The organism is Halomonas sp. ML-15, from assembly GCF_014779595.1.
Taxonomy (GTDB): domain Bacteria; phylum Pseudomonadota; class Gammaproteobacteria; order Pseudomonadales; family Halomonadaceae; genus Franzmannia.
Genome location: NZ_JACXZT010000019.1, coordinates 1,188,939 through 1,244,801, shown reverse-complemented (window position 1 = coordinate 1,244,801; position 55,863 = coordinate 1,188,939). Strand labels below are relative to the sequence as shown.

At 62.8% G+C, this 55,863-nt stretch carries 56 protein-coding genes (2 of these 56 running past the window's edge); 42 read left to right on the top strand and 14 right to left on the bottom strand.

Annotated features, from left to right (window positions below):
- Positions 1-242: the 5' portion of a CBS domain-containing protein gene (locus tag IEI94_RS17555; RefSeq protein WP_191168550.1), read on the bottom strand. 169 nt of this gene lie to the left of the window's left edge; the window shows 242 of its 411 coding nt (coding positions 1-242); its start codon is at positions 240-242; its stop codon lies off the left edge, out of view.
- A 216-nt stretch (positions 243-458) separates the two neighbouring features.
- Between IEI94_RS17555 and IEI94_RS17550 the strand changes: the two genes are divergently transcribed.
- A complete protein-coding gene (locus IEI94_RS17550) occupies positions 459-761 on the top strand; it encodes a hypothetical protein (RefSeq protein WP_191168549.1) in 303 nt (100 codons plus the stop codon).
- Between the two features lie 9 nt (positions 762-770).
- Here the strand turns inward: IEI94_RS17550 and glpD are convergent, their stop codons facing one another.
- Positions 771-2,276, bottom strand: a complete 1,506-nt coding sequence (glpD, locus tag IEI94_RS17545; RefSeq protein WP_191168548.1) for a glycerol-3-phosphate dehydrogenase — start codon at positions 2,274-2,276, stop codon at positions 771-773.
- A 477-nt stretch (positions 2,277-2,753) separates the two neighbouring features.
- Between glpD and IEI94_RS17540 the strand changes: the two genes are divergently transcribed.
- From IEI94_RS17540 to IEI94_RS17515, 6 genes are all read left to right on the top strand, one after another.
- Entirely contained in the window at positions 2,754-3,842 is a 1,089-nt protein-coding gene (locus IEI94_RS17540) for an ABC transporter ATP-binding protein (RefSeq protein ID WP_191168547.1), read from the top strand.
- A 1-nt stretch (position 3,843) separates the two neighbouring features.
- A complete protein-coding gene (locus IEI94_RS17535) occupies positions 3,844-4,947 on the top strand; it encodes an ABC transporter ATP-binding protein (protein ID WP_191168546.1) in 1,104 nt (367 codons plus the stop codon).
- On the top strand, positions 4,937-5,824 hold the full coding sequence (locus tag IEI94_RS17530) for a carbohydrate ABC transporter permease (RefSeq protein WP_191168545.1): 888 nt from the start codon (positions 4,937-4,939) through the stop codon (positions 5,822-5,824). Before IEI94_RS17535 ends, IEI94_RS17530 begins: the two co-directional genes overlap by 11 nt.
- A 1-nt stretch (position 5,825) precedes the next feature.
- A complete protein-coding gene (locus IEI94_RS17525; RefSeq protein WP_224750181.1) occupies positions 5,826-6,725 on the top strand; it encodes a carbohydrate ABC transporter permease in 900 nt (299 codons plus the stop codon).
- A gap of 13 nt (positions 6,726-6,738) precedes the next feature.
- Positions 6,739-7,011, top strand: a complete 273-nt coding sequence (locus tag IEI94_RS17520) for a DUF2160 domain-containing protein (protein WP_191168544.1) — start codon at positions 6,739-6,741, stop codon at positions 7,009-7,011.
- A gap of 62 nt (positions 7,012-7,073) precedes the next feature.
- Entirely contained in the window at positions 7,074-8,813 is a 1,740-nt protein-coding gene (locus IEI94_RS17515; protein WP_191168543.1) for an ABC transporter substrate-binding protein, read from the top strand.
- A gap of 53 nt (positions 8,814-8,866) precedes the next feature.
- On the opposite strand, the gene IEI94_RS17510 is transcribed toward IEI94_RS17515, so the two are convergent.
- Positions 8,867-9,328: a DUF6314 family protein gene (locus tag IEI94_RS17510; protein WP_191168542.1), complete on the bottom strand. Its 462-nt coding sequence runs from the start codon at positions 9,326-9,328 to the stop codon at positions 8,867-8,869.
- 25 nt (positions 9,329-9,353) lie between these two features.
- On the opposite strand from IEI94_RS17510, the gene IEI94_RS17505 reads away from it, so the two are divergent.
- The 6 genes from IEI94_RS17505 (at position 9,354) to IEI94_RS17480 (ending at position 14,396) form a co-directional block, all read left to right on the top strand.
- Positions 9,354-10,235 (top strand): carboxylate/amino acid/amine transporter, encoded by an 882-nt coding sequence (locus IEI94_RS17505; RefSeq protein ID WP_191168541.1) that lies wholly within the window; start codon positions 9,354-9,356, stop codon positions 10,233-10,235.
- Between the two features lie 110 nt (positions 10,236-10,345).
- Positions 10,346-11,227 (top strand): NAD(+) kinase, encoded by an 882-nt coding sequence (locus tag IEI94_RS17500; RefSeq protein WP_191168540.1) that lies wholly within the window; start codon positions 10,346-10,348, stop codon positions 11,225-11,227.
- A 19-nt stretch (positions 11,228-11,246) separates the two neighbouring features.
- On the top strand, positions 11,247-12,224 hold the full coding sequence (locus IEI94_RS17495; protein WP_191169648.1) for a metallophosphoesterase: 978 nt from the start codon (positions 11,247-11,249) through the stop codon (positions 12,222-12,224).
- Between the two features lie 205 nt (positions 12,225-12,429).
- The gene (locus IEI94_RS17490) at positions 12,430-13,284 is read left to right on the top strand and encodes a rhomboid family intramembrane serine protease (protein WP_191168539.1); all 855 of its coding nucleotides are present in this window, start codon (positions 12,430-12,432) and stop codon (positions 13,282-13,284) included.
- Between the two features lie 30 nt (positions 13,285-13,314).
- Entirely contained in the window at positions 13,315-13,566 is a 252-nt protein-coding gene (locus tag IEI94_RS17485; RefSeq protein WP_191168538.1) for a YeaC family protein, read from the top strand.
- A gap of 32 nt (positions 13,567-13,598) precedes the next feature.
- Positions 13,599-14,396: a DUF2797 domain-containing protein gene (locus IEI94_RS17480; RefSeq protein WP_191169647.1), complete on the top strand. Its 798-nt coding sequence runs from the start codon at positions 13,599-13,601 to the stop codon at positions 14,394-14,396.
- 13 nt (positions 14,397-14,409) lie between these two features.
- Here IEI94_RS17480 and IEI94_RS17475 read toward each other — a convergent pair whose 3' ends face one another.
- On the bottom strand, positions 14,410-15,897 hold the full coding sequence (locus tag IEI94_RS17475) for a RimK family protein (protein ID WP_191168537.1): 1,488 nt from the start codon (positions 15,895-15,897) through the stop codon (positions 14,410-14,412).
- A 154-nt stretch (positions 15,898-16,051) separates the two neighbouring features.
- Here IEI94_RS17475 and IEI94_RS17470 point away from each other — a divergent pair, with 154 nt between their 5' ends.
- The gene (locus tag IEI94_RS17470) at positions 16,052-16,525 is read left to right on the top strand and encodes a GNAT family N-acetyltransferase (RefSeq protein WP_191168536.1); all 474 of its coding nucleotides are present in this window, start codon (positions 16,052-16,054) and stop codon (positions 16,523-16,525) included.
- Between the two features lie 74 nt (positions 16,526-16,599).
- Complete coding sequence (locus tag IEI94_RS17465) at positions 16,600-17,085, top strand: YajQ family cyclic di-GMP-binding protein (RefSeq protein WP_191168535.1); 486 nt, start codon at positions 16,600-16,602, stop codon at positions 17,083-17,085.
- A 158-nt stretch (positions 17,086-17,243) separates the two neighbouring features.
- Here the strand turns inward: IEI94_RS17465 and cobO are convergent, their stop codons facing one another.
- Positions 17,244-17,843: a cob(I)yrinic acid a,c-diamide adenosyltransferase gene (gene cobO / locus IEI94_RS17460; protein WP_191168534.1), complete on the bottom strand. Its 600-nt coding sequence runs from the start codon at positions 17,841-17,843 to the stop codon at positions 17,244-17,246.
- 258 nt (positions 17,844-18,101) lie between these two features.
- Between cobO and IEI94_RS17455 the strand changes: the two genes are divergently transcribed.
- The 6 genes from IEI94_RS17455 to IEI94_RS17430 all read left to right on the top strand — a co-directional run bounded on the left by IEI94_RS17455 (position 18,102) and on the right by IEI94_RS17430 (position 23,950).
- The gene (locus IEI94_RS17455) at positions 18,102-18,947 is read left to right on the top strand and encodes an ABC transporter ATP-binding protein (RefSeq protein ID WP_191168533.1); all 846 of its coding nucleotides are present in this window, start codon (positions 18,102-18,104) and stop codon (positions 18,945-18,947) included.
- The gene (locus IEI94_RS17450; RefSeq protein ID WP_191168532.1) at positions 18,944-19,780 is read left to right on the top strand and encodes an ABC transporter permease; all 837 of its coding nucleotides are present in this window, start codon (positions 18,944-18,946) and stop codon (positions 19,778-19,780) included. Before IEI94_RS17455 ends, IEI94_RS17450 begins: the two co-directional genes overlap by 4 nt.
- Before the next feature lie 71 nt (positions 19,781-19,851).
- Positions 19,852-20,832: an ABC transporter substrate-binding protein gene (locus tag IEI94_RS17445; protein ID WP_191168531.1), complete on the top strand. Its 981-nt coding sequence runs from the start codon at positions 19,852-19,854 to the stop codon at positions 20,830-20,832.
- Positions 20,833-20,903: 71 nt separating this feature from the next.
- Positions 20,904-21,692: a sulfite exporter TauE/SafE family protein gene (locus IEI94_RS17440; RefSeq protein ID WP_191168530.1), complete on the top strand. Its 789-nt coding sequence runs from the start codon at positions 20,904-20,906 to the stop codon at positions 21,690-21,692.
- Between the two features lie 39 nt (positions 21,693-21,731).
- Positions 21,732-23,006 (top strand): amidase, encoded by a 1,275-nt coding sequence (locus tag IEI94_RS17435; RefSeq protein ID WP_191168529.1) that lies wholly within the window; start codon positions 21,732-21,734, stop codon positions 23,004-23,006.
- The gene (locus tag IEI94_RS17430) at positions 23,003-23,950 is read left to right on the top strand and encodes an acetamidase/formamidase family protein (RefSeq protein ID WP_191168528.1); all 948 of its coding nucleotides are present in this window, start codon (positions 23,003-23,005) and stop codon (positions 23,948-23,950) included. Before IEI94_RS17435 ends, IEI94_RS17430 begins: the two co-directional genes overlap by 4 nt.
- A 7-nt stretch (positions 23,951-23,957) precedes the next feature.
- Here IEI94_RS17430 and IEI94_RS17425 read toward each other — a convergent pair whose 3' ends face one another.
- A complete protein-coding gene (locus IEI94_RS17425) occupies positions 23,958-25,265 on the bottom strand; it encodes a Glu/Leu/Phe/Val family dehydrogenase (RefSeq protein WP_191168527.1) in 1,308 nt (435 codons plus the stop codon).
- Positions 25,266-25,392: 127 nt separating this feature from the next.
- Between IEI94_RS17425 and IEI94_RS17420 the strand changes: the two genes are divergently transcribed.
- Positions 25,393-26,712: a ferric reductase-like transmembrane domain-containing protein gene (locus IEI94_RS17420; protein WP_191168526.1), complete on the top strand. Its 1,320-nt coding sequence runs from the start codon at positions 25,393-25,395 to the stop codon at positions 26,710-26,712.
- Positions 26,713-26,825: 113 nt separating this feature from the next.
- On the opposite strand, the gene IEI94_RS17415 is transcribed toward IEI94_RS17420, so the two are convergent.
- Positions 26,826-27,497 carry a nitroreductase gene (locus IEI94_RS17415; RefSeq protein WP_191168525.1) on the bottom strand — a complete coding sequence of 224 codons (672 nt, stop codon included), beginning with the start codon at positions 27,495-27,497 and terminating at the stop codon, positions 26,826-26,828.
- 79 nt (positions 27,498-27,576) lie between these two features.
- Between IEI94_RS17415 and IEI94_RS17410 the strand changes: the two genes are divergently transcribed.
- Together IEI94_RS17410 and IEI94_RS17405 are read left to right on the top strand one after the other, a co-directional pair.
- Positions 27,577-27,909: a hypothetical protein gene (locus IEI94_RS17410; protein WP_191168524.1), complete on the top strand. Its 333-nt coding sequence runs from the start codon at positions 27,577-27,579 to the stop codon at positions 27,907-27,909.
- Between the two features lie 167 nt (positions 27,910-28,076).
- Complete coding sequence (locus IEI94_RS17405; protein ID WP_191168523.1) at positions 28,077-29,528, top strand: catalase; 1,452 nt, start codon at positions 28,077-28,079, stop codon at positions 29,526-29,528.
- Positions 29,529-29,836: 308 nt separating this feature from the next.
- On the opposite strand, the gene IEI94_RS17400 is transcribed toward IEI94_RS17405, so the two are convergent.
- Positions 29,837-30,487: an IclR family transcriptional regulator gene (locus IEI94_RS17400; protein WP_191168522.1), complete on the bottom strand. Its 651-nt coding sequence runs from the start codon at positions 30,485-30,487 to the stop codon at positions 29,837-29,839.
- Between the two features lie 214 nt (positions 30,488-30,701).
- Here IEI94_RS17400 and IEI94_RS17395 point away from each other — a divergent pair, with 214 nt between their 5' ends.
- Complete coding sequence (locus IEI94_RS17395; RefSeq protein WP_191168521.1) at positions 30,702-31,673, top strand: hydroxyacid dehydrogenase; 972 nt, start codon at positions 30,702-30,704, stop codon at positions 31,671-31,673.
- Complete coding sequence (locus IEI94_RS17390) at positions 31,670-32,371, top strand: RraA family protein (RefSeq protein WP_191168520.1); 702 nt, start codon at positions 31,670-31,672, stop codon at positions 32,369-32,371. Before IEI94_RS17395 ends, IEI94_RS17390 begins: the two co-directional genes overlap by 4 nt.
- Positions 32,372-32,426: 55 nt before the next feature.
- Here the strand turns inward: IEI94_RS17390 and luxS are convergent, their stop codons facing one another.
- Positions 32,427-32,945, bottom strand: a complete 519-nt coding sequence (luxS, locus tag IEI94_RS17385) for an S-ribosylhomocysteine lyase (protein WP_191168519.1) — start codon at positions 32,943-32,945, stop codon at positions 32,427-32,429.
- A gap of 55 nt (positions 32,946-33,000) precedes the next feature.
- The gene (locus IEI94_RS17380) at positions 33,001-34,383 is read right to left on the bottom strand and encodes a dihydroorotase (RefSeq protein WP_191168518.1); all 1,383 of its coding nucleotides are present in this window, start codon (positions 34,381-34,383) and stop codon (positions 33,001-33,003) included.
- 253 nt (positions 34,384-34,636) lie between these two features.
- On the opposite strand from IEI94_RS17380, the gene IEI94_RS17375 reads away from it, so the two are divergent.
- The 9 genes from IEI94_RS17375 to IEI94_RS17335 all read left to right on the top strand — a co-directional run bounded on the left by IEI94_RS17375 (position 34,637) and on the right by IEI94_RS17335 (position 44,716).
- Positions 34,637-35,812 (top strand): CaiB/BaiF CoA transferase family protein, encoded by a 1,176-nt coding sequence (locus tag IEI94_RS17375; protein ID WP_191168517.1) that lies wholly within the window; start codon positions 34,637-34,639, stop codon positions 35,810-35,812.
- An 11-nt stretch (positions 35,813-35,823) separates the two neighbouring features.
- On the top strand, positions 35,824-36,654 hold the full coding sequence (locus IEI94_RS17370; RefSeq protein WP_191168516.1) for a citryl-CoA lyase: 831 nt from the start codon (positions 35,824-35,826) through the stop codon (positions 36,652-36,654).
- Positions 36,655-36,726: 72 nt separating this feature from the next.
- Entirely contained in the window at positions 36,727-37,695 is a 969-nt protein-coding gene (locus IEI94_RS17365) for a tripartite tricarboxylate transporter substrate binding protein (RefSeq protein ID WP_191168515.1), read from the top strand.
- Positions 37,696-37,761: 66 nt separating this feature from the next.
- The gene (locus tag IEI94_RS17360) at positions 37,762-38,253 is read left to right on the top strand and encodes a tripartite tricarboxylate transporter TctB family protein (RefSeq protein ID WP_191168514.1); all 492 of its coding nucleotides are present in this window, start codon (positions 37,762-37,764) and stop codon (positions 38,251-38,253) included.
- A gap of 17 nt (positions 38,254-38,270) precedes the next feature.
- On the top strand, positions 38,271-39,776 hold the full coding sequence (locus IEI94_RS17355; protein WP_191168513.1) for a tripartite tricarboxylate transporter permease: 1,506 nt from the start codon (positions 38,271-38,273) through the stop codon (positions 39,774-39,776).
- 69 nt (positions 39,777-39,845) lie between these two features.
- Positions 39,846-40,511 (top strand): SDR family oxidoreductase, encoded by a 666-nt coding sequence (locus IEI94_RS17350; RefSeq protein WP_191168512.1) that lies wholly within the window; start codon positions 39,846-39,848, stop codon positions 40,509-40,511.
- Positions 40,505-41,719 carry an MFS transporter gene (locus IEI94_RS17345; protein WP_191168511.1) on the top strand — a complete coding sequence of 405 codons (1,215 nt, stop codon included), beginning with the start codon at positions 40,505-40,507 and terminating at the stop codon, positions 41,717-41,719. The genes IEI94_RS17350 and IEI94_RS17345 overlap by 7 nt, the downstream gene beginning before the upstream one ends.
- 146 nt (positions 41,720-41,865) lie before the next feature.
- A complete protein-coding gene (locus IEI94_RS17340) occupies positions 41,866-42,834 on the top strand; it encodes a TAXI family TRAP transporter solute-binding subunit (RefSeq protein ID WP_191168510.1) in 969 nt (322 codons plus the stop codon).
- Between the two features lie 91 nt (positions 42,835-42,925).
- A complete protein-coding gene (locus IEI94_RS17335) occupies positions 42,926-44,716 on the top strand; it encodes a TRAP transporter permease (RefSeq protein WP_191168509.1) in 1,791 nt (596 codons plus the stop codon).
- Here the strand turns inward: IEI94_RS17335 and IEI94_RS17330 are convergent.
- The gene (locus tag IEI94_RS17330) at positions 44,709-45,269 is read right to left on the bottom strand and encodes a hypothetical protein (RefSeq protein WP_191168508.1); all 561 of its coding nucleotides are present in this window, start codon (positions 45,267-45,269) and stop codon (positions 44,709-44,711) included. The genes IEI94_RS17335 and IEI94_RS17330 overlap by 8 nt on opposite strands.
- Before the next feature lie 160 nt (positions 45,270-45,429).
- Between IEI94_RS17330 and IEI94_RS17325 the strand changes: the two genes are divergently transcribed.
- From IEI94_RS17325 to IEI94_RS17300, 6 genes are all read left to right on the top strand, one after another.
- Entirely contained in the window at positions 45,430-46,413 is a 984-nt protein-coding gene (locus tag IEI94_RS17325; protein WP_191168507.1) for an extracellular solute-binding protein, read from the top strand.
- 60 nt (positions 46,414-46,473) lie between these two features.
- Positions 46,474-48,216, top strand: coding sequence for an ABC transporter permease (locus IEI94_RS17320; RefSeq protein ID WP_191168506.1), 1,743 nt, complete (start codon positions 46,474-46,476; stop codon positions 48,214-48,216).
- Positions 48,213-49,337, top strand: coding sequence for an ABC transporter ATP-binding protein (locus tag IEI94_RS17315; RefSeq protein WP_191168505.1), 1,125 nt, complete (start codon positions 48,213-48,215; stop codon positions 49,335-49,337). The genes IEI94_RS17320 and IEI94_RS17315 overlap by 4 nt, the downstream gene beginning before the upstream one ends.
- A gap of 108 nt (positions 49,338-49,445) precedes the next feature.
- Complete coding sequence (locus IEI94_RS17310; protein ID WP_224750179.1) at positions 49,446-51,104, top strand: bifunctional metallophosphatase/5'-nucleotidase; 1,659 nt, start codon at positions 49,446-49,448, stop codon at positions 51,102-51,104.
- Positions 51,097-51,426: a hypothetical protein gene (locus IEI94_RS17305; RefSeq protein WP_191168504.1), complete on the top strand. Its 330-nt coding sequence runs from the start codon at positions 51,097-51,099 to the stop codon at positions 51,424-51,426. Before IEI94_RS17310 ends, IEI94_RS17305 begins: the two co-directional genes overlap by 8 nt.
- Before the next feature lie 30 nt (positions 51,427-51,456).
- A complete protein-coding gene (locus tag IEI94_RS17300; protein ID WP_191168503.1) occupies positions 51,457-52,146 on the top strand; it encodes a glutathione S-transferase family protein in 690 nt (229 codons plus the stop codon).
- A 6-nt stretch (positions 52,147-52,152) separates the two neighbouring features.
- Here IEI94_RS17300 and IEI94_RS17295 read toward each other — a convergent pair whose 3' ends face one another.
- From IEI94_RS17295 to IEI94_RS17285, 3 genes are all read right to left on the bottom strand, one after another.
- Positions 52,153-53,286: a cation diffusion facilitator family transporter gene (locus IEI94_RS17295; RefSeq protein WP_191168502.1), complete on the bottom strand. Its 1,134-nt coding sequence runs from the start codon at positions 53,284-53,286 to the stop codon at positions 52,153-52,155.
- Positions 53,287-53,378: 92 nt separating this feature from the next.
- Positions 53,379-54,407: an alpha/beta hydrolase gene (locus tag IEI94_RS17290; RefSeq protein ID WP_191168501.1), complete on the bottom strand. Its 1,029-nt coding sequence runs from the start codon at positions 54,405-54,407 to the stop codon at positions 53,379-53,381.
- Positions 54,407-55,501 carry a PA0069 family radical SAM protein gene (locus IEI94_RS17285; protein ID WP_191168500.1) on the bottom strand — a complete coding sequence of 365 codons (1,095 nt, stop codon included), beginning with the start codon at positions 55,499-55,501 and terminating at the stop codon, positions 54,407-54,409. The genes IEI94_RS17290 and IEI94_RS17285 overlap by 1 nt, the downstream gene beginning before the upstream one ends.
- 129 nt (positions 55,502-55,630) lie before the next feature.
- Here IEI94_RS17285 and cobT point away from each other — a divergent pair, with 129 nt between their 5' ends.
- A protein-coding gene (gene cobT / locus IEI94_RS17280; RefSeq protein WP_191168499.1) for a nicotinate-nucleotide--dimethylbenzimidazole phosphoribosyltransferase crosses the window boundary here: on the top strand, positions 55,631-55,863 show its 5' end (the start). 814 nt of this gene lie beyond the right edge of the window; the window shows 233 of its 1,047 coding nt (coding positions 1-233); the start codon lies at positions 55,631-55,633; its stop codon lies beyond the right edge, outside the window.

Here is a 55,863-nt window from a genome sequence, read left to right as displayed (position 1 = left end):
CGCATCAGCTCCTTGACCAGCGGTGGCTCGTCGTCGAGGTAGGCGCTCTCCAGCACCTTGCCGAGCACGTCCTGCTCGGAGATGAAACCGATCAGATGATCGCGCTGATCGACCACCGGTACCCCGGGCAGGCGATGAAGGGCCAAGCCTTCGACCAGGGTATTTACCGAGGTGGTGGCAGTGACCCGATAGCAATCGCGTGACATGATCTCGCGAACGGTAGTGGGGGCCTTGTTGGGCATGAACAATCTCCTTGTGCCGGTACGAGTGCCGCGAAGGCAAACGTGTCTCGCGTTTTCAGCATAGCTGAGTCCTGCAGGGCGTAGCGCAATAGCGGTAACACGCCTTACCAACGTTGTACACGGACACAGGTGGAACCCTGTCCGGGTGCACGACTCGAAAGTAGAGCAGTGCTTCCCGTAGGGGGAAGGCCATCAACATGCTGCAGGGGGAACTCCATGGATGCACGCCAGTACCTGGCCAAGAAAGGCCTAGATCTCGATAAGGACGACGACAAACCCAATACTCTGGAGGAGCTTGCCTGGTCGCGTGCCCGCGAAGCCGGGCAGCATCGTCCGCGTAGCGGCACGCCCCACGATTGGGAGGATTGGGAGCGCTATCACGATACGCTGGCTGAAGGCGCCGAAGCGTTGGGGCAGAAGATCAATCATCAGGCGCACTTGCATTACCTGGACAAGGATGCAGTAGACGCAACTCATCGAGAGCTGCTGTCGCCGCTTACGCCGCGCTCTGATGACTGAGTGGGGCGTTCAGGCAGGGCTCACGACCAGGCGGGATGCGAGATAGGCCTCGAGTCGCTGATGCTGCTCGGTATTGAATAACAGGCCTAGTTTGGTTCGACGCCAGAGAATGTCGTCGGCGCAGTGTGCCCACTCGTGGCCAATCAGATAGTCCACTTCGCGCTGACTCAGGCCGGCACCAAAGTGCTCACCCAGATCCTCCTCTCGCATACAGTCGGCGAGAAAGCCCAGACACAGGCTACCGTAGCTCGAGGCGAAGCGCCGCGCTCTCGCCTCGCCCAGGAACGGATGATCGCGAATCAGGCGATCGCTGAACTCGCTTTGTGAGCGAATATCGCCGCCTGGCAACAGCGCGTCGGCGGTCCAGCTGGGCCCCATCTGCGGCAACAGTTCACTTACTTCACGCAGTGCGGCCTCGGCGAGTTTGCGGTAGGTCGTGATCTTGCCGCCGAAAATCGACAGCATCGGCGCATCGTGGGTATCCATATCGAGGGTGTAGTCACGCGTCATCGCCGATGGGTCGGTGGATTCGTCATCGCATAGCGGACGCACCCCCGAGAAGCTGCTCAGTACGTCATCGCGGCTGAGCTGCTGCTTGAAGTGGTAGTTGACCACATCGAGGATATAGTCGGTCTCCTCGTCGCTGACCGTTACCTTCGAGGGGTCGCCCTCGTAGCGCCGGTCAGTGGTGCCAATCAGGCTGAAGTCCTGATGATAGGGCAGTACGAACACGATCCTGCCGTCCTTGTTCTGCAAGATATAGGCGCGATCATCGTGGTTGAGGCGCGGCACTACCAGGTGGCTGCCCTGAATCATGCGAATGCCGTAGCGCGATTTACGATGGGTGCTTTGGCTGATGAAGCTTTCCACCCAGGGGCCTGAGGCGTTGACCAGTACCTTGGCGTGTCGAATCGACCGTTCACCGGTCAAGGTGTTTTCCAGCGTGATAACCCAGCGACCCTGCTCTTCACGGGCATCGGTGCAGCGCGTGCGGACAAGCACTTCGGCGCCATTGTGCTGGGCCTGCAGCGCATTGAGGATCACCAGCCGCGCATCGTCGACCCAGCAGTCCGAGTATTCGAAGCCCTGCACGATATCGGGATGGAGTGGACTCTCGGCACCGAAGCGGACCCGCCGTGAGCCAGGCAGGCTGTCGCGTTTGCCGAGGTGGTCATAGAGAAACAGTCCGGCGCGAATCATCCATGCCGGGCGCAGGTGCGGCTGGTGGGGAAGGATGAAGCGCAGCGGCCAGACAATGTGCGGTGCCTTTCGCAGCAGTACTTCGCGCTCCTTGAGCGCCTCACGCACCAGGCGGAACTCGCGGTGCTCCAGATAGCGCAGCCCACCATGAATCAGCTTGCTGCTCGCCGACGAGGTGGCGCTAGCCAGGTCGGCCTGCTCGCATAGGCCAACTGTCAGGCCGCGGCCTGCAGCATCGTTGGCGATGCCAGTGCCATTGATCCCTCCGCCAATCACGAAGAGGTCCATACACGGTGTCGCTGAAGGTGAGGGCATGGCGCTATTCCGTTTGTGTCGTCGCTGGGTTGCCAGATTGTGGCATAGCCGAGAGGTTCGTGTTTGAAAACGAACATAGAAGAAATCTTAACGAACATCAAGCGTTGCAGAGAATTGTCAGAGGAAAGCAGCTAACACGTTGAAAAATATAAAGTAATTAGGTTTTCTTGGTGATGTGGGATCAGCGCCGTCGCGATGTTTTTGTATAAAAACCTAATAAAAATCAATGCATTATTATTTTGTTGTCAATGTCCGAATGTTGTCGGGGTGACTGAGCTCATCGGCTGCGGCTTAGTCAAAAGTATAATAACTGTAAAATATGTTGAATTACATGCGCTTACGCATGGGAGTGAGCGCTTGGCCATGCCTCGCCTGGCGTGTTCGTAATTTCATGATTGTCTGTTCGAATGAAAATGCACTAGGGTTCGATTACGCAAGTGACGCGGTCACCCATACAACAATCATGATGAGTTCGGCATGTCTCTGATATTAGAAAATATCGATCATGTAGTCGGCGCCAGCACCCATATTGAGGGCGTCAGCCTGGAGCTGGCGCCCGGGTCCTTCAACGTGCTGCTGGGACGCACCCTGGCAGGCAAGACCACGCTGATGCGCTTGATGGCAGGCCTCGAGGCGCCCACTCGCGGCAAGGTGATGATGCACGGTCGCGATGTCACCGGGGTGCCGGTACGCAAGCGCAACGTATCGATGGTCTATCAGCAGTTCATCAATTACCCGACCTTGACGGTCTACGACAATATCGCTTCGCCGTTGCAGCTGGCGCGGGTCGACAAGCAGGAGGTCCGCCGCCGCGTGCATGAGACTGCGGAGATGCTGCATATAGAACACTTGCTGGACCGCTTCCCCCTCGAGCTGTCTGGCGGCCAACAGCAGCGCACCGCCATGGGACGGGCGCTGGTCAAGGATGCGGATCTGATTCTGTTCGACGAGCCGCTGGTCAATCTCGACTACAAGCTGCGCGAGGAGTTTCGCGACGAGCTACGCGAGCTGTTCAAGGCCAAGAACTGCATTGCGGTTTATGCCACCACCGAACCCAATGAGGCGCTGGCGCTGGGCGGTCACACTGCTGTGCTTCACGAGGGGCGGCTGCTGCAGTATGGCCGCACCGAGGACGTTTACCACCGGCCACGCAACATTCTCACCGCCGAGATGTTCTCCGAACCACCTATCAACGTGGTGCCAGGGCTGGTATCCGGCGGTGAAGTCTCCTTCGATGACTCCCTATATTTCCCTGTCGATGAAGTCTTTTCGCGCCTGGACCCAGGCGCCTATCACTTCGGCATGCGCGCCTCGCATATCAGCCTATCGCGTCTGAATCCTACCGATCTTGAGGTCGAGGTGGTCGTAGAGCTGGCAGAAATCAGCGGATCGGAAACCTTCCTTCACGTGCGCAATGACATCTTCTCCCTGGTGCTGCACCTGGGTGGTGTCCACCGTTTTGAAACCGATCAGCGCATCAAGGTATATCTGCCGACTCACAAGATGTACGCCTTCGATCAGCATGGCGCCATCGTTCATGTGCCGAGCCACCGAGGAGGGCACTGATATGGCCGAGATTATTCTCAAGTCGCTGGCGCACAGCTATTCGGCGAACCCCGCTTCCGCACAGGACTATGCCATTCGTGAGATGAGCCATACCTGGCATCAGGGCGGTGCCTATGCGCTGCTGGGGCCGTCCGGATGCGGCAAGTCGACGCTGCTAAACATCATCTCCGGGCTGCTCCACCCGTCCGAGGGTGAGGTGATATTCGACCAGCGTATCGTCAACGACCTGCCCCCCGAAGAGCGCAATATTGCCCAGGTGTTCCAGTTCCCGGTGGTTTACGACACCATGACGGTGTTCGATAACCTGGCTTTCCCACTGCGCAATATTGGCACGCCGGAAAGCAAGGTAGAGCCACGGGTCAGGGAGATCGCCGATATCCTCGACCTGACGGCTCAACTCACCCGCAAGGCCAAGAATCTCACCGCTGACGAGAAGCAGAAGGTCTCCATGGGGCGTGGCCTGGTGCGTGACGATGTCTCGGCGATCCTCTTCGATGAGCCGCTGACGGTGATCGATCCGCAGCTCAAGTGGAGGCTGCGCCGCAAGCTCAAGGAGATCCACGAGCAGTTCAATATCACCATGATCTACGTCACCCACGATCAATTGGAGGCCTCGACTTTCGCCGACAAGATCGCGGTGATGTACGAAGGACAGGTCGTCCAGTTCGGCACGCCCACCGAGCTGTTCGAAGCGCCCGCGCATACCTTTGTCGGCTACTTCATTGGCAGCCCCGGCATGAACTTCATCCCCGTCAGCGTGACTTCAGAGGCGCTGATGCATGGCGACCGACCAATCCCGGTGGGTCAGCCGCTCGCCGCCGCCGCTCGCCGCTGCCAAACCGACAACCTCAAACTGGGGATTCGTCCCGAATTCATCGAGGTCACTGCTGAGCCCAGCGAAGGGGGTCTTGAGGTTCGCGTCAAGGACGTTCAAGACCTCGGCACCTACCGCATCATGTCCTGCTATCTCGGCGACGAACTCTTCAAGGTGCGCCTAAGCGAAGACCAGCCGCTGCCCGACGCAGTGGCCTACCTGCGTTTTCCCGAGCGCTGGCTGGGGCTTTACGCCGACGAATACCGAGTGGAGATCGAGCATGGTAAATAAGGTTCATAACAATAAAGCTTGGCTATTGGTATTGCCGATGCTGGTGTTGGTGGCGTTTTCGGCGATCATTCCGCTGATGACGGTGGTCAACTACTCGGTGCAGGACGTCTTCGATGCCAATACCCGTTTCTTCACCGGCGTAGAGTGGTTCGAACGTACCCTGAATAACGCCGGCCTGCAGGCGGCGCTGCTGCGTCAGTTCGCCTTCTCGTTCACGGTGCTGGCGATTCAAGTTCCGCTGGGGATCGGCATTGCGCTGCTGATGCCCAAGCGTGGTTGGCAGGCCTCGGCGGTGCTGATCCTGATCACACTGCCGCTGCTGATCCCTTGGAACGTGGTGGGCAGCATCTGGCAGATCTTCAGCCGCGGCGATATTGGTCTGCTGGGCGTCGGGCTCCGCGAGCTGGGCTATGGCTATAACATCACCCGCGATCCGGTGGACGCTTGGGCGACCATTATCCTCATGGACGTCTGGCACTGGACGCCGCTGATCGCACTGCTCTGCTACAGCGGCCTGCGCTCGATTCCTGAGGCCTACTATCAGGCGGCGCGCATCGACCGTGCCTCGAAGTGGGCGGTGTTCCGCTATATCCAGCTGCCCAAGCTCACCAACGTGCTGGTGATCGGGGTGCTGCTGCGCTTCATGCACTCCTTCATGATCTACGCCGAGCCCTTCGTACTCACTGGGGGTGGGCCGGGCAGTGCTACCACCTTCCTCAGCCAGTCGCTGACCACCATGGCGATCGGCCAGCAGGACCTGGGGCCGTCAGCTGCCTTCTCGCTGATCTACTTCCTGATCATTCTGCTGGTCTGCTGGGTGTTCTACACCGCGATCATGAATATGCAGAAGGATAAAGCCGAGCGAGGAGGCGTTTGATATGAACCAACGAATCGACAACCACGTCGAGCAGGTGGCCGCGCCTCAGGCTCACGCTCAACCCGAGTACCAGCGCGCCGTTGCGAGCAAGCGCGGGCGCTCCCGGCTGCGTCCCCGTGCGCTGCTGGGGCTCTATCTACTGTTCATCTTGCTGCCGATCTACTGGCTGCTGAACATGTCCTTCCAGACCAACAGCGAGATTCTCGGCTCCTTCTCGCTGTGGCCGCAGAACTTCACAGCGGCCAACTATACGAGGATCTTTACCGACTCCTCCTGGTACATGGGCTACGTCAACTCCATCGGCTATGTGCTGATGAACATGTTGATCAGCATCTCGGTGGCCTTGCCGGCAGCCTACGCCTTCAGCCGCTTTCGTTTTATCGGCGACAAGCACCTGTTTTTCTGGTTGCTGACCAACCTGATGGCGCCGCCGGCGGTATTTCTGCTGCCTTACTTCCAGCTCTACTACTCGGTGGGACTGTTCGATACCCATATCGCCGTGGCGCTGGCGCACTGCCTGTTCAATATCCCGCTGGCGATCTGGATTCTCGAGGGCTTTATGAGCAGCGTGCCCAAGGAAGTGGATGAGACCGCCTATATCGACGGCTACAGCTTCCCACGCTTTTTCGTCAAGATTTTCATTCCGATGATCCGCTCGGGGATCGGCGTGACGCTGTTCTTCCTGTTCATGTTCTCCTGGGTAGAGCTGCTGCTGGCCAGAACGCTCACCGCCACCAACGCTCAACCGATCGGCATGATCATGACTCGCACCTCGACTGCTTCAGGTATCGACTGGGGCACGCTGGCGGCGGCGGGTGTGCTGACCATCCTGCCGGGGATCGTAGTGGTCTATTTCGTTCGCAACCATATCGCCAAGGGCTTCGCCCTGGGCCGTACCTGAGGGGGATATGCAGATGGCATGGATGGTCTGGACCCTACCCACGGCGGTGTTCTTCTCGACGATTGCCGCGATTCTGGCCGGCATGACGGCCTGGGAAATACTCTCACCCACGGTGGAGCGCAAGGGCTTTCTGCCGATTGCCACCACCCGCGGTGATCGCCTGTTCATCGGGCTGCTCAGCGCAGCCTACATTCACCTGATCGTGGTGGGCTTCACCGACATCACGATCTGGTTCGCCCTGGCCTTGTCGGTAGTGTGGCTACTGATACTGATGCGCTGGGGGTGAGACGAAGTACACGGATGGTATTCGCGTCACGGAAGACAACAATAAGCAATAACGAGGTCATCATGAAACATACCAGGATGAAATTGACGGTGCTCGCCAGCAGCCTGATGCTCGCCTCGGCGGCACTGCACGCCGACAACCACGATGCCAGGGCCATCGCCGAAAGGCTGGTGGATGAACATTTCCAGAACTCCACGCTCTCCCGCGAGGAGCAGATCGAAGAGCTACTCTGGTTCGCCGAGGCGGCGGAGCCGTTCCGCGGGATGTCGATCAGCACCGTCGCCGAGGGGCTCGCGACCCATGAGTATGAGCGCGACGTGCTGGCCGAGGCGTTTGCTGAACTGACCGGTATCGAGGTGACCCACAACATCATCAACGAGGGTGATCTGGTCGATACCATGCAGAACCAGATGCAGTCGGGGAACAGCATCTACGACGGCTTCATCAACGACTCCGACGCCATCGGCACCCATATCCGCTACGGCACCACCATCAATCTCTCCGAAGCGATGGAGAACGAGTGGGCAGATTTCACTTCGCCGACCCTGGATCTGGACGACTTCATCGGCATCCAGTACACCACTGGCCCGGACGGCAGCATCTATCAGCTGCCGGCCCAGCAGTTCGCCAACCTCTACTGGTTCCGCTATGACTGGTTCCAGCGCGAGGACCTGCAGGAGCAGTTCCGCGACATCTACGGCTACGACCTGGGGGTGCCCACCAACTGGACCGCCTACGAGGAGATCGCCGAGTTCTTCACCGAGCATGTCGGGGAGATCGACGGCGAGCGCGTCTACGGCCACATGGACTACGGTCGCCGCGATCCGTCACTGGGCTGGCGCTTCCACGACTCCTGGCTCTCCATGGCCGGCATGGGCAGCCCCGGGGTGCCATTCGGTAACCCGGTCGACGACTGGGGCATTCGCGTTGACGAAGAGAGCCGTCCGGTGGGCGCCAGCGTGACCCGCGGCGGTGGCACCAACGCCCCGGCCTCGGTGTTCGCCATGCAGAAGGCGGTGGACTGGCTCAACGCCTACGCCCCGGAAGAGGCCCAGGGCATGACCTTCGGCGAAGCCGGCCCGGTACCGGCGCAGGGCCAGATCGCCCAGCAGATCTTCTGGTACACCGCCTTTACCGCCGACATGACCGACCCCAGCGTGCCGGTCACCGACGACGAAGGGAATCCCAAGTGGCGCATGGCACCGTCTCCGGTGGGGCCGTACTGGGAAGAGGGCATGAAGGTCGGTTACCAGGACGTGGGTTCCTGGACCTTCTTCGACTCCACGCCTGAGGATCGTCGCACCGCGGCCTGGCTGTTCGGTCAGTTCACCGTCTCCAAGTCGGTATCGCTGGAGAAGCTGATGCACGGCCTGACGCCGATTCGCGAGTCGGATATCTTCTCCGATCAGATGACCGAGCTGGCGCCCAAGCTGGGCGGCCTGGTGGAGTTCTATCGCAGTCCCAACGAGTCCAACTGGACGCCCACCGGCACCAACGTGCCTGACTACCCGCGCATGGCGCCGCTGTGGTGGCAGAACCTGGCGCCGGTGATGAGCGGTGAAGTCACGCCCCAGGAAGGCCTCGATAACCTGGCAGGTGCGCTTGACGACATCATGGCGCGTCTGGCGCGGGCTAACGTCTTCGAGACCTATGCACCGGTGCTTAATGACGAGCAGGATCCGGAGTACTGGTTCGAGCAGCCTGGTGCACCCAAGCCACAGCTCGACGATGAAATGCCCCAGGGCACCACGATTCCTTACGAGCAGATGATGGAAGAGTGGATGGCCGCCGGCACTCGTTAATCGATAGCGTCTCTATCTCTCTTGCCCCGCTTGGCTCAGCCAGCGGGGCTTTTTCATGCCTGCCGATAGCGGTAGTAGAGCCACTCGTCCTTACGTGGCCCGCTGATCCGCCAGTCTAGATCGACGCCATCGTCGCGCAGCGTCAGTCGGGCGCTGTACTGATCATCGCCACATAGATGGACGTCCCGCGCGACCAAGACGTCGTACTCGACACTGGCCACCAGGTCGAACAGCCATACGGCATGTGCTGCGCCGCGCCGCTCGTGATAGAGGCCGATGTGATCCTCATGCAGCGCCCAGCGATAAACGTTGCGAAACGCCACCTCGGCGCCGCCGCGCGCTAGCTGAAAGCGGCCCTGTTCATGAAAGCGCAGGCCATCGTGGTCTTGGCTGACTTCCACGCTACCCCGGCCGCTGCCACTCCAGGCGCTGTGCGAGCGCTCGCCGGGGCGAGAGTCGAAGCTGACTCGCGCGATGCTGGTCAGTCGTTGCGTGGCGCGTATAATGCTTGTCAACTTTGATTCTTCCGAGGGTTTACCAATGGGTTATCTGATCGGCGTCACGGCGCTGTGGGCCTTCTCGTTCTCGTTGATCGGCGTCTATCTGTCCGGGCAGGTAGACAGCTACTTCGCCGTGCTGATGCGGATCATGCTGGCGGCGCTGCTGTTCCTGCCGTTTCTCAAGCCGCGACTGCTGGCGCACCGTCACAAGCTGGCACTGATGGGGATCGGGGCCATTCAGCTAGGCCTGATGTACGTGTTCTTCTACCAGTCCTTTCTGCTGCTGACGGTGCCCGAGGTGCTGCTGTTCACCATCTTCACGCCGCTCTATATCACGCTGCTAGACGATGCCATGGCCGGACGCTTCACGCCATTCTATCTGCTCACCGCGCTGCTTGCCGTTATCGGCGCCGCGGTGATTCGCTATGACGGTATCGATAGTGGCTTCTGGCTCGGGTTCCTGGTGGTGCAGGGCGCTAACCTCTGTTTCGCCTTCGGTCAGGTCGCCTACCGACACTTGGCCACACGGTTGCCTGCGGAGCTGCCGCAGCTCAGTGTGTTCGGCTGGTTCTATCTGGGCGCGGTGTGCCTGGCGGTGGTGGCTTATCTCGCATTTGGCAACCGCAGCATGATGCCCACCACCGGGCTGCAGTGGGGCGTGCTGGTGTGGCTCGGCCTGGCAGCCTCGGGGGGCGGTTACTTTCTGTGGAACAAGGGTGCGACCCTGGTTAACGCCGGGGCGCTGGCGATCATGAACAACGCGCTGATCCCCGCCGGGCTGCTGGTCAATCTGGTGATCTGGAACCGGGATGCCGACCTGACCCGGCTGGCGCTAGGCGGGTGCATCATGCTGGCGGCGCTGGTGGTCAACGAGTGGTGGGTCAAGCGGCGGCAGAGCATCCAGCCCTGCCGGCAGGGCTGAATCAGCTCTCGAGCACCTCGTCGCCTAGGCAGGTGGGTGAAATAGCCTGCGCGTTTGCCCGGGCTGAGGGCAAACCGCATAATGATCGGCCTCGGCACAGGGGCGATAACATGAAAACTTTCAAGACCATTGGCCTGATCGGTCGGCTGGGTAGCGCCAAAGTAGTAGACACGCTCAAGCGGCTGATTCGCTTTCTCGATGGCCACGGCTACACGATAGTGATCGAGGACCGCACCGCCACGGTGCTGCTCGATCACGGTCATCGCGAGGCCAGTCGCGAGGCCCTCGGTCAGATCTGCGACCTGGCGATCGTGGTAGGCGGCGATGGCAGCCTGCTGGGGGCGGGGCGGGCAATGTGTCGCACCGGCACGCCTGTGCTCGGCGTCAATCGCGGGCGGCTGGGGTTTCTGACCGACATCTCGCCCCACGAGATCGAGGAGCGGGTCGGCGAAGTGCTGGCCGGGCACTACGAGGTCGAAGAGCGCTTTCTGCTCGAGGCCGAGGTGTATCGTGGCGATGTACTGGTGGGTGCCGCCGATGCCCTCAACGACGTGGTCATGCATCCCGGCAAGGCGGTTCGGATGATCGAGTTCGAGCTGTTCATCGACGGCCACTTCGTCTATAGCCAACGCAGCGACGGTCTGATCATCGCCACACCGACCGGCTCCACCGCCTATGCGCTGTCCGGCGGCGGCCCGATCATGCACCCCAAGCTCGATGCCATTACCCTGGTGCCGATGTTTCCGCACACGCTGTCGAGCCGGCCGATCGTGGTCGATGCGGCCTCCGAGATCCGCATCCACATCGGCGAGACCAACGAGGCCTATCCCCATGTCAGCTGTGACGGCCAGACCAAGGTGGTCTCCAAGCCGGATGATATCCTCCACGTGCGTCGCAAACCCCAGCGCCTGACGCTGCTGCATCCCCACGGTTACAACTACTACGAAGTGTGTCGCAGCAAGCTCGGCTGGAGCAGCCGGTTGGGAGATTGACGTGAGCCTGGCGCCTAGTATTGAAGGCTACGATCTGATCGGCGATGTGCATGGTTGCGGGGCGACCCTGGCCGCGCTGCTCGAGAAGCTTGGCTATCATCAGCGCGGCGGCGTCTACCGCCATCCGCGTCGCAAGGTGATCTTCCTCGGCGACCTGATCGACCGGGGGCCGCGGATTCGGCTTGCGGTCAATATTGCACGGCGCATGGTCGAGGAGGGCGAGGCGCAGATCGTCATGGGCAACCATGAGTACAACGCCCTGGCCTACTGCCATCGCCTCGGCGACCACGGCTGGCTGCGTCCGCATACGCCACGCCACAACCGCATCATCATGAATACCCTCGAGCAGTACCGCGATTATCCCGGCGAGTGGGACGACGTTCTGGCGTGGTTCATGCAGATCCCGCTGTTTCTCGATCTCGGTGACCTTCGCGTGGTGCACGCTTGCTGGGATCAGCCGCTGATCGATGCGCTGCGCCACGAACGCCCCGATGGTCGTCTCGACAACGCCATGCTCGAGGCCTCGGTAGATCCGGACACTCTGGCCTTCCGCGTTCTCGACCGCCTGACCCGCGGCAGCCACCTGCCGCTGCCGGAGGGCACCAAGATCCACTCCGGTGACGGCTTCACGCGCAAGACCTTTCGCACCCACTTCTGGGCCCGTAACCCGCAGCGCTACGGCGACGTGATCTTCCAGCCCGACAACTTGCCCGGCGACCTGGAATTACGCCCGCTGAGCGACGCCGAGCGACAGCGCCTCAGCTACTATGGGCCCGAGCAGCCGCCGCTGTTTATCGGCCACTACTGGTGCGAGGGCATCCCGGCACTGCCGGCCCCGAATATTGCCTGTCTCGACTACAGCGCGGTGAAGTTCGGCCGGCTGGTGGCGTATCGCTGGAGCGGTGAGCGGCGCCTGGATGCCAATCACTTCGTATGGGTCAGCGTGCCCCGCGAGGAGCAAGCGCGGCCACGGCCATGGGAAATCGACTTCGATTAAGGGTGAAACAAATTGTTACACAATTTTTTGTGCTAATGGCTGAACTCATTGCGGCTTGACCCATCTGAGTAGGTGTTCCCTTGAATGATCCCTTGCTTTAGATCCGGCGGCCCCCTCCGCCGGATTTTTTCTGTGCGTCGGGTATCATGGGCGCCACACGTCAGCCGTGTCTGGCTGACAGGCGCCGTCGAGAAAGGAAGACGCCATGTACAAGGTGCTTGAACTGCCCCGCGATACCGATACCCGTCCGCTGCGCGAGGCGCTGTGGGCCCACCGTATTGGCCACCGCTTCACGGAGAGCGAAAACGGCTACACCCTGTGGTTGGCCGACCTCGAGCAGCGCGAGGCGCTGATGGACCTGCTCGAGCGCTGGCGGCGCGGCGACGCCATCATGCCCGAGGGCAAGCGCCGTATGCCCAACGCGGCTGGCGCCGCGTCGCTGGCTACTCCGTTCTATCTGGCGCCGGTCACCGCCGCCTGCGTGGCCTTGAGCCTGGTGGTCTTTGGCCTGATGGCGGTGTTTGGTGACCTGGTCATCGCCATGCTGGCGATCGTACCGCTGGGTGTATCCAACGGTAGCCTGGTAACCATGCCGCTTGGCGAGGCGCTTGCCTCGGGGCAGGTCTGGCGGCTGCTGTCGCCGGCGTTTCTGCATTTTGGCTGGATGCATCTGATCTTCAATATGCTGTGGCTGTGGTATTTCGGTCGTCAGATCGAGGCGCTGCAGGGCTCGCGGCAGATACTGATGCTGGTGCTGGTCAGCGGTATCGGCGCCAACCTGGCCCAGTACGCCACTGGCACGGTGCTGTTCGGCGGCATGTCGGGGGTCGACTACGCGCTGCTTGGCTATGTGTGGCTGATGTCGCGGCGTGCTCCGCACAGCGGTTTCTTCGTGCCGCAGATGTTGGTGGTGTTCATGCTCGGCTGGATGGTGTTCACCATGACAGGCTTTGCCGGCACGGTCGGCTTTGGCAATGTCGCCAACGAGGCCCATGTCGGCGGCCTGGCGGTGGGGCTGGTGCTGGGCTGGTATTATAGCGAGCGCGCGCGCCGCCGCTGAGCGCTGCGTGTGTCAACAGGAGAGGACGTAATGAGCGAGATGACCTTTGATCGCATGGTGCAGCAGATGTCGCCGGCGATCTATGCAAGCCTCAAGCAGGCGGTATCGCTGCGCAAGTGGCCCGATGGGCGGGTGCTCAGCGCTGAACAGGTCGAGCTGTGCCTCGAGGCGATCATCAAGTACGAGGCCGAAAACAAGGTGCCCGCCGAGGAGCGCGTCGGCTACCTGGAGCGCTCAAGCTGCAGCAGCGATAGTGAGGACAGCATCAAGTGGGTGAACTGATCGACACCGCCGCCAGAGGCTGTCTGACCAAGATGGCGATCGCCCCGGGCAGCGGCGACGAGCCGGCCCGGTACACGCTGCGTGCCGGCGAGTCACGCCTGGACCTCAATGCGCGCCTCGGCCAGCCGCTGGCGCTGCACTTCACCGGTGCCATCGCTTGCACTCACTGCGGGCGTGCCACCAAGAAGAGCTTCGCCCAGGGCTACTGCTATCCCTGTTTCAGGAAGCTGGCCCAGTGCGACACCTGCATCGTCAAACCAGAGACCTGTCACTTTGATGCCGGCACCTGTCGCGAACCGGAGTGGGCCGAGCGCCACTGCTTTCAGCCTCACGTGGTCTATCTGGCCAACTCCTCAGGGCTCAAGGTTGGCATTACCCGCGCTACTCAGATGCCGACTCGCTGGCTCGATCAGGGCGCGATCCAGGCGCTGCCGATCATGGAGGTCGATACTCGCCAGCAGTCGGGATTCGTCGAGATGCTGTTCAAGGAGCAGGTCGCCGATCGCACCAACTGGCGGGCGATGCTCAAGGGCGAGGTCGAGCCACTCGATCTGATCGCCGAGCGCGATCGGTTGCTGGCGAGCCTCGATAGTGGTCTTGCCGGCCTGCGTGAACGTTTCGGCGCCGATAGCCTGCGCCCGCTGCAGGCCACGTCGTTGCGGTTCGATTATCCGGTACTGGAGCATCCGCGCAAGATCGTCTCCCACAACTTCGACAAGCAGCCGGAGGTCTCAGGCACGCTGCTGGGCCTCAAGGGCCAGTACCTTATCCTCGACAGCGGCGTGATCAACCTGCGCAAGTTCACCGGCTATGAGGTTAGCGTCGCCTGACGCCTGGCCAAGGCTAGCGCCGCGCCCGCCGGCGCGCCTCCATCCTCTCCAGGAATACCGCCATGATGCGGTCGTAGAGGTGAGTGCCCATCACCGCATCCTCAATGCCTGCATCGATATTGGGGTTATCGTTGATTTCGATGACCACCACACGCTCACCAATCTGCTTGAGGTCGACCCCGTAGAGGCCGTCGCCAATCAGGCGGGTGGCCTTGAGCGCCGCCTTGATCACTGCCGGGGGTACCTCGTGGGGTGGATGAGTGCTGAAGCCGCCGCTTTTCACCTTGCCGTTGGCGTGCTGGTAGATCTGCCAGTGGCCGCGGGCCATGTAGTAGCGACTGGCGAACAGCACCTGTCCGTCGAGCACGCCGATGCGCCAGTCGTACTCGGTAGGCAGCCACTCTTGTAACAGCAGTAACGCCGAGCTGGCGAACAGCAGGCGTGCTTCCTCGCTCAGTTGCTCGCGGGATTCGATCTTGACAATTCCCCGCGAGAAGGCGCCGTCGGGTACCTTGAGCACCATCGGGTAGGTCAGTTCGGCGGCCTTGGCGGGCAGGCTGTCGAAATCGTCGCGATGCAGTAGCAGGCCGTCGGGGCAGGCGATGCGCTTGGCGCGCAACAGCGCGTGAAGGTAGACCTTGTTGGTGCAGCGCAGGATCGAGCGCGGATCATCGATCACTACCAGGCCCTCGTGCTCGGCGCGCCGCGCCATGCGATAGGTGTGATGGTCGAGGGCGGTGGTCTCGCGAATAAACAGAGCATCGAACTCGGCAAGGCGACCGGCGTCACGGCGGGTAATCAACGAGACATCGATGCCCAGCCGGCGGCCGGCGCGGATAAACTGCTTGAGCGCGCTCTTGTTGCTGGGTGGTAGCGCCTCCTGGGGATCGATCAGGATGGCCAGATCGTAGCGATAGCGGCGGCGCGCCTTGGGCGTGCGCCACACCTTGCGTGAGTGACGGTTGAGCGCGGTGGCGAACAGATCCTGCTCATCCGCAGCCAGGGAGGTCAGCGGCAGCGACTTGAGTCGGCTCAACCGCCAGCCGTCGGTCTGGCGCGAAAAACGCGCTTCGAGCAGCGGGCAGGGCAGGCGCTCGAAGAGTCGTCGGGCCAGCTTGGCCAGTCCTTCATCCTGGCACTCGCCAAACATGACGCGCAGGGTCAACGTCTCTCCGCTCAGCGCGCCACGCCGTGCCAGATCGCCGAGCAGTGGTGTGAGGCTCTCCAACTGCAGGTCGATCAGTGTCTTGCGTGATAGCTGGTTAAGCGTCTCGACGCTAGGTAGTACGCGCTGCCCGCGGGCTTGAGCCAGCAGCGACACGTAGTAGCCGGTATCCAGGTAATCGAGTCCGGCGCACAGGTTGATGACGTGGGTGGCGGCATCGTGCTGCGGCGCAAGCGGCTCGTCGGCCAGAAAGTCTGCCGCGCTGATCAGGTCGTCGCTGGGATAATAGGGGCGCCAGTCGGCGGGTTGGTCAACGACGATTCGCAACGGGCACATGGGAGACTCCGGGGCAGGGGAGATTCGGCGCTAGCATGCGACCAAGGCGAGGCGGGTACAATAGCGCGTCATGGTGAAATAATTTCATGTGACACGCCGCTGACATGGGCGTGCCGGACCGCCACAATTCGCGCAAACACCACGATATAAGATCATGACCACGCACCTGCGCCCGGCGCACCCTAGCGATCTTGACGCCCTTTGCCAGTTGGAGCTGGACTGCTTCGATGGCGACCGTTTCAGTCGCCGCCAACTGGCACACCTGCTCAAGGGGGCCAATGCGGTGAACCTGATTGCGGTGGCCGACGACGGCACCCTGCTGGGTTACGGCACCCTGCTGCTGCGCCGCAATAGCCGCCAGGCGCGGCTCTATTCGTTCTGCGTGCGCCCCTTGGCTCGTGGCGATGGCCTGGGACGGCGATTGCTGGAAGCGCTGGAGGCGGAGGCGCGCCACCGCGATCTGGCGGCGATAACCCTGGAAGTACGTGCCGACAACCGCGTTGCCCTGGGACTCTACCGCCGAGCCGGTTATCAGCTGGTGCGCTGGCTCGACGACTACTACATCGACGGCTGCGCCGCCTGGCAGATGCAGAAGCGGCTCGGTGCCGAGGTGCGGGAGGTAGGTTAGGAGAGCGGCGAGCAGATGCAATGCCCGCGGGCCTGGCTTAGAATCGTCGCCAGTTTTCTCAAGGAGCCCACGCCATGCCCTCTTTCGATATTGTCTCCGAGTTCGACAAGCATGAAGCCAGCAATGCCGTCGACCAGGCCAACCGCGAAGTGCAGACGCGCTTCGACTTCAAAGGCGTGGACGCCAGCTTCGAGCTCAACGGCGAGGTGGTCTCGCTGCAGGCCGATGTCGACTTCCAACTCAAGCAGATGCTCGATGTGCTGCGCAACAAGCTGATTGCTCGCGGTATCGACGCACGCTGTGTGGAAGAGCAGGACCCTGTGCTGTCCGGCGTCAAGGCGCGCCAGGACGTAAAGCTCAAGCAGGGGCTCGAACAGGCCGACAGCAAGGCGATCATCAAGCTGATCAAGGACAGCAAGCTCAAGGTGCAGACTCAGATCCAGGGCGACAAGGTCCGCGTGACCGGCAAGAAGCGCGACGACCTGCAGCAGGTCATCGCCCTGCTTAAGGGCGAGCAGGGCCCGGATTTGGCGTTGCAGTATGATAACTTCCGCGATTAGGGAAACACTGCATAAATGTCTGCGCGGGCGAATCACTGCGTTGCGCGGTGCTCGAAATCCTCACCTATACCCCATAGGCTCCGGTTTCTGTGCTCCGTGCGCCTTGTGCTTCATCCCGCTCGCCGGTTTATGCTGCGTTTCCTGATTGCTGAACTTGGTTAGAAATCGATGCCGCGGCGCGCCTGCAGCCCACTGTTGAAGGCGTGCCGAGTCTCCTGCATCTCGGTCACGGTGTCGGCCATCGCCACCAGCTCGCGGTGGGCGTTGCGCCCGGTGACGATCACCGTCTGCTCACCGGGGCGCGCCTCGATGGCGGCCTTGACGGTGGCGATGTCGAGATAGCCGAACTTGAGCATGTAGGTGATCTCGTCGAGCACCACCAGATACACCTCCGGATCGGCTAGCATGCGCTCTGCGTCGTGCCACACTGCCTGGCAGGCCTGGGTGTCCAGCTCCCGGTTCTGGGTTTCCCAGGTAAAGCCGGTGCCCATGATCGCCACCTCGAGGTTGGCATCCTCCTCCAGCCGCTGGCGCTCGCCGCACTCCCATAGCCCCTTGATGAACTGCACCACGCCAACCCGGTAGCCATAGCCCAGGGCGCGGGTCACCGTGCCCCAGGCGGCGGTGGTCTTGCCCTTGCCATTGCCGGTGAACACCAGCAACTGGCCGCGCTGCTCGGTAGCCTGGGCCACCTTGCCATCGACGCGTGACTTGAGCTTCTGCATCGACTGCTGATGGCGTGACTGGCGATCGCTCATGGGCGCTCCTGATAGTGGGCGAAAAAAGCAAAGCCTACGCCACCGCCGCTGCCGCGTCAGCCTTCCTGTAAAACTGAATTCATTATTATGGTGCACGCCGCGGCTAGTGGAGCACTGGAATTGCGCACCCGGCGGAATGACGGCAAAAGCCTGCCTTCTCGGCATTAGGCCATGACATTGATTTGATATCTAAAAATCGATTTTTGGCACGCTCTGTGCAGTGTCTGCTTGACTCAGGCATCCCCAAAGGATCAAGCGATGAATGCATCAATGGCCGCCTCTGCAACCCGAGCCGCTTCGTCTAGCGCGCAGGGGATACAGCGTCAGAGTGTAATCACTCTCGAGGGTATCAAGAAGACGTTCAGCAGCTCCGGCGCCGAACCCATCGAGGTGATTGAAGACATCACCCTCGACATCAAGCAGGAAGAGTTCGTCAGCATCGTGGGGCCCAGCGGCTGTGGCAAGAGCACCATGTTCAACATCATTGCCAGCCTGCTGGAGCCCAGCGACGGCAGCATTACCCTGCGCGGCAGTGACCCAGAGTGCGGCGCGCGCATTGGTTATATGCTGCAGCGCGATCTGCTGTTTCCGTGGCGAACTATCATCGATAACGTCTGCCTGGGGCTGGAGATACAAGGCGTGCGCAAGGCGCGCCGCTATGAGATGGCCCGTGACCAGCTGGCGCGCTATGGCCTGGCCGATTTTGCCGACCAATATCCCAATACCCTCTCCGGCGGTATGCGTCAGCGTGTGGCACTGATCCGCACGCTGATCACCGACCCCGACCTTATCCTGCTCGATGAGCCGTTCTCGGCACTCGACTATCAGACCCGGCTAGTGCTCGAAGAGGAGATCGTCACGATCCTCAAGGAGCACCATAAAACGGTGGTGTTGATCACCCACGATATCGGCGAGGCCATCGCCATGTCGGACCGCGTGGCGGTAATGACTCAGCGGCCCACCTCGGTGAAGAAGATCTACGATGTGGGGCTGTCTCGCGAGCTGGGCTCATGCCTCAAGGCACGCAGTGACGTGCGCTATCAGGGCTTCTTCAACAGTATCTGGGATGACTTGGATATTCAGATTGCTGGAGGTGAGTCATGAGCGAGGCACAGCTGCATACCCATGTGATTCGCGCCGGCAGCGTCAAGGAGAACGATGAGCAGCTGGCCGGCAATACGCTGCTCAGCGACAACCTGTGGCGTGGGGCTGGCCTGGCGCTGGTCGTTATCCTGTGGCAGATCGGGGTCAACGTCGGCTGGATCAACTCGTTTCTGATGGGCTCTCCGGTGGGCATCGCCGGCGAAGCCTGGCGCCTGATCCAGTCCGGGCAGCTGCTCAACGATACCATTGCCACCGTCTATGCCACCGTGGTGGGCTTCCTGGCCGGCAGCATTCTGGGCTCCATCTGCGGCTTGCTGCTGTGGTTCTCGCGCACCGTGGCGCGCATTATCGACCCCTTCATGGTTGCCCTCAACGGCCTGCCCAAGATTGCCCTGGCGCCGATGATCATCATCTGGTTTGGCTCGGGGATGTTCTCCAAGATCATGCTGGCGTTTGTCGCCACCTTCGTCGTCGCATTGCTCTCCGCTTATCAGGGCACCCACCAGATCGACCGCAACTTGATCAACCTGATGCGCTCACTCGGCGCCAGCCGTCGAGAAGTGTTCACCAAGGTGGTCGCGCCGGCCACGCTGCCGTGGATCATCTCCGCCTTCCGCTTGAACATCGGCTTTGCCTTGATCGCCGAAATCGGCGGCGAATTCATCTCTTCCGACCGTGGTCTGGGCCGCATGATCTTCGTCGCCGGCAACCTGTTCAACCTCAATGTCGTGTGGGTAGGAGTCATCATGCTGATGATCGTTGCCATCGTGCTCTACGTGATCGTCTCTCAGGTCGAGAAGCGCCTATTGCCGTGGGAAAAGGGGCATAAATAGCACCGCGAAGTCGCGTCACTACCCAAGCAACAGTGAGCACCACCATCAATAACCATAAGAGGCATTGAACGATGAACATATCTACCACCTATAAGCGTATCGCCTTCGGCGCCGGTCTGTTGGCACTCGGTGCCTCGGCCCACACCCAGGCCGACGACATGGATACCATCCTGATCAACGAAGCCTTCCATTCGCTGCTCTACCTGCCGGTCTATGTGGCCAAGCATGAAGGTATGTTCAACAACCATAATATCGATGTACCAGTGGTGCGCTCGGCGGGTTCGGGGCCGGCGGCGCTGGCCTCGGTGCTCTCCGGTGAGTCGCAGTTCTCGGTGCATGGCCCGGAGCATGTCGGCTTCGCCCAGGAGCAGGGCGGCAGCGGCAAAGCGATCAGTGCGGTGGCCAACAGCGCCCCAGTATGGGTGCTGGCGCATCCCGATCTCGACTACTCGTCGCCGGCCGACCTCGAAGGCAAGGAGGTGGTGGTCGGCCTGGCCCCGGGTACGTCGAATACTTTGATCAAGCGTCTGATCGAGGATGCCGGCCTCAATGGTGAGGTGACCCTCACTGAAGTGCAGAATGGCTCCGAGCTGGGTCCAGTGCTCTCCGGGCGCGGCGATATGGCGGTGGCCTACCAGCCGCAGGTCGAGCAGGGCATCTCTCAGGGGTTGGAGATCATCCACGCCTTCACCGACGACTACCCTGAGTATGCCTTCTCGACCATCAACACCTCCCAGGAGATGATTGATGACAACCCGGATCTGGTGATGCGCTTCGTCAGCGCTATCAACGACTCGCTGGCGCTGATCCACTCCGATGCTGACACCGCCAAGGCGGTAGCGCGGATGGAGTTCGGTGATTTGCAGGGCGATGTGGTAGACGCCGCGGTGCAGCGCATGATCGACAACAACGTCTATCCCGAGAGCGTAATGATCACCGAAGACGCCTTCACCAATGCCATCGAGATGCAGCAGTTCGTCGGCAATATCCAGGGTGAGATGTACTACGACGATATCGTCGACGCCTCCTTTGCCAGCGAGGTCGTTCAATAAGCGCTCTGGCAGCGTATCCTCGGATGGGGTCCTTGAGGCCCCATTCGTCATGGTGTTTGGAGTGAGTTTGAATGCTGTCAGCGCTGCTGTTCTTCTGCCTGGTGGGCGCCGTCGCCGGCGTTATCGCCGGGCTGTTCGGTATTGGTGGGGGCGTGGTGATCGTGCCGGCGCTGATCGTGGCCCTCAATCAGCAGGGTATCGATCCCGCGGTGGTGATCCACCTGGCCATCGGTACCTCGCTGGCGATCATAACCGTAACCGGCGCCTCCTCGGCGCTGGGCCACTGGCAGAAGGGCGCCGTGGTGGTCGATCTGCTCAAGCGCATGCTGCCCGGACTGATGGTCGGCGCAGTGCTGGGCGGCCTGATTGCCGGGCAGCTACGCGCGGAACTTCTGGAGCGTTACTTCGGGCTATTCATGCTGCTATTAGCGCTGCGCATGCTGCTGGCCAAGCCCCCTAAGCCGGGGCGGCAGCCGGCCGGTATGCCGGCGATGTTCGCCGCAGGGACGCTGATCGGCACCTTCTCGGCGCTGTTCGGTGTAGGCGGCGGGGTGCTCAGCGTGCCGTGGTTGGCGCGCAGCGGTGCCAGTCTGGCACGCGCTATCGGCACCTCGGCGGCTTGCGGTCTGCCCATTGCTGCCGTGGGGGCAGCGACCTTCATGTTCACCGGTCACGGTCAGTCCAGCCTGCCGGCTTACAGCAGCGGCTACCTCTACTGGCCAGCTTTTATCGGAATAGCGCTGTTCAGCGTGCCCTGCGCTAGACTCGGCGTGAGGCTCGCCCACCACCTGTCGCCGCGGCTACTCAGGCGCTTGTTTGCGCTGTTGATGCTGCTGGTCGGCTTGAAACTGATTGTCTGAGTGGACCAACCGGCCGCCGGACTCGAGCGGAGAAGCATTGTGAATCTAGATTCTGAGATGACCATCGAAGATTACCAGACCGCCCTGGCCGAGGGCCGTGCGGAGCCGCTGGACTGGTGGCACGCCTGTGCGGCGCGTATCGACCAGCGTGAGCCCGAGGTGGAGGCCTGGGAAGCCCTCGCCGAAACGCCCGCGGCGCCGGATGACTCCCACGCTGATCGGCTGCTGTGCGGCGTTCCGGTGGGCCTCAAGGACATTATCGAGACCGTCGATCTGCCCACGCGCTGGGGTACCCGTGGCTATCTGCACTCTGACGGGGGGCTGGTGGATGCTGCCCTGGTGACGCTGCTCAAGGAGCAGGGGGCGCTGATCATGGGCAAGACGGTCTCCACCGAGTTCGCCTACTTCACGCCCGGCAAGACCCACAACCCGCATGATCTAACACGTACCCCCGGTGGCTCCTCGAGCGGCTCGGCGGCAGCGGTGGCCGACGGGATGGTGCCGCTCGCCTTCGGTACTCAGACTGCCGGCAGCATGATCCGCCCGGCCAGTTTCTGCGGGGTGTTCGGTTTCAAGCCCACCTTCGATACCGTCAGCGCCGCCGGGGTTAAATCCTTTGCGCCGTCGCTGGATACCCTGGGCTGGTTTGCGCGACATATCGAGGATATCTGCACCACTTACTCGGCGCTGACCCGTGCCCCACGTATCGCGCCGCTGGCTAGCCTCGCCGGGGTGCGGGTCGGCGTGCGCAGCCTGCCGGGCGATGTGGCGCCGGATGACGATACCGAGCAGGCGCTGCGCCATGCTCAGGCGCGGCTCGAGCAGGCCGGCGCTGAACTGGTACCGCTGGAGCTCGACGCGCGCTATGAGGCGCTGATCGAGCACCAGAAGGTGGTGATGGCCTACGAGGCCGCCCAGACCCTGGCCAGCGAGTACGCCCGCTTCGCCGCGCAGATGGGCTCCAAGCTGGTCGAGCTGCTCGAGGAGGGCAGGGCTATCGGCCATGAGCGCTATCTCGAGGCGCGGCGCGCCACCAATACCATGCAGCAGGCGCTGAGTGGCGTGTTCGATGAGCAGGTCGACGTGATCCTCGCCGCCAGCGCCGCCGGCGTGGCGCCGGAAGGTATCGAGGCGACCGGCGACCCGCTCTATTGCCGCGCCTGGACGCTGCTTGGCGTGCCGTGTCTCAATCTGCCGCTGAGCCAGGGTACGGCGGGTATGCCAGTAGGCGTACAGCTGGTGGCGGACCGCTGGCAGGACCAGCGGCTGCTGCAGATTGCCAGCACCCTGATGCGTCAGGAGGTGCCCGCATGAGCCAAGCGCTGCCGATCAAGACTATCCATGGCCACCACTGCCATCACGGCTGGGATAACAGCATCGCTGCGGTAGAGCAGGTGGCCCCGGGCTCCACTCTGACGGTGGTCTGCCACGATGCCGCGGGCGGCCACTTCAGCCGTGATTCAGGTGTCGAGGCGGTGACCAGCATGCCCTTCGAGCGTATCAACCCGGTCACCGGGCCGATCCACGTTGACGGCGCGGCCCCCGGCGATGTGCTCAAGATCACTCTCAACGACTTTACTCCGTCGGGCTTTGGCTGGACCGCCAATATCCCCGGCTTCGGCCTGCTCGCCGACCAGTTCCCCGAGCCGGCGCTGACGCTGTGGGACTATGACCGCCAGGCCCTGAGCCCGGCGGCCTTCGGTCAGCATGCGCGGATACCCCTCAAGCCGTTTGCCGGCACCATTGGCCTGGCCCCTGCCGCCCCCGGCAGCCACTCCATCGTGCCGCCGCGGCGGGTGGGCGGTAATCTGGATATTCGCGACCTGGGCGCCGGCAGCGTGCTCTATCTGCCGGTGGAAGTGGAGGGCGCGCTTTTCTCCATCGGCGACACCCACGCCGCCCAGGGCGACGGCGAAGTGTGCGGCACCGCTATCGAGAGCGCCATGGACGTCAGCGTCACCCTGGAACTGATCAAGGATACGCCGCTCGCGATGCCGCGCTTCTCGACCCCCGGCCCGGTGACACGCCATCTCGATGGCGCCGGCTATGAAGTTTTCACCGGGATCGGCCCCGACTTGATGAACGGCGCGCGTCAGGCGCTGGAAGGCGCCATCGAGTGGCTGGTCAAGACGCGCAATATGCCCGCCGAGCAGGCCTATATGCTCTGCTCGGTTTGCGGCGACCTGCGTATCAGCGAGATCGTCGATGCGCCCAACTGGGTGGTCAGCTTCTACCTGCCGAGGATCGTGTTCGAGTGAGGCGAGATCACTCACCGTCCTGGTTGTTGCCGCGCTCGCGGATCGCCTCGGCAATGCGCTCGATGCCTTGCCGGTAGGCCGCCTTGCGGTAGGAGATCTGCTCCGCCTCGGCGCGGTCAAGCACCGTGGCTGCTTCACGCTCCAGCACTGCATCCAGGCGCTGATTGATGGTTTCCTCCGTCCAGCGATCGCCGCTGCGGTTCTGCACCCACTCGTAGTAGCTGACGATCACGCCGCCGGTATTGGCGAGCACGTCCGGCAGTACCGGAATGCCGCGCTCCTCGAGGGCGTCGTCGGCGGCTGAGGTCACCGGGCCATTGGCGATCTCGAGTATCAGGCCGGCGCGGACGTCGCCGACGTTATCCTCGTGGATCTGATTTTCCAGCGCCGCCAGGGCCAGCACATCGACGTCGAGGGCCAGCAGTTCGTCCTGGTCGATCGCTTCGACCCCCTTGGCGTGGCATACCGAGTCGTCGCAGTAGACCATGCCCTTGAGCTGCTGGTGGCGGGTCTTCTCCTCCTTGATAGGATCGGGCTCCAGCCCCTCCTCGGAGTAGATGGCGCCGCCGGAGTCCGACACTGCGACGATCTTGTAGCCCTGGGCATGGGCCAGGCTGGCAAAATGGTAGGCGGCATTGCCGAAGCCCTGTATTGCTACCGTGGTGTCCTGCGGCTTGCGCCCCTCACGCTCGGCCCAGATATCCAGCACCTTGAGGGCTCCCCGCCCAGTGGCCGCCACCCGGCCGTAGGAGCCGCCCAGCGTCAGCGGCTTGCCGGTGATGGCCGCCGGAGTCTGGCCGCGCACCAAATGCGCGTACTCGTCCGACATCCAGCCCATGACGGTGGCGTTGGTGTTGACGTCGGGGGCTGGAATATCGCGGTTGGGGCCCATCACATCCGCGATGCCGCGAATATAGCCGCGTGCCAGGCGCTCGAGCTCCAGCCGCGAGAGCTGTTTGGGGTCGACCTGCACGCCGCCCTTGCCGCCGCCGAAGGGCAGGTTGACCACCGCGCACTTGACCGCCATCCAGAAGCTCAGGGTGGTCACCTCTAGCTGGTCGACGGCGGGGTGGAAGCGGATACCGCCCTTGGCCGGGCCCAGGCTGGTGTCGTACTGCACCCGCCAACCGGGAAACACCTTGAGACTACCGTCGTCCATGCGTACCGGCACGCTGACCTGCAATGACAGTGCTGGCTGCATCAGCCGCTGGCAGGCATCGGGGCTGATTTCCAGCGCCTCGAAGACCTCCTCCAGGCGCGAGCGGGCATCGTCGAACAGGTTGGTGTGATCCTGCTGTGTGGCATCTTGGCTCATGACATCCTCCTTAATGGCGATGAGCAGGGGGTGATGAATAGCCTAGCAGTCGCTGCCCCGGCTTGGATATGTTGCGGGTCTGGGCCACACTGAGTTGGCAAGCATGGATGCGAGCCAAGGAGGACCGATGAGACCCATCACTCGACGCGGGCTGCTCTGGGGCAGCCTGTATCTGCTATTGGCGCTGCTGCCGCTCGGTATCGCGCTACTCTCCGTTCCCCAAGAACCCCGCGGCCTGCTCGGCGCGATTGGTGTGATGTTCGGCCTATTGGCGCTGGGTGTGTTCGGCATGCAGGTGATCATCTCCGGCCGGCACCGCTGGTTTGCCGAGAGTATCGGCTTCGACAATATTCTGCAGTTCCACCGCCAGACCGGACTCTTGGCGCTGTGGCTGGTGCTGCTGCACCCGCCGCTGATATTCGCCGCCGATCCCAGCTATCTCGCGTTTCTAGACCCCCGCGACGATACTCTGCGCGCGCTGGCGCTAATCGGCCTGCTGGGTGCCAGCGTGGTGCTGATCATCAGCTCGCTATGGCGGGTGCAGCTGGGACTCTCCTACGAGTGGTGGCGGCTGCTGCATGGCGGTCTGGCGCTGTTCGTGGTGCTTGGCGGTCTTGGCCATGCGCTAATGGCCAGCCACTACACCGCCGGTTGGATCACTGCCGGGCTGCTGGTGGCGGTGGTGCTGGTGCCGGTCTACTTGCTGGCCGATACCCGGCTACTGCGCCCCTGGCGAATGCGTAAACGGCCCTGGCAGGTGGTCGACAATCAGCCGGCGCTGGGCGATGCCACTACCCTGACCCTGGAAGCGGAGGGGGAGCATCGCATCGACTTCAACGCTGGGCAGTTCTTCTGGATCACCTTCGGTGACTCACCGTTCTCGCTGCAGCAGCATCCATTCTCGCTGGTATCGAGTGCCTGCCGGCCAGGGCGCGTCGCCTTCACCGCCAAGAATCTCGGCGACTTTACCGCTACCCTGCCGGAGATAACGCCAGGCACCCGCGCCTTTATCGAAGGGCCCTACGGCGCCTTTATTCCCGATGTGCGCAGTGCATCCGGAGCGGTGTTAATGGCTGGCGGCATCGGCGTCACGCCGATCATGAGCATCCTGCGCACTTTCAGTGATCAGGGGGTGACCCTGCCGCTATGGATGATCTACGCCAACCCCAGCTGGGATGAAGCGACCTTTCGCGACGAGCTCGCCGAGCTGGAGGCCGAGCTGCCGCTCAAAGTGATCCACGTGCTCAGCGACCCGCCTGAGGGCTGGCAGGGCGAGACTGGCTATATCGACAAGGCGCTGCTGGAGCGCTGCCTGCCGGAAGACGACGAGCAGCGCGAGTACTTTATCTGCGGGCCGGAACCGATGATGAACGCCGCAGAGGGGGGCCTGATCGAGCTTGGGGTGCCCGCCACACGGATCATCTCCGACCGCTTCGCCATCATTTGAAGGAGGCCCAAGATGCTGCATCAATACGTGCGCTACGCCGGTAACCTGGCCGGTGTCATATTAGTCGCGGTGGCCATTGTGGCCGCGGTAGTGGTGACCCGCTGACCGAGCATTCAGCAGCCGTAAAAGCGCGTGAAGCTCTCTAACCCCTCGCGCTTGGGCACGAAGCCGTTCTCCGGCGCATCGGGAACGGCATGACCGAGGGCCAGCGCGCACAGCACCAACTCGTTGTCGTTGAGGCTGAGCTGTTGGCGAATCACTCGATGGTAGGGGGCGATGGCGGCTTGGGCGCAGCTGTGCAGGCCCTGGCCGCGGGCGGCCAGCATCAGGCTCTGCAGAAACATGCCGCAGTCCATATAGCTGCCGGTATCCAGGCGCCGGTCGAGGGTCAGGATCATCGCCACCGGGGCATCGAAGAAAGCGTAGTTGCGGCGCGCCTGGGCCAGGCGTTTGTCGCGCTCCTCGCGGTGGATGCCCAGTGTCTCGTAGAGCCCGTAGCCGCAGCGCCGGCGGCGGCCAATATAGGGCTCGAACCATTCGCGGGGATAGTAGACGTACTCGGCCTGGTGCTGCTCCGGCTCATGGTCGAAGGCGCCGAGCAGCGCTTGGCTGAGTGCCGCCAGCGGCGCGCCGCTGACCACGTGCACCTGCCACGGCTGGATATTGCTGCCGCTGGGTGCCTGGCTGGCCACTTGCAGTAGACGCTCTAACGTTTCCCGCGGCACCGGCGTGGGCAGGAAACGACGTACCGAACGTCGTGACAGAATGGCATCGTCTACATGCATGGAAGGCACCTCGCGCGCGATGAATGGCCTATCATGGTGCCGTGTTCCCCTCACTTTTACGATGGCAAGAGCAGAGCGCATGGCCCGCATCAAGCACCCCGAAACGCCGGACGGTCGCTATTTCGTCGCCAAGGAGAAACTCTGGCGCAAGACCGACCCCCGGTTGGATGACGCCACCCGCCGGGCACGGGTCAAGGCGCTGATGCAGGCCCGCCGTGCCGTCAAACATGCCAAGCAGGCCGAGGATGACGATGCCCTGCGTGAAGCGCGCCAGGCAGTGGATACCGCCAAGATAGCCCTCGGCGAGCGCGGCCCCGTGTGGTGGGATGACGACGCCCCAGACGAAACCGGCAAGCACCCGCGTAACAGCTCATATGCGGAGTGGTGGCAGCAGCTAGAGACAGGGAAGTGAGCAGCTGACAGGGACATGTCTTGCGATCCAGTAGGCATTGGTCTGGATGTGGTGACGCAGATACCATCGGCGTCGTTATCCTAGGTCATGTGTAAGCGCTCACATCTTCTTCTAGGCTGAAGGAGGCGTTGTAACGACGCCTCGCGTTCAGACAAGGAGGATTGACCGTGACTAACGATGACCGTAAACCGACTACCAATGATGCAGGTATCCCGATCTCAAGCGACGAGCACTCGCTTAGCGTAGGCCCGGATGGCCCGATCGTACTGCACGACCACTATCTCATCGAGCAGATGGCCAACTTCAACCGCGAGCGGATTCCCGAGCGCCAGCCCCACGCCAAGGGTGGCGGTGCCTTCGGCCGCTTCGAGGTGACCCAGGACATCAGCCAGTACACCAAGGCCGCCGTGTTCCAGCCCGGCACCACCACCGAGACGCTGATCCGCTTCTCGACGGTGGCGGGGGAGCGGGGCAGCCCCGACACCTGGCGCGATCCGCGTGGTTTCTCCCTCAAGTTCTACACCTCCGAGGGCAACTACGACATGGTCGGCAACAACACCCCGGTGTTCTTTATCCGCGACCCGCTGAAGTTCCAGCATTTTATCCGCTCCCAGAAGCGTCGCGCTGATACCAACCTGCGTGACCACGATATGCAGTGGGACTTCTGGACGCTCTCGCCGGAGTCCGCTCACCAGGTCACCTGGCTGATGGGTGACCGCGGCATCCCCAGAACTTGGCGGCATATGAACGGCTACTCCAGCCATACCTATATGTGGGTCAACGCCCAGGGGGAGCGCTTCTGGGTCAAGTACCACTTCAAGACCGACCAGGGTATCGATTGCTTGACCCAGGAGGAGGCCGACCACTTGGCCGGCGCCGACGGCGACTACCACACCCGCGACCTTTACGAGGCTATCAAGGGGGGAAATCATCCGAGCTGGACGCTCAAGGTCCAGATCATGCCCTTCGAAGACGCCAAGACCTATCGCCTCAACCCCTTCGACCTCACCAAGGTGTGGCCCAAAGGTGATTACCCACTGCACGAAGTGGGCCGTCTGACCCTGGATCGCAACCCCACCGACTACCACACCGAGATCGAACAGGCCGCCTTCGAGCCCAATAGCCTGGTGCCCGGTATCGGCCTTAGCCCTGACAAGATGCTGCTGGCACGCGGCTTCTCCTATGCCGACGCCCACCGTGCGCGGCTCGGGGTCAACTACAAGCATATTCCGGTCAACTCGCCCAAGGCCTCGGTGCACAGCTACAGCAAGGACGGGGCGATGCGCATGCACAATGTCACCGACCCGGTCTATGCGCCCAACAGCAAGGGAGGCCCCCACGCCGACCCCGAACGCTACCCGGAGGACACCACCTGGGCAGCTGACGGGGAATTCATGCGCGCGGCCTACACCCTGCGTCAGGACGATGACGACTACAGCCAGGCCAACACCCTGATCAACGAGGTGATGGACGACGCCCAGCGCGAGCGGCTGGTCAACAACGTCAGCGGGCACCTCAAGGACGGCGTCTCCCCCGAGGTACTGGAACGCGCCGTTCAGTACTGGCGGAATATCGACCAGAACATCGGTGATCGCATCGCCAAGGCGGTTAACGGCTAGCCCACTCACCACCTCGCCCCGCCATCCCCATGCGGGGCGAGGTGCATTGATCTACACTTCGCCTTCGGTACCTATCACGTAACTACCCAAGCTAACGGTGGGAGCGGCTTCAGTCGCGCTAGGGAATGCGCCAAGTTCGTTAGGCGCGCTCAGCGTGTGACCTTCTCCTATACTCTTTTGCTGGTTGTTCAGAGTGAGGCCGTAATGACGTTTCCAGAGTTTGCCACCCACTACATATCGAGGTGCAGCTTTGGGACCCTCCGCCTAGGGAGATAACGCCGTCGAGCTGCCACACTCTCTGACGCTTTTCACCCAATCTGCCGTTCGATCTGAACGGCTTTCTCTTTGAGCATCTCGCCGAATCGGGTGCAGGCATCATCGTCGAAACGGTTGATCAGTCCTGAGACGGCCAATGCGCCATGCAGCTTGCCACGGCTGTCGATGATCGGGACGGCAATCGCGGCCAAGCTGGCTTCGCGGGCGCCGAAGGATTGGAAAATCTCACCACGTTCTGGGGCGGGGTGGGCCAGCGCTAGTCCCGCCGCACCCTTGCCAAGTGTCAGGCGCGCCCCTTCCTCAACGTGATGACGCAACTCATGGCGTCCATTTTCCCGATACAAGCACACCCGCTCGTCGCCATCGCGAATAAAGAACGAGGCTGTTTCGCGTGTCTGGTCGCGTAGCTGTTCCAGTACCGGCCGTACCACTGCCTCGAGGCTGACACTTGCCTGCCCTAGCTGGCCCAGCCGTAGCAGTGCCGGCCCTGGGTGGTAGAGGCCATCACGGTCGCGTTGCGTATAGCCGAAGCGTTCCAGCGAGCCCATCAAGCGCAGGATGGTGCTCTTGTAGAACCCCGTCTCGTTGGCTAATTCAGCCAGGCTCCAAGCGGGTTTATCGGCGCGAAAGGCGTTGAGCAGGGTCAGGGCGCGCTCCACGGATTCGACGCGTTGCTCTGCCATGGCATCTCTCCTTTGATGAAACTTTAGTATGTTGCTGGGTAGAACGCATTGCAACAGGCGGAATTATTAGATTATATTCCCTCTGACGGAATTTGTTCTGTTAGGGGGAATATGCGTCAAGGCTACCAACCCACTCGTGTCCCCGCGGGCGTCCTCTCAGTGTGGGGGCAAAAGGCCATACTCCGGGAGTGATGGTACAGCTAGAGGGAGAGCAATGAGCAACACCATTCTGATTACTGCACCGCGCTTGGCTGTAGAGGGCCGGGAAGTGCTGGAACTGGCCGGTTGCCGCCTGCTGTTCATCCCCAAGGGCGAGGAAGAGCGTCTTGTCCAAATCATGTCCAGCCAGCCGATTGATGCGGTAATAGCGCGCACGCTGCCGATTGGTCGAGAGGCGATTGCAGCATGCCAAGGGCTACGTGCGATATCGCGCCATGGCGTCGGTCACGACGCTGTGGACATCCATGCCGCAACGGAGCGCAATATTCCCGTCACGGTAGTAGGGGAGACCAATGCGCAATCAGTGGCAGAGCTCGCCATTGGCTTGATGATCGCGGTAGCGCGCGACATCCCGCAGCTGAGTGAGCGTGTACGTGCTGGCGAATGGCCGAGACAGACACCTGGGTTACAGCTCTCCGGCCGTGTATTGGGACTCGTAGGTTACGGCGCTATTGCTAGGCATGTCGCACGCATGGCCGGCGCCATCGGGATGCGCGTGATGGCCTATGACCCAGCAGTCGACAAGATGGATGAGGGCGTTCGCAAGACGCCAAGTTTAGAGGCCTTGTTAGCCGAGAGTGATGTCTTGTCTTTGCACTGCCCACTGTTACCTGAGACACGCCAGCTGATTGATAGGTCTGCACTCGCTGCGCTGCGTACCGGTGCCATTGTCATCAATACTGCTCGAGGAGGGTTGATCGATGAGGATGCCTTGGCCGAGGCCATTGCCAGCGGCCATCTACAGGGAGCGGGGCTCGACACTCTGGCCGAAGAGCCGGTTCCTCCCGGGCATCGCCTGGCGCGCATGCCCCAGGTGGTCATCATGCCCCATGTAGGAGGGAACAGTGATGCTGCCCTGGCATTGACCGCTCGCGCTGCCGCCGAGAACGCCTTGGCGATACTGGCCGGCAAGCGGCCGTCGCACGGGCGCATTGTCAACGAAGACTTATTGGAGATGAGACGATGAGTGCCCATACCGATACCGAAAATTGGCCAACGGGCTTTTATATCCATCCGCGGCGTACCACGCTGACCGCTTCGTTGGTTGACGCCTACCGTCAGGTGCCTGTGGCGCATGCTGGCGACGTGATGGGGCGCCATACCGGCACGCTGGGGTTGCAGATGTACCACAATGATCTTGGCCTGACGATGTGTGGTCCCGCGGTCACAGTACGAACTCGCCCCGGTGACAACCTGATGGTGCATGCCGCGATGCAACGCGCCCAGCCTGGCGATGTCATTGTCATAGATGGCGGTGGTGATCTATCCACGGCGGTGATCGGCGGACTGATGCGCACGACGGCGATCTCTCGTCAGCTGGGTGGCTTCGTGATCGACGGTGCTCTACGCGATGTTGCCGAATGGGCCGAAGGAGGGGTGCCCGTCTATGCGCGCGGTCACACCCACCGTGGTCCCAGTAAGGAGGGGCCCGGTCAGGTCAATGTGCCGATCGCCTGCGCCGGTCTGGCGATCCAGCCTGGGGACCTGATTCTCGGTGATGCCGATGGCGTCATTGCGATCCCCGCCGCTGAGGCAGAGGCCGTCCTGGCTAAATGCCACATCCATGCGGAAAAAGAAGCGCGCATCCGCGCCAATAACGAAACAGGGCATATCGATACTGAACGCTTCGACGCAAACTTGCGTCAGAGAGGTTGTCCGGTCTGATCAGCCGAGGCGCCGCTCGAATTGAGCGGCGTTCTCCCGGGTTTCTAACCCTACGTCACACGTTGCCCAAGGCCTTTAGCCGCTCGGCGCTTAGAGCGATGTCGTCATTCTTGTTTACCCCAATACCTTGATCAATGATGCTCTGAGCAATGCGCTTGGCTTCGTCTAGCGAGTGCATCACGAAGGTGCCGCACTGAAACTCATTGAGCTCTGGAATGTCTTCCATTCGCTCCACCTTCAGGACATCATGCATGGCGGCTAGCCAGGCGTCGCTGACGCGCTCTTCCGTTGGGCTTCCCAGTAGGCTCATATAAAACCCGGTACGGCAGCCCATCGGCGAAATATCAATAATTTCGACGTTGTCGCTATTTAAATGATTGCGCATAAAGCCGGCGAATAAGTGCTCCAGGGTGTGGATGCCTTTTTCACCCATCATCTCCTCATTGGGCTTGTTGAAGCGCAAATCAAATACGGTAATGGTGTCACCTGAGGGTGAATGCATGGTTTTGGCGACACGCACTGCTGGGGCGTTCATGATCGTATGGTCAACGGTAAAGCTGTCGAGCAAAGGCATCTTGACTCCTTATTGAATGGCTCAAGCGTGCCCCCTTCGCGAATGGGGCTGCTGTTTAAGCTTGCGTGGGTGTGACCTCACAAAATGCCATAGGTTGTCCCTGGGGACTACAGCCCACCAGTGTTTCATCGCGTACCACCGTTTGGCCGCGCACCACGGTCGCCACTGGCCAGCCGGTGACCGCCTCGTTGTGGTAGGGCGTCCAGCCACTGACGCTGGCGATCCACGCATCGCTGATCCGCCGTTCGGCGTTTAGGTCGACTAGGGTCAGGTCGGCATCGTAGCCGAGGGCGATGCGTCCTTTGCCTTCAATACCGAATAGGCGGGCTGGTCCTGCGCTGGTCAGGTCGGCTAACCGCTGCAGGCTCAGTCGCCCCTTGTGGACATGGTCGAGCATGATCGGCACTAGGGTCTGTACGCCGGTCATGCCGCTAGGTGAGTCGGGGTAGGGGTGGGCCTTCCCTTGCCGCGTGTGCGGGGCGTGGTCGCTGCCGATCACATCGACCACGCCGTCGCGAATGGCTTGCCATAGCGCTTGTCGGTGGCTTTCATCGCGCACCGGTGGGTTCATCTGCGCCAGGCTGCCCAGGCGTTGGTAGCACTCAGGGGCGCATAGCGTTAGATGGTGGGGAGTGACCTCGACGCTGACGCGGCGCTTGTGGTGCGCGAGGTAAGCCATCTCGTCGGCGCTGGATACATGCAGCACATGTAGCCGCCGACCGATCTCACCGGCCATCGCTACGATGCGTTGGGTCGCCAGCAGGGCGCTTTCCGGGTCGCGCCAGTGCGGGTGGTCGCACACATCGCCGCTGGCCTCTACCAGGGCGCGGCGTTCGCGCAGCCGTGTCTCATCCTCGGCGTGCACCGCCATGCGCCGTTTGCCGTGACGCAGGATCCGCTGCAGAACGGCGTCGTCATCGCTCAGCAGGTCGCCGAAGGAGCTGCCCATAAAGACTTTGACACCAGCGCAGCCGGGCAGATTTTCCAGCTCGGCCAAGCGTTCGGCATTGACCGCCGAGCCGCCGATGTAAAAGGCGTGGTCGCACCAGGCGCGGCCTTGGGCGAGGTCGAGCTTGGCTTGGAGATCCGCTGGTGTAAGTGTTAACGGCGTGGTGTTGGGCATCTCGAAGATCCCGGTAACGCCGCCTAGTACGGCGCCGCGAGTGCCCGCTTCCAGGGTCTCTTTATGGGTTAGGCCGGGTTCGCGGAAATGTACTTGGGTGTCGATGATGCCAGGCAGCACGTGCAGGCCGCTGGCCTCCAGGGTGTTGTCGCCGGTCCAGCGGCCGCGCAGCTCACCCAGCGCTACGATGCGCCCTCCCAGGCAGGCGATGTCCAGGCGCTCTATACCAGCAGGAGTCACCACGTTGGCGCTTAGCACAAGCAGGTCTGCGTGGCGGTGGGTTAGCCGAGTGGCGAGGTCGTCGGTGATAGTCATGCGAGGCTCTTGGGCAAATGCTGGGGCACACAGTCGGCTCGTTTGATAGTTAAGTTATATTATAACATAACGCTTTGTGCATAGTGAAAATCAAACCTCGCTTCCCGAAACTTATGCGAGAAACGAGGGTGCCGCCGATGTCATCTCTCCACTAATGCGACTTTAGTATGCTGTCAGGTAGAACGCATTGCATTGGGCGGAATCATTGGTCTATATTCCGTCTAACGAAATAAATTCTGTTAGAGGGAACTCTATGTCAAAGCCGCTCACCGGAGTCCGCGTTTTGGATTTGACCAATGTGCTGGCAGGTCCCTTTTGTTGCCATCAGCTGGTGCACCTTGGGGCGGAGGTCATCAAGGTGGAGCGGCCCCAGGGGGGAGACTTGGCTCGCCAGTTGGGTGCCGATCCGGAGCTCAATAGGGCGTCGATGGGCGTTTCGTTTCTGGCTCAGAACGCCGGCAAAGGCTCGATCACCTTGAACCTCAAGGCGGAAGAGGACCGCGCACGCTTCATAGAGTTGGTCGCCAGTGCTGACGTACTGGTAGAGAACTTTCGGCCTGGTGTGATGGCGCGTTTGGGGCTCGACTTCGACTACCTCAAGACTCTCAATGAGCGGCTGGTGTATTGCGCGATTTCAGGCTTCGGCCAGGATGGGCCGCTGGCCAATTATCCCGCTTATGACCAGATCATCCAGGGCATGTCGGGGGTGATGAGCATCACCGGCGCTCCAGATAACGCCCCTTACCGGGTGGGCTATCCGCTGGCCGACACCATTGGGGGGCTCACTGCCGCTATGACCATCAATGCCGCTCTGGCCGAAACGCCGCGCAAGGCGCACTTCATCGACGTCTCGATGCTCGATTCGGTACTCGCGACCATGGGGTGGGCGGTTTCCAATCTACTGGTGGCCGACCGTGCGCCTGGCCCGCTAGGTAACGACAACGTCACCGCCAGCCCCTCGGGCACCTTTCGTACCAAGGATGGCCTGCTAAACATCGCGGCAAACAAGCAGGAGCAATTCGAGGCGCTATGCCGAGCCGTCGACCATCAGGAGTGGATCAGCGATCCACGCTTCGCCGAGCGGCAGGCACGTCTTGAACATCGCCAGGCGCTGGCTGCGCTGATCGAGTCGGCACTGGCAGGCGCGACCACAGAGCATTGGTGGAAGGCGCTGGTGGCCGTGGGTGTGCCTGCGGGTCCGGTGTATAGCGTGGCTGAGGCGCTGGCGCATCCCCAGGTGCGTGACCGCGGTTTGATCGAGCGCTTCGATGATAGCGGCATAGGACGGCCACTCGAGGTAGTGAGCGGTGGCTACCGCTTCGATGGCCAGTCGCCGCACGTTTCGACCCCACCTCCTCGACTGGGGGCAGACAACGCGCGCCTGCTGGGTCGTGCCACCCCAATGCCGGCTACACACCGCAACAGATAACGGAGTTAACGATGGCCGATACTCAGACACTCGATGCCCAGGCTGCCGGTTGGTGGCAAACCGAAATCATCGAGATGCGCCCGGGGGAGATCCGCTATCGCGGCTACCCGATTGAGCAGCTGATTGGCCGCATTGGCTTCGCTGAGATGGTGTGGTTGATGACGCGCGGTGAGCTGCCCAGTCAGGCCCAGGCCCGGCTGCTCGAGGCCACGCTGGTAGGGGCGGTAGACCACGGTCCTCAAGCGCCGAGCATAGCAATTGCGCGCATGGCGATGACCTGTGGCGGCAGCCTCAACAACGCCATGGCCTCGGCAGTCAACGTGCTCGATGACATTCATGGCGGAGCCGGCGAGCAAGCGGTGGCGCTGTATCAAACGATTGCAGCGCGGCTACCGGCGTACGGCACGCTTCAGGCCGCCGTAGAGCAAGAGCTTGTGATGTGGCGGGCCGAGCACGGCAAGATCGTGCCTGGCTTTGGGCATCGTTTTCATCCGGTCGACCCTCGGGCGCCGCGCTTTCTGGCGCTGGTCGATGAGGCGGCGCGGCGCGGTGAGGTTGGCGGTGCCTATGCCGACATCGCGCGCGAGATCGAGCGCTACTTGCAGGAAGAAAAGGGCAAACCCATTCCGCTCAACATCGATGGGGCCACCGCTGTGATTCATGCCGAGCTAGGGTTTCCTGCGCCGCTGGCGCGGGGGTTGTTCTGCCTGTCTCGTAGCGTGGGCATTCTCGCCCACGCCTGGGAGCAGCAGTGCCAGGGAGGGCGCAACAAGGGGCCAATGCCCAAGGGCTGGCTTTGGGACTATCGCGGGCAAGCAGCCCGCCAGCTAAGTAGCGACTGATTGCTGAGGTGGGTCAACACCCGCCGGGCGATGCACAGGCTGCATAAACAACAACGTACCAGGAGATACGCTATGCCACACATCACACTCTCTAAGACACTACTCGTCGGCGCGATGGCGGCCGGATTCGCCTTATCGGCCCAGGCCGACTATCCCAGTGGCAATATCGAAATGATCGTTGGCTATTCTGCCGGCGGCGGTTCGGATGTGTTGGCACGCTCATTGGTGCCCCACATTGAGGAAGCCTTGGGTGGAGGCGCTCGAATCGCGGTGATCAACCGTCCAGGCGGCGGCGGTGAGATCGGCTTCACGGCGGTGGCCGATGCCAATCCCGATGGCTATACCATTGGCATCATCAATGTGCCGTCGATTCTCAATCCGATGATCGAGCGCTCTCCCTCTTACGATCTCGACAGCTTCCAGTTGTTGGCAAACGTCGTGACCGAGCCGGGGGCCGTGGTGGTGCCAGCGGATAGTCCCCACACCAGCCTCGAGGAGTGGATGGCGCACGTTGAGGCGAACCCGGGCAGCGTCTCGGTAGGCAACTCGGGTGGCGGTGGTGCCATGCATACCGCGCTGATCCGCTTCCTGCGCGCCTCCGATCTCAGCGTTAACCACATTCCTTTCGCAGGGGGCGCGCCGAGCCGAGCTGCGCTGCTGGGCAGCCATGTCGATGCCAGCGTGATGGGGATCAGTGAGGCTGGCCCGCTGCATAATGATGGTGAACTCAGGATTCTCGGGGTAATGGCCGCCGAGCGTATCGACATGGTGCCCGACGTGCCGACCATGGGCGAGGTAGGCACCGACATCGTGGCGGGGTCCTACCGCGGTTTGATGGCGCCGGCCGGACTGCCTGACGAGGTCCGCGATGCGTTAGTCGAGGCTGTCGAGCAAGCAGTGAACAGCGAGGCTTTCCTGGCCAGTGCCGAGGAAAGACTGCTGCTGGTGGACTACCTGGATCCCAATGAGTATGCGGCGCTGATCGATGAAACCTATACCGAGATGTCGGCGATCTGGGACGAGGAACCCTGGGCCGAGTGACACCACTATACCACTCACGGGCGCGGTGTTTGCCGCGCCCACTGGCATGCATAACGGGTGTATCTCATGAGTGAGTTGAGCGAAGAGAGCCGCGATCTTGGTGCCGCGCGACGCGATGTCGTCTCGTCATTAGTCACCGGCGTACTGGCGGTATCGGTGTTCTATTATGGCACCACCCTGCGCGGCGACAGCGGCATGTTCCCGATGCTGATCGGTGCGGTCATGCTGTTCGGCTCGCTGGGTCTAGGGCTTAAGGCGCTGCTTACCCAGCGCCGCCGCCTATGGAGAGGGCCTCGCAAACAGTGGCAACACGAGGATTGGTTGGCACTGCGCCAGATCCTTATAGCGGCGGCGGGGCTGCTGCTCTACGCCTTGCTGGTGCGGCCATTGGGGTTCTTCTCTGCCACGGGACTAATGCTGCTGGCGCTTCCCTATGCGCTGGGTTATCGCCATCTGCTGGGTATCACCGTCAATGCCGCCATCGTGCTGGGCATGCTGTACCTGATTTTTATCGGCGTCTTCGAGCGCCCCCTGCCCCGTGAATTCTTCCTACGCTGAGGAGGCGGTAGAACGACATGCTGGAATTACTCGCAACGTCTCTGATGTTAATCCTCGAATGGGAGAACCTGCTGGCGATGGTGGGCGGCACTATCCTGGGAATCTGCATCGGCGCCCTTCCCGGACTCAGCGCGACCATGGGCATTGCCATCCTGATCCCACTGACCTTTGGGCTGCACCCGCTGGTGGGGCTTGGCATGATGGCCGGTATCTATAATGGTGCCATGTACGGCGGCGCGATCCCTTCGATTCTACTGCGGATTCCCGGCACGCCGGCCTCGGTGGCAACGATTCTCGACGGTGGACCGATGTCAGACCAAGGGCGTGCGCCGTTAGCGCTCAAAATTGCCGTCGTGTCCTCAGCCATCGGCGGGATCGTCAGTGCAGTGGCGTTGATCACACTGGCGCCGCCGCTCTCGAGGGTAACGTTGGCCTTCGGGCCCGCAGACTATTTCTGGGTTGCCTTCTTCGGTCTGGCGAGCATCGCCGTGCTGGTTGGCAACGATCCGTGGAAGGGGATTGTGGCGGCCGCTATCGGGCTTTTGATCGGCATGGTAGGGATCGATACGGTGTCCGGGGCGGGGCGTTTGACCTTCGGGCAGAGTGAGCTGACCGGCGGCTTTCATATTGTGGTGGTATTGATTGGTCTGTTTGGTATCCCGCCGACGCTGCGTCTCGCAGAACGGGTGGTGCGTGAGCGTAAGCCGACACAGGACGCCAGACTGGATCTCTCCCAGTCTGAGCGTGTGCCCTATCGCTTGCTATGGCCCACCTGGCTGCGCTCATCACTGATTGGAGTAGTGGTGGGCATCTTGCCCGGTGCCGGCGGCAACATGGCGTCATTCATGAGTTACAACGAAGCCAAGCGCGCCTCAAAAACCCCCGAGCGCTTCGGCCATGGTGCCGAGGAGGGCGTAGCGGCGGCGGAGTGTGGCAATAACGCCGACAATGCCGCTGCTCTGGTACCGGCACTGACCCTGGGGATTCCTGGTAGTTCTGTATCGGCGGTGATTCTCGGTGGGCTGCTGGTGCATGGATTGCAGCCAGGTCCGGCGCTTTTTCGGGATAGCGGCGAGATCGTCTACGGTTTTATGCTGCAGATGTTGATCACCGCCGCACTGCTGATTGTACTGGGTGGTTACCTGGGCTCACGAGTCTTCGTCAAGATACTCAGGCTGCCACCCCTGCTACTGGTTCCCATCGTCTTTTCGTTGACCATCGTCGGGGTCTACTCGGTCAACAACAGCATGTTCGATGTGTTTCTGCTGCTGGCCTTCGCTGTGGTGGGGGTGTTTCTCGACCGCATGCAGTATCCGCTGGCGCCAGTGGTGCTGGGCGTTGTACTAGGTACCATGGCTGAGTCCAATCTGCGTTTGGCACTGCTGATTGGTCAGGGGGAGTGGAGTGCGCTGGTGGCCCGCCCACTTTCGATAGGATTGGCAACGATTACCCTGCTGGCGGTAATGTCGCCGATTCTGAAGGCCATACGCTATCGCCTCAAAGCTCGTGCCCCGGTGCATTAAGTTGCCCCTTGCGTCCTCAACCGCTTGCCCCCAGGCTTGGTTTGAACCCTAACCATGTCAGGAGGCGAGATGACGTCCACGGTATTGATCACCGGCGCCAACCGCGGCGTCGGGTTGGCGCTGGCGCAGCACTATCATCGTGAGGGCTGGCAAGTCATCGGCGTATGCCGCTCGGCCTCCGCGGAGCTGGCCGAGGTGGCCGAGCGGGTCATCGAAGGTATCGATGTGACCCGTGAAGCCGATGTGGCGGGCTTGGCAGAGTCGCTCGATGGCACGCGGCTCGATCTGCTGATCAACAACGCCGGCCTGCTGCGCGACGAGCAGTTGGGCGCGATCGACTTCGACACGATTCGCGAGCAGATGGAGATCAACGCCTACGCGCCGCTGCGCGTGGCCGAGGCGCTACTGCCATGTCTGGGGGAGGGCAGCAAGATCGCTAATATCACCAGCCGCATGGGCTCCATCGCCGACAACGACTCCGGAGGCCGCTACGGCTACCGCGCCTCCAAGGCGGCGCTCAACGCCTTCGGCAAGTCACTGGCGGTGGATCTCGCCCCCCGCGGTATCGCCGTGGTTCAGCTCCACCCCGGCTATGTGCAAACGCGGATGGTCAACTTCGGCGGACTTATTTCACCGGATGAGGCGGCGGCTGGCATTGCTGCGCGTATCGAGGCGCTCTCCCTGGAAACCAGCGGCAGCTTCTGGCATAGCAACGGTGAGCCACTGCCTTGGTAGGCGCTACCGACGACGGCTGGGGTGAGGGCAAGACGGTACTGCTGGCGACCACCTGGGTACAGACGCTGTGCAGTGCGGCAATGCTGCTGGTGCCGACCCTGGCGCCGCAGATCGCCGCAGCCTTCGGCCTGCCCACCGGGCTGGTCGGGCTGCAGGTCAGCCTGCTCTATGGAGTGGCCATGCTGGTCTCGCTCCAGGCGGGCGTGGTAGCGCGTCGTCTTGGAGCGTGCCGGGCCAGCCAGGTGGCGATGCTAGTGATCACCCTGGGCTGTGCCGTGGCGCTGCTGCAGACACCGCTATCGCTTTTCGCCACCACGCTGCTGCTGGGCGTGGCCTACGGCATGACCAACCCCGCCGCTGCACAGCTGCTGTCACGCTATACGCCTGCCCAGCATCGCAACATGGTCTACTCCATCAAACAGACCGGTGTGCCGCTGGGCGGCATTCTGGCTGGCATTGCGGCACCGCCGCTGGCGCAGGTGTGGAGCTGGCATGTGACCTTCCTGCTGCTGGGTGGCATGAGCCTGCTCACCGCGTTCTGGCTGCAGACCCATCAACCCGATTGGGACCGCGATGGCGGCGTGGTCAAGCCGGGCAAGGGGAGCGGCAGTCTGGCGCTGCTCTATCACCGCCGGTCGCTGCGCTGGATGGGACTCACCGGGTTCTGCCTGGCGGCGGCCCAGCTGTCGCTGATCAGCTTTGCCGTGGCCTTTATGGTCGAGGAACTGACGATCACCCTGGTGATGGCCGGCATCGTGGCCTCGGTGATGCATACGGCCGGGGTGGCGGGGCGCCTGGGCTGGGGCTTTCTGGCCGACCGTCTGGGCGGCAGCCTGCCAGTGCTGTCCGGGCTCTCGATTAGCATTGCGGTGCTGTTCACCCTGCTGGCGTTGACCGGGACACATCTGCCGCAGTGGCTGGTGGTGGTGCTCCTGGTGTTGGCGGGGGCCACGGCGATCGGTTGGAACGGTGTCTATCTGGCCGAGGTGGCGCGCACCAGTGCGGCCTCGGAGGTCAGCGAGGCCACTGCTGCGGTGCTGGTATTGACCTATATGGGGGTGCTGGCCGGCCCCGCCTGCGTCACCCTGCTGGTGTGGTTGACCGGCAGCTACGCCATCAGCCTGCTGCTGCCGGCGTTGGCCGCGGTGATGGCGGTGATCTGCCTGCAGCGCTGCGTGTGCGCCCATCGCCAGGAGCAGCCATCGTAACGCCGCGGTGGTGGGACGAGGTTGTGTGCTGACGGGTGAAATGGTCTATTACGTAGTTGCCTAATAACGATTCGGCGCGAGCAGCGCCGCAGGAAAATCAACAATCTGGGCGCGCTGCCGCTGGACGCGCCACACGGGAGAACTCAATGCGCCACTTCTCACCAACGCTGTTGGCGACCGTCGCCGCGGTCACCATGACCACGCTGGCCTTCCAGGCCCAGGCCGAGACCCGCGTCACCTACAAGTCGGCTTCGGCCGGTACCGCCTACTACCAGATGGGCGTGGAGCTGTCCGAGGCGATCCGCCGCGGCACCGATGATGAGATCGTACTGACCCTGGAGGAGAGTCAGGGCTCGGTGCAGAACGTCATGGAGGTGATGGCGCGCCAGGGCAACTATGTGTTTACCACGCCGCCAGGGTTGGTGGAGCAGGCGCTGGCCGGTGAGGGGCCCTTTGCCGAGCGCCAGAGCCCGCGCTTCCAGGAGATCCGCGGACTGTTTCCGATCCCCGCCATCACCATGCACTTCGTGGCCGCCGGCGACGAGGGGGTGATCTCGATGCAGGACCTGGAAGGCAAGCATATCCTGATCGGCCGCGGTACCTTCGGCGCCCGCGAGGCGGAGCGCTACCTGGAGCTATTCGACCTGCTGGACAAGGTCGACATCGCCGATGCCTCCATCGGCAGCGGGCCGGATGCGCTGCAGAACGGTCAGGTAGATGCCTTCGTTACCGCCAGCTCCTTCCCCACGCCCAACGTGATCGAGACCGCAGCGAGCATGTCGATCAGCCTGGTATCGATGAGCGACGAGGAGATCGAGCAGACCGGCTCGACCCGCCAGACCATCCCCGCCGGCACCTACTCCGGGGTCGATGAGGACGTCGAGACGACTTCGCTGCCGGTGATCGCCTACACCACCAGCAATATGGACGACGAGACCGCCTACCAGCTGACCAAGACCTTCTGGGAGCGTCGCGAGGCGATGGAGGCGGAGTCGGCCTGGTGGGGCAGTATCGAGCCCGACATGGTGGGCAATATCACCGGCACCCTGCATCCTGGGGCGCTGCGTTACTATGATGAGGCCGATATCGAGGTCCCCGACGCGCTGCGCGAATAAAGGTCTGCGCGGGCGAATCACCCCCACCATGCGTCGCGGCTACCCTTAGGGGTGGCCGCGGCGGCCGTTACTCCCTGACTGAACTCTTCTGATGTCGCGACTACTCACTTCTGATGCCGATGAACGGCGACGCCTGCATCCCGTCTGGGTCGCGCTGGGCGCGGCCACGGTCATATTCCATCTGGGTCTGATCTTCTACGGCCTGACCCCAGCGCTGGTTAGCCGACCGCTGCATATGGCGCTGGCGCTGCCCTGGGTGCTGATCTATATGGCGGCCACGCCCTGGCAGCGTATCAGCGGCTGGCTGCTGACCGGCCTGGGTATTGCCGCTTGCGGTTATATCGCCCTCAACGAGCGGGCACTGGCCAACCAGTACGGCTTTATCGACACCCAACTGCAGATGGTCATCGGGGTGTTCCTGATCTTTCTGGCGCTGGAGGCGGCGCGCCGCGCCATCGGTTGGCCGCTGCCGCTGGTGGCGCTGACGGCGCTGGCCTATGGGGCGCTTGGGCAGCACCTGCCCGGGGTCTTCGGCCACCCTGGCATGCCGATGGCCAGCTATGTGGGCACCCTGACCATCGCCGAAAGCGGTCTGTGGGGCTCGCTGACCGGCGTCAGCGTCGGGGTGGTGGCGATCTTCGTGATCTTCGGCGCGGTGCTCAACGCCGGTGAGGCGGGGCAGGGTTTCATGAATCTGGCCAGCGCCTGTGCCGGACGTTTGACCGGCGGCGCGGCCAAGGTCTCGGTGATCTCCTCGGCGCTGATGGGCTCGATCTCCGGCTCGGCCTCGGCCAACGTGGCCTCCACCGGGGCGATTACCATTCCTTCCATGGTGCGGCTGGGCTATCCGCGGGCGCTGGCCGGCTCGGTGGAGGCGGTGGCCTCGTCGGGGGGCCAGATCATGCCGCCGCTGATGGGTGCCGGGGCCTTCGTGATGGTCGAACTGACCGGCACCCCCTATACCCAGATCATGGCTGCTGCGCTGCTGCCGGCGATCCTCTACTTCGTCACGGTGTGGGTTGGCATCAACGCCTACGCCACCCGTCATGACCTCAAGCCGATGGACGAGAGCGAGCGTCCCAGTCCCAAGGAGGTGCTGATCACCTCGCTGTTCTTCGCGGTGCCGTTCGTGCTGCTGCTGGAGCGTATCTTTCTGGGCGGCTATACCCCGCAGTTCGCGGCGAGTATCGCGATCTTCGCCGGCATGGCGCTGCTGCTCTTCGACGTGACGCTGAGTTTCTCGCTGCGCGGTTTCGTGACCCGCCTGGCCGATGCGGCGGTGACCGCCGGGCGTCAGGTGGCGTTGATCGGTGCGATCATCATCTGCGCCTCGCTGGTGATCGGGGTGCTGTCGCTGACCGGGCTGGGGGTCAAGATCACCTCGGGGATCCTGTCGCTCTCCAACGATATGCTGTGGCCGGCGCTGCTGCTTACCGCGCTGGCCTGCCTGATCCTGGGCATGGAGGTGCCGACCACCGCGGCCTATGTGATCTGCGTCTCGGTGGCCGGGCCGGCGCTGACGGCGCTGGGCCTGGAGCCGCTGCTGGCGCACCTGTTCGTATTCTGGTTCGCGCTGCTCTCGACCATCACGCCGCCGGTGTGCGGCGGCGTCTTTATCGCCGCCGGCATGGCCGGCGAAAACTGGCTCAAGGTGGCACTCAAGGCGATGGCGTTGGGCATCGGGCTCTACATCATTCCGCTGGCGATGATCAGCAACCCGGACATCATCCGCCTCGACAGCAACCCCGGTGGTGCGCTGTTCGACGCGCTCAAGATCGCCGTGGGCCTTACGGCCATCTCGTTCGGGGTGATCGCCCGCAAGGCCTGGTGGCTGCGGTTGGCACTGATCGTGGCCGGGGCGCTGGTGATCTTTGCTATATAACCGGTGCCGGCGCGCAGTGAATCAGGTCGCCGTCCAGGGGCGTGCGGCCGAACACCACCCAGGTGTCCAGCGCCGGGCCTAGGTCGGCCACCAGGCGCAGCCGCTCGGGGTGCTGGTCCAGGTACTCCCGGGCGCAGATGCCCGCCTCTAGACGGCCGCTCAGCAGACCTTCGGCGACGCTGACGGTGGTGGGCTCCTCGATCAGCTCGGCGTAGCCGGAGAGATTCGCGTAATAGCGGGTCGCCGGCTGCAGGCCGAGCTGCCGGGGGCGTGCGACCTCGGCGCGGGCGAGAATCGCCAGCGGCTTGCTGGGGGCGATAAAGCTGTCCACCGGAAAGGCACGATGCATGCTGCGACCCACCCAGTCGCCATGGCTGGGGTGGGCCGTGCACTGCAGCAGCAAGTCCACTTCAGCATTCAACAGGGCCGGAAAGGCCGCATCGAAGCTTCCATAAAGCACTACCTCGGCGTCGTCGATGGCGCGGCGTTGCAGGTAGCGTTCGAGGACCAGCGTGTGATTGTTGCCGGCGGGGCCGAGGGTGGCGAATTTCATGGAGATTCCACTGCTAGGGTCAAGGGGAGGCTAGACGTGGTGGCATATACGAAGTGTGGCTATCCTGCGTTAACCAGTTCGTCATTGCTTCGTCACCCAAGCGTCATATCGAGCGCCTAGGGTAAAACAACAACATACGTAAGCATACGGGAGCGCCCCCATGAAGACATTGACCTCGCTAGCCGCTGCCACGGCACTGGCCGCCGGCATGACGTCCACCGCCTGGGCCGAGCCGTCCGGCACCGTGAACTTCTACTCCTCCATGCAGCTCGATGTGGTCGAACCGATTATCGAGGCGTTCGAAGAGCGCTACCCGGAGATCGAGATCGACCTGCTCTACTCCGGCAGCGTGGAGCTCGAGCAGCGCATCTTCTCCGAGATCGAGGCCGGCCGGCTGCGCGCCGACGTGATCTGGGCCGCCAACCCGGCGCTGTTCCTCAACCTCAAGGAGCAGGGCTGGCTGGCCGCCCACGATAGCGAGCACAAGCACGCCATCCCCGAAGACCTGCGCGACGAGGACGACATGTTCTTCGCCGGCCGTGTGCACCATATGGGTATCGGCTACAACACCAACATGGTCAGCGAAGACGAAGTGCCGCGCACCTGGGAGGAGTTCCTCGAATGGGGCCCCCAGGCGGCCTCGGCCAGCCCCCTGCATAGCGGCACCAACTTCAACATGCTGGGTGCCTTCACACAGAACGAGACGCTCGGCTTCGAGTGGTACGAGCGCGCCCGCGAAGCGGGTATGCAGGTGGTGCGCGGCACCGGCGACGTGACCCGCGGCGTGGTCAGCGGCGAATTCGCGGTGATCAAGGGCATCGACTACATCATGGCCGGTCAGGCTGCCGAGGGCGCGCCGGTGGCCTTCAGCTTCCCGGAAGATGGCGTACTGGCACTGCCCAGTCCGCTGGCGGTGACCGCCGAGTCCGAGAACGACGCCGCCGCGCGGGTATTCCTCGATTTTATCCTCTCCGAGGAGGGCCAACAGGTCCTGGTCGACAAGTTCTTCATGCCGGTGCGCACCGACGTCGATCCGCCCGAGGGCTTGCCCACCGCCGACCAAATCACGGCGCTGGAGATCGACTACGACTGGATGGCCGAGAACGGCGACCAGCTCCGCGAGCGCTTCTCCGAGCTGTATTGATTCCTTCACTCCCTTGCGTAACGTGGCGCCCTTCGGGGCGCTGCGTCATGGTGTCCGTGCATGTCGCAACGTCCTGAACCGCTGCATGAAGTGAGCGAGCCTCCGGCGCTGCTGCGATGGTGGCTCGATTATCGCCGGGTGATGATGCTGCTACTGGCACTGTTCGTCGGTATCACCATCGTCTATCCCCTCTATCAGGTGTTCTGGCGCAGCCTGATGGTCGACGGTGAGTGGTCGCTGGCCAACTACTCGGCGGTGTTCCTGCGCCCCTCCAACTACATGGCGTTGTGGAACACCCTGTGGGTCTCGGTGCTCGCCACCGGCCTGGCGGTGGTCATCGGCACCCTGGCGGCCTTCGTGATTCAGCGCACCGATGTGCCCCACAAGGCGCTCCTCAGCGTACTGCTGGTGCTACCGTTCGCCATTCCGCCGCTGTTCTCGGCGATCGGCTGGGTGCAGCTGGCGGGTCCGGTGGGGTTGTTCACCCAGTGGTGGCGCGAACTGTTTGGCGCGCCGCCGCCATGGAACATCTACTCACCCGGGGGCATCATCTTCGTGCTGGCGGTGACCAACTACCCGTTCGTGTTTATCACCGTGGCCGGCGCGCTGATGCGCATGGACAGCAGCCTCGAAGAGGCGGCGCGCACCTCGGGGGTGGGGCCGCTGCGGATCATGAAGGACATCACTCTGCCGCTGGTACGCCCGGCGATCCTCGGCGGAGCGCTGCTGGCCTTCGTGTCGTCAATCGATAATTTCGGCATCCCCGCGGTGCTGGGGATGCGCGCCCAGTTCTACGTGCTGACCACGCGCATCTACGAGGCCCTGACCATCCCCAATATGCCGCTGGCCACCGCCATGTCGGTGCTGCTGGTGCTAGTGGCGATCGTCTGCCTGGTGGCATTTCGCCGCCTGGAGGGCACCCGAGGCCAGTATGCGGTGATCTCCGGCAAGTCGGTGACGCCCAATGTACTGCGCCTGGGTAAGGCGCGCCCCTGGGTGCTGGCGGTGCTCTATCTGACCCTGGTGGTGATCGTCCTGATGCCGGTATTCGCGCTGGTGCTCACCTCGCTGCTGCGCTTCTGGGGAGCGGACCTGAGTGCCGAGAATTTCACGCTGCGCCACTATATTGCGGTGCTCAACCAGAGCGGCGCACGCCGCGGCATCATCAACAGCCTGATCCTGGCGCCGGCAGCGGCAACCATTATCGTCATCGTCTCGGCGATGATCGCCTATCTCAACGTCAAGGCGCGCCAGCGCGGTGCCGGCCTGCTCGATGGTATCGCCACAGTGCCCTTTGCGCTGCCGGGATCGGTAATCGGCGTGTCGATGATCCTGGCCTGGAGCAATCCGGCCTTCGGCCCGACCCTCTACGGCACCCTATGGATTCTGCTGGCCGGCTACATCATGCGCTACATGGCCTTCGGCCTGCAGAGCACGCGCAGTACCCTGCAGCAGATTCACGACTCACTGGAGGAGGCGGCCTGGACCTCGGGGGCCAGCCGGCTGCGCACCATTCGCGATATCACCCTGCCGCTGCTGCGCCCGGGGATGCTGGCCGGCTGGGTGCTGATCTTCATTTCGGCGTTCAACGAGCTGACCGTCTCGGTGCTGATCTGGACCACCGGCGCGGAGACCATCGGCGTATGGATCTTCCTGATGCAGGATTCCGGCTTTACCGGCCGCGCCGCGGCGCTGGCGGTGCTGACCCTGCCGGTGATCCTGCTGCTCTATCTGTTTACCCAGTGGCTCACCAAACTCGAAGCGCGTCGTCGTGAGCGCGTCGCCGGGAAATCTGACCCATGACTGCCATCTTGACTCTTGAAGGCCTGACCAAGCGCTACGGAAAGGTCACCGCGGTGGACGATATCTCGCTGTCCATCGAAGCGAATGAATTCTTCTCGCTGATCGGCCCAAGCGGCTGCGGCAAGACCACCACCCTGCGCAGCGTGGCGGGGCTCGAGAGTGCCCAGCAGGGGACGATCCGAATGGCTGGGCACACCGTCTTCGACGCCGGCACTCGGCGTGACCTGCCGCCCAACAAGCGGCCCATCGGTATGGTGTTCCAGAGCTATGCGGTGTGGCCGCATATGAACATCTACGAGAATATCGGCTACCCGCTGAAGGTGCGGCGCATACCCCGCGACGAGATCAAGCGGCGGGTGCAGCGGGTACTGGACATGCTCGGCATGTCCGACCTCGGCGCGCGCATGCCGAGCCAGCTCTCCGGCGGCCAGCAGCAGCGCGTGGCGCTGGGGCGGGCGCTGGCCATCGAGCCCAGCTTGCTGCTGCTCGACGAACCGCTCTCCAACCTGGATGCCAAGCTGCGCGAGTCGATGCGTGCCGAGCTCAAGCAGGTGCAGCGCGATACCGGGCTGCCGATTCTCTATGTGACCCATGACCAGGAGGAGGCGCTGGCGATGTCCGACCGGATCGGCGTGATGTCGGCCGGGGTGCTGCACCAGGTGGGCTCGCCCACCGAGGTCTATACGCGGCCGGCGACGCGTTTCGTGCTCGACTTTATTGGCACGGTGTCTTACCTGCCCTGCGAGGTGCTCAAGCGGGAGGGGGAGGCGGTGATGATTCGCTGGGGTGAAGAGGGCGAGGCCAGCGCGACGCTGAGTGTCAACCAGAATACGCCCGAGCAGGGGCCGGCGAGCCTCGCTGTTCGGCCCGAGCATCTACTGCTGACACCCGTCGCCGATGCCGCCCAGCCGGGGCTGGCGCGCGGGCGCGTCAAGATCCGCGCCTACCTCGGCGACGCCTGGGAGTATCACGTCCGGGTCGGCGACTGCCTGGTGCGGGTGCGCACCGACAGTGCCCAGGCGCTGGAGGAGGGCAGCGATGTTGCCGTTGGCGTGCGGGAGGGCTACGTGGTCAGTGCCGACGACGATCGGCAGGATCGCGTGTTGTTTTCCGTGGACTGAAGGGCTGGGAGCCGTCGGAACTGAGGCAGGGTGAGTGCTAATATAGGCAGAGATGGGAGGCAGCCCATCGTGCCTGCTGGACGGGCCTTATCAACGAAAGGAGTCGTCATGATGCGATATGGACAAGGCTATCTGATCGCGGGGCTGGTATGTGCGCTACTGCCGGCACTGGCCAGCGCCGAGCCCAGCGAGGAGCGCTATACCCTTACGCTGTTCCATACCAACGACCTGCACGGGCGCACCGATGCCTACCCGCGGCTGGTCAGTACCCTCGACAAGGCCCGCGAACGCCACGGCGACGGCCTGCTGCTCGACGCCGGGGATATCTTCTCCGGCACGCTCTATTTTACCGAGTTCCACGGCCAGGACGCCGTCGAGTTCATGAATCTGATGGGCTATGACGCCTTCGTACCGGGTAACCATGAGTTCGATCTTGGTGACCCGGAAGCGGGACATGACGAGCTGGCCGCCTTCTTCGAGGCCGCCGAGTTTCCGATCGTCGCCGCCAATATGGACTTTTCGGCAGCCCCCGAGTTCGAGGCGCTGCTTGGGGAGTCGCTGGCCGAGTCGCCTGACGGTGGCATGATTCATGACGGCATCGTGGTCGAGCACGAAGGTGAGCGTATTGGCATCTTCGGCCTCAATACCGAAGACACCCCGAACATCTCGAGTCCCGGTGAGGTGAGCTTCGGTAACTACCTTGAGGCGGCCGAGGCGATGGTCGAACGCTTCGACGCCGAAGGCATCGACAAGATCATTGCGCTGACCCATCTCGGTTACGATAGCGACTCCAGCGTCGGTAACGACCTGCTGCTGGCCCAGCATGTCGAAGGCATCGATATCATTATCGGTGGGCATAGCCATACCCGGCTCGATCCACCAACCCTGGTGACTGAGAACCACCGCGGCGAGACCATGGCACCCACCGTGATCGGCCAGGCGGGGGAGTATGGCGAGTACCTAGGCGTGATGGAGGTGATCTTCGACGGCGATGGCGTGGTGGTGGACGTCAGCGGCGAGCTGCTGGCCGTCGCTGACAGCGAGGCCGACCCCCGGGCCGCCGAGATGCTGGCGCCCTACACGGCGGCCATCGAGTCGCTGCGCGACGAAACCATCGGTGTGGCGCTGACAGAGACCCTGGCCAATCCCCGTCACGGTGACGGCGATGAGCAGAGCGTGCGCGCCAACGAGACGGCGCTGGGCAACCTGATAGCCGACGGTCAGCTAGCCGCCGCCCAGAGGGTGGAAGCCGATACGCTGATGGCGCTGCAGAACGGCGGCGGCATTCGTGAACCGCTCGCCGCCGGGGAGGTGACCGTCGGTGAGCTGATCGCCGTGCAGCCGTTCGGCAACCGGCTGACCCTGCTGGAGGTCAGCGGGGTCGAGCTGATCGAGACCTTCGAGATCGCCCTGGCCAATGCCCCCGACGAGAACGGTGGCTTTCTGCACGTTTCCGCTGGCACCCGGCTGACCTACGACAGCCGCGAAGCGCCGGGTGAGCGGGTCGTGACCCTGGAAGTCGAGGTCGACGGCTCGCTGGATGCCATCGCTCCGGATCAGGCCTATACCATTGCCACCAACCATTTTACCGCTGCCGGCGGCGACAGCCACCGGGTACTGGGTGAGGCCTACGAGGAGGGGCGCGGTACCATCGTCGGCACCACGGATTGGGAGATGCTGCGCGATCGGCTGCTCGAGCTCGACCAGGTGCCGTATGCTCCCCAAGGTCGTATCGTCGACCTGGCGGCAGAGGGCAACGATGAGTAACGGTCCCTACTACCAAGGCAGCTGTGAGTGTGGCGCGGTGACGTTGCTGGTTACCGACGAGCCGCTGGCGCAAGGAAGCGATGATCAAGGCAACGGCTGGTTGGTGCTGGATGCGGCGGCGGTGCAGGTGAGCGGTGGACTGGATGCCCTGAGCACTGAGTTTCGTGACGATGGTCATCCCTGCAGTCGCTGTCATCAGTGTCGCCAGTGGCTGCTCGCCGAGGGCGATGAGCTGACGCTGATCGCCGACATACTGCTGCCGGCAGAGGCTGAGCCGCCCAGCCCCGAGCTGGCCGAGCGGCTGCCCTGGCGGCTATATTGAAGGGCCATGCCGCTATCGCAAGGATCGCTAATGTACCGCCTACACATTGCCAACAAGCACTACTCCTCCTGGTCACTGCGCCCCTGGGTGCTGATGCGCGAGCTCGATATTCCCTTCGACGAGCAGCTTAGCGCCTTCGAGCCCGACTCGAGCTGGACGCGATTTCGCGACTTCTCGCCCACTGGCCTGGTGCCCTGTCTGGTCGATGAGCAGCAGGTGGTGTGGGAGTCGCTGGCGATTGTCGAGTATCTCGCCGAACGCCACCCCGGCGTATGGCCGTCGGATGCTGCGGCGCGTGCCTGGGCGCGCTGCGCCAGCGCCGAGATGCACGCCGGCTTCTCGGCGTTACGCAGTCAATGTCCGATGAGCTGTGGCGTGAGGGTGCGGTTGGAACGCCACGATGAGGTACTGCGCCGCGATCTGGCACGGCTGGACGAGCTATGGCAGCAGGGGCTGACGCGGTTTGGTGGCCCCTTCCTGGCCGGCGAGGCGTTCACTGCGGTGGATGCGTTCTTCGCACCGGTGGCGTTTCGCGTGCAGACCTTTTCGCTGCCGCTGAGTGAGGCATCACTGGCCTATGTCGAGCGGCTGCTGGCCTTGCCCGCCATGCAGCAGTGGTATGCCGAAGCGCTGGTCGAGCCGTGGATCGATCCGCAGCACGAAGATGAGGTCGAGGCCGGGGGCACGGTGCTGGCCGATTACCGGCAGCCTCAAGGCTAGGCTAAATTAGGCCAGGCGCTTGACCTCGACTTGGTCAAACCACTCGATATCCTTTGCCCGCTCACCCAGCTGCTCGATCACTGCCGGGCTGGAGAAGGGCGCCTGTTCGTCGAGGCATACCACCACGGTGACGGCGCCCTCCAGGTAGTGCAGCTCGATCTCGCGTATCTCGTTCCAGACGTTGAGCGGCTGCCAGCGCTCGGCGAGGGTCGCCTCGACGTCGGGGCGCAGCGGTAGCCCGGGGAAACGGCTGGGGTCGCCTTCCCCCGCATCGTCTTCCGGGTCGATGTGGAAGGTGAGGTCGGTCAGCTCTGGAAAGGCCAGGCGCAGGCGTCGGCTCACCTCGTTGCCGATCTCGTGCCCCTCGGAGACACTGATTCGCGGTGACACCACCACGTGGAGGTCGAGCATGGTACGCCCAGCGGAGAGCCGGGTACGCAGGTCATGAATACCGGTGACGCCGGGCACGCTCATGGCCACGTCGCGCATGGCGTGCTGGGTGCTCACCGGCAGAGCAGTGTCGATCAGTTCGCGACCGGCGTCCCACAGCAGGCTCCAGCCGACCTTGCCCACCAGCAGTCCGACGATCACCGCGGCGAGGGTGTCCAGCCATCCGTAACCCCACTGGGTACCTAGCATCGCCAGTATGACCACTGCGGTGGAGAAGACATCGGAGCGCGAGTGCCAGGCGTTGGCCTCCAGCAGACGTGACTTGGTGCGCCGCGCCACCCGCATGGTGGCATGGTAGAGCGCTTCCTTGGCCAGCAGCGTTACCAGAGCTATGCCGACGGCCCAGTAGCCGGGAGGCGGAATCGCGGCATTCGACAGCAGGCGCTCGACGCTGGACCAGGCGATGGCCCCGGCCACGAAGATCAGCATGCTGCCCAGGAATAGGGTGGCGAGGGTTTCGATGCGGCCGTGACCGTAGGGGTGGTCGTGGTCGGGTCCCTGCTGGCCATAGTGGGTAGCGGCGAGCACGAAGCCGTCGGTGATCAGATCGGAAAAGGAGTGTACGCCGTCGGCGATAAGTGCCGCAGAACCCACGATGGTCCCGACAATGACTTTGACGATACCCACCAGGCCATCGACCCAGATGGCCAGTATCGTAATACCTCGGGTAGCGCGTTGATCGTCAGTCATAGTCCGGTCGCTCGATGATGCGTGCTGAGCTAATAATAGTTATCGAGCAAATAGTACTAAATCGGTCCTGTATGATCAATATCGCATTGCGCTTAACACAGCGTTTGCCGAGCCTCTGAAAAAGAAACCTCCGAGTCCGATGGTAGAGGCGCCGAAGGTGCCTTCAACCAAGCCGCGATATCGGCCTCGGTACGCTGGCGTTGAGTGTAGCGGGTCAACATATGGTAGCCGTCCGGGTAGAGCGCCAGGCGCCAGGCGTCGTGGTTGTCCTCCGGTAGCCGCTCGAGCAGCGCACACATCGCCTCAGGGGGAATCACCTGATCGTTGTCGCCATACAGGAGCAGGATAGGGCCCGTTAGCTGAGGGGTGACGTCGAGAGCAAGGTCCATGGTGCGGGTCACGCCGTAGAGGGTGTCGACCCGCGCGCTGCGCAGGATGCGGGGATCCTTGGCCAGCTTGGCCATGATCGCCTCGTCGTCGGTGGGCTCGATCCCCAGGCGCTCGGCGGCCCGTGCAGAGAAGGCCACGTCGGGAATCAGCCGGATGCCCAGCCACAGGCTGGCGCGCTGGTACCAGGGCATGGCCACTTGTCCCCACACCGCCGGGGCGATCAGCACGCTGCCGTCTACCGGCGGTGGGGTGTCGCGGCTCATGGTTAGCATTACCAGCGCGCCACCCATGCTCTTGCCCACCAGATAGAGCGGGGTATCGGGGTGGCGTTCACGCAGCAGCCGGGCGAGCAGGTCGATGTCATCGACCATCCGCTGATGGCCGGGCCATAGCCGACGCTGGCGGGTGACGCCGAAGCCCCGCTGGTCGAACGCATAGACCTCGATGTTCTGCTCGGTCAGCGCCTCCGCCAGCACATTGAAGCTGCCGCCATGGTCGTTGAAGCCGTGCACCGCGAGTACTAGCGCATCAGGCGTGTCGCCAGCGGGTGCCCAGTGCCAGAGCGGCAGGCGGTAGCCATCCTTGGCGGTCACGTAGCTCCCATCCAGCTGCGGCGATTCGCCCCCCGGCCCAGGTGGCTGCAGCGTGGCACCGCCGCCGCACCCTGCCAACAGGCTCAGCAGGGGCAGCAGCACGGCAAATAGGAGGCGGGATGGCGGATTGCCTGACATCAAAGGAAGAGATCGCCCTGTGCAGTGGGTGGTCTGAATTGGCTGCAATCGAGGCCTTCGTCGATGCGCTCGGCCATGCCCAGCCGACGTCTGGCGTGGCTAAAGCGCTGCGCCAGCAGGTCGGCGAAGACACCCTCGCCACGGAAGCGATGTCCGAAGCGGCCGTCGTAATCCTTGCCGCCGCGACACTGGCGAATCAAGCTCATCACCTTGGCGGCGCGCTCGGGGTAGTGGGCCTCGAGCCAGGCCTCGAACAGCGGCGCCACCTCGTGGGGCAGGCGCAGCAGCATCCAGCCGGCGGTACGCGCACCGGCGCGGCTGGCGGCATCCAGCAGTGATTCTAACTCATGATCGTTGAGGCCGGGAATCATCGGCGAGAGTAGCGCCCCCACCGGCACGCCCACGGTATTTAGCTCGCGGATCACCCGCAGCCGCGCCTGGGGAGAAGCGGTGCGCGGCTCCAGGCTGCGCTTGAGGTTGGCATCCAGGCTGGTCAGGCTGACGAAGACCCGCACCAGACGCCGTTCGGCCATCTCGGCGAGCAGTTCGCTGTCGCGCAGGATCAGCGCGCTCTTGGTCACCAGGGTGACCGGATGACGGCAGGCCAGCAGCAGCTCGAGCACCCGGCGGGTGGTCTGCCACTCCGCCTCGATGGGCTGGTAGCAGTCGGTATTGCCGGAGAGGTTGATCGGCCGGCACACATAACCCGGCTTGCACAGCTCCTCCTGAAGGCGCTCCACCAGACCGGTCTTGGCGATCAGCTTGGTCTCGAAGTCGAGTCCCGGCGACAGATCCCAGTAGGCGTGGCTGGGCCGCGCATAGCAGTAGACGCAGCCATGTTCGCAGCCGCGGTAGGGGTTGATCGAACGGTCGAAGCCCAGGTCCGGGGAACGATTCCACGACAGCGCCGTCTTGGGATGCTCTTCGCGCACCTCGGTGGCCAGCGTGGTCGGCGCCTCCTCCTGCCACCAGCCATCGTCGACCGCTTCGCTATGGGTAACTGCGAAACGGTTGTGCGGATCATAGGTGGCGCCGCGGCCTTTTAGCGGCGCTGGCGATGTGGTGTGGGGGCTAGCAGGGGGTGAGGAGGTCATGGCAAGTCCCTCGGGTATTTTATGTATAAATACACAGTATAGGGGCGATGCGCTGCCCTGCAAGATATCCCCGCGGCCATCTCTGCTACCATTGGCGCTTTTCCCAGCCCCCGTTGCCAGGAGCGGCATGTGAGCGACGCCTTTGCTTCCCCTCCCGACCTTGATCGCGCCAGCGCTGCGCGTGCCGCAGCGCATCTCGATACCTTGACCAAACCGCCTGGCAGCTTGGGCCGCCTGGAGCAGTTGGCGGTGCAGCTGGCGGGCATCTACGGCGAGCCCTTCCCGCAGGTCTCACCCCCGGGGGTGCTGGTATTTGCCGCCGATCATGGCGTGGCCGCCGAGGGCGTCTCGGCGTTTCCCCA

What these genes read in the sequence shown, in the direction of transcription:
- IEI94_RS17355 (WP_191168513.1), top strand. Translation starts at nt 38,271, where the DNA reads ATGCTGGAATTACTCGCAACGTCTCTGATGTTAATCCTCGAATGGGAG.
- IEI94_RS17290 (WP_191168501.1), bottom strand. Translation starts at nt 54,407, where the DNA reads ATGTCAGGCAATCCGCCATCCCGCCTCCTATTTGCCGTGCTGCTGCCC.
- IEI94_RS17375 (WP_191168517.1), top strand. Translation starts at nt 34,637, where the DNA reads ATGTCAAAGCCGCTCACCGGAGTCCGCGTTTTGGATTTGACCAATGTG.
- IEI94_RS17485 (WP_191168538.1), top strand. Translation starts at nt 13,315, where the DNA reads ATGAGCGAGATGACCTTTGATCGCATGGTGCAGCAGATGTCGCCGGCG.
- IEI94_RS17520 (WP_191168544.1), top strand. Translation starts at nt 6,739, where the DNA reads ATGGCATGGATGGTCTGGACCCTACCCACGGCGGTGTTCTTCTCGACG.
- IEI94_RS17325 (WP_191168507.1), top strand. Translation starts at nt 45,430, where the DNA reads ATGAAGACATTGACCTCGCTAGCCGCTGCCACGGCACTGGCCGCCGGC.
- IEI94_RS17440 (WP_191168530.1), top strand. Translation starts at nt 20,904, where the DNA reads ATGCTGTCAGCGCTGCTGTTCTTCTGCCTGGTGGGCGCCGTCGCCGGC.
- IEI94_RS17455 (WP_191168533.1), top strand. Translation starts at nt 18,102, where the DNA reads ATGAATGCATCAATGGCCGCCTCTGCAACCCGAGCCGCTTCGTCTAGC.
- IEI94_RS17425 (WP_191168527.1), bottom strand. Translation starts at nt 25,265, where the DNA reads ATGAGCCAAGATGCCACACAGCAGGATCACACCAACCTGTTCGACGAT.
- IEI94_RS17515 (WP_191168543.1), top strand. Translation starts at nt 7,074, where the DNA reads ATGAAACATACCAGGATGAAATTGACGGTGCTCGCCAGCAGCCTGATG.
- luxS (WP_191168519.1), bottom strand. Translation starts at nt 32,945, where the DNA reads ATGCCTTTGCTCGACAGCTTTACCGTTGACCATACGATCATGAACGCC.
- IEI94_RS17430 (WP_191168528.1), top strand. Translation starts at nt 23,003, where the DNA reads ATGAGCCAAGCGCTGCCGATCAAGACTATCCATGGCCACCACTGCCAT.
- IEI94_RS17470 (WP_191168536.1), top strand. Translation starts at nt 16,052, where the DNA reads ATGACCACGCACCTGCGCCCGGCGCACCCTAGCGATCTTGACGCCCTT.
- IEI94_RS17505 (WP_191168541.1), top strand. Translation starts at nt 9,354, where the DNA reads ATGGGTTATCTGATCGGCGTCACGGCGCTGTGGGCCTTCTCGTTCTCG.
- IEI94_RS17365 (WP_191168515.1), top strand. Translation starts at nt 36,727, where the DNA reads ATGCCACACATCACACTCTCTAAGACACTACTCGTCGGCGCGATGGCG.
- IEI94_RS17400 (WP_191168522.1), bottom strand. Translation starts at nt 30,487, where the DNA reads ATGGCAGAGCAACGCGTCGAATCCGTGGAGCGCGCCCTGACCCTGCTC.
- IEI94_RS17285 (WP_191168500.1), bottom strand. Translation starts at nt 55,501, where the DNA reads ATGACCTCCTCACCCCCTGCTAGCCCCCACACCACATCGCCAGCGCCG.
- IEI94_RS17335 (WP_191168509.1), top strand. Translation starts at nt 42,926, where the DNA reads ATGTCGCGACTACTCACTTCTGATGCCGATGAACGGCGACGCCTGCAT.
- IEI94_RS17540 (WP_191168547.1), top strand. Translation starts at nt 2,754, where the DNA reads ATGTCTCTGATATTAGAAAATATCGATCATGTAGTCGGCGCCAGCACC.
- IEI94_RS17340 (WP_191168510.1), top strand. Translation starts at nt 41,866, where the DNA reads ATGCGCCACTTCTCACCAACGCTGTTGGCGACCGTCGCCGCGGTCACC.
- IEI94_RS17525 (WP_224750181.1), top strand. Translation starts at nt 5,826, where the DNA reads ATGAACCAACGAATCGACAACCACGTCGAGCAGGTGGCCGCGCCTCAG.
- IEI94_RS17535 (WP_191168546.1), top strand. Translation starts at nt 3,844, where the DNA reads ATGGCCGAGATTATTCTCAAGTCGCTGGCGCACAGCTATTCGGCGAAC.
- IEI94_RS17395 (WP_191168521.1), top strand. Translation starts at nt 30,702, where the DNA reads ATGAGCAACACCATTCTGATTACTGCACCGCGCTTGGCTGTAGAGGGC.
- IEI94_RS17530 (WP_191168545.1), top strand. Translation starts at nt 4,937, where the DNA reads ATGGTAAATAAGGTTCATAACAATAAAGCTTGGCTATTGGTATTGCCG.
- IEI94_RS17420 (WP_191168526.1), top strand. Translation starts at nt 25,393, where the DNA reads ATGAGACCCATCACTCGACGCGGGCTGCTCTGGGGCAGCCTGTATCTG.
- IEI94_RS17445 (WP_191168531.1), top strand. Translation starts at nt 19,852, where the DNA reads ATGAACATATCTACCACCTATAAGCGTATCGCCTTCGGCGCCGGTCTG.
- IEI94_RS17360 (WP_191168514.1), top strand. Translation starts at nt 37,762, where the DNA reads ATGAGTGAGTTGAGCGAAGAGAGCCGCGATCTTGGTGCCGCGCGACGC.
- IEI94_RS17450 (WP_191168532.1), top strand. Translation starts at nt 18,944, where the DNA reads ATGAGCGAGGCACAGCTGCATACCCATGTGATTCGCGCCGGCAGCGTC.
- IEI94_RS17330 (WP_191168508.1), bottom strand. Translation starts at nt 45,269, where the DNA reads ATGAAATTCGCCACCCTCGGCCCCGCCGGCAACAATCACACGCTGGTC.
- IEI94_RS17500 (WP_191168540.1), top strand. Translation starts at nt 10,346, where the DNA reads ATGAAAACTTTCAAGACCATTGGCCTGATCGGTCGGCTGGGTAGCGCC.
- IEI94_RS17490 (WP_191168539.1), top strand. Translation starts at nt 12,430, where the DNA reads ATGTACAAGGTGCTTGAACTGCCCCGCGATACCGATACCCGTCCGCTG.
- IEI94_RS17350 (WP_191168512.1), top strand. Translation starts at nt 39,846, where the DNA reads ATGACGTCCACGGTATTGATCACCGGCGCCAACCGCGGCGTCGGGTTG.
- IEI94_RS17300 (WP_191168503.1), top strand. Translation starts at nt 51,457, where the DNA reads ATGTACCGCCTACACATTGCCAACAAGCACTACTCCTCCTGGTCACTG.
- IEI94_RS17310 (WP_224750179.1), top strand. Translation starts at nt 49,446, where the DNA reads ATGATGCGATATGGACAAGGCTATCTGATCGCGGGGCTGGTATGTGCG.
- IEI94_RS17320 (WP_191168506.1), top strand. Translation starts at nt 46,474, where the DNA reads ATGTCGCAACGTCCTGAACCGCTGCATGAAGTGAGCGAGCCTCCGGCG.
- IEI94_RS17410 (WP_191168524.1), top strand. Translation starts at nt 27,577, where the DNA reads ATGGCCCGCATCAAGCACCCCGAAACGCCGGACGGTCGCTATTTCGTC.
- IEI94_RS17390 (WP_191168520.1), top strand. Translation starts at nt 31,670, where the DNA reads ATGAGTGCCCATACCGATACCGAAAATTGGCCAACGGGCTTTTATATC.
- cobO (WP_191168534.1), bottom strand. Translation starts at nt 17,843, where the DNA reads ATGAGCGATCGCCAGTCACGCCATCAGCAGTCGATGCAGAAGCTCAAG.
- IEI94_RS17315 (WP_191168505.1), top strand. Translation starts at nt 48,213, where the DNA reads ATGACTGCCATCTTGACTCTTGAAGGCCTGACCAAGCGCTACGGAAAG.
- glpD (WP_191168548.1), bottom strand. Translation starts at nt 2,276, where the DNA reads ATGCCCTCACCTTCAGCGACACCGTGTATGGACCTCTTCGTGATTGGC.
- IEI94_RS17380 (WP_191168518.1), bottom strand. Translation starts at nt 34,383, where the DNA reads ATGACTATCACCGACGACCTCGCCACTCGGCTAACCCACCGCCACGCA.
- IEI94_RS17305 (WP_191168504.1), top strand. Translation starts at nt 51,097, where the DNA reads ATGAGTAACGGTCCCTACTACCAAGGCAGCTGTGAGTGTGGCGCGGTG.
- IEI94_RS17415 (WP_191168525.1), bottom strand. Translation starts at nt 27,497, where the DNA reads ATGCATGTAGACGATGCCATTCTGTCACGACGTTCGGTACGTCGTTTC.
- IEI94_RS17475 (WP_191168537.1), bottom strand. Translation starts at nt 15,897, where the DNA reads ATGTGCCCGTTGCGAATCGTCGTTGACCAACCCGCCGACTGGCGCCCC.
- IEI94_RS17295 (WP_191168502.1), bottom strand. Translation starts at nt 53,286, where the DNA reads ATGACTGACGATCAACGCGCTACCCGAGGTATTACGATACTGGCCATC.
- IEI94_RS17370 (WP_191168516.1), top strand. Translation starts at nt 35,824, where the DNA reads ATGGCCGATACTCAGACACTCGATGCCCAGGCTGCCGGTTGGTGGCAA.
- IEI94_RS17550 (WP_191168549.1), top strand. Translation starts at nt 459, where the DNA reads ATGGATGCACGCCAGTACCTGGCCAAGAAAGGCCTAGATCTCGATAAG.
- IEI94_RS17465 (WP_191168535.1), top strand. Translation starts at nt 16,600, where the DNA reads ATGCCCTCTTTCGATATTGTCTCCGAGTTCGACAAGCATGAAGCCAGC.
- IEI94_RS17480 (WP_191169647.1), top strand. Translation starts at nt 13,599, where the DNA reads ATGGCGATCGCCCCGGGCAGCGGCGACGAGCCGGCCCGGTACACGCTG.